This window comes from Kineosporia succinea (assembly GCF_030811555.1).
Classification (GTDB): Bacteria; Actinomycetota; Actinomycetes; order Actinomycetales; family Kineosporiaceae; genus Kineosporia; species Kineosporia succinea.
This window is the reverse complement of the sequence record NZ_JAUSQZ010000001.1, coordinates 3,155,110-3,212,780: the sequence shown is the minus strand read 5'-3', so window position 1 is coordinate 3,212,780 and position 57,671 is coordinate 3,155,110. Positions and strand designations below refer to the sequence as shown.

Below are 57,671 nucleotides of genomic sequence, written 5' to 3'. Positions count from 1 at the left end.
GTGGGTGCGCCCGACCTCGATCGGGTAGGGGGCCTTGCCGGCGGCCAGAATGCGGGCCCGCTTCTCCGAGCGGATACGCATCTGCTCGGGGAGGTCCTCCCCGGTCACATCGGGCAATTCGCGGGGGGCATCAGCCTGCTGCTCGGTCACGACGAGCAATCCTAGTCGGCCGGGCCTAAGGGTTTCCCGCCGCGCCGTCAACCCCTGGTCGCAGCCGTGCGAGCCCTGGTCGCAGCCGTGCGAGCCGGGCCGAGGGTCGGAGGGCGAGTTCGGGCCCGATCACCGGCGGCGCACTTTGCGTGATGGCGCGCCTCGCGTGATCAGGCCGGACCCGCCCCTCTCGGCCGGCCACGGGTGCTAGCCCTGCTCGAGGATCGCGCTGGTGGTCAGGGCCGCCCAGATCCGGGCCGCGGTCTCGCGCTCGGCCGGGGTGGGACGCACGATCAGCTCCGGGTCGTCGGGGTGCTCGGCGTCCTGCCGGCCGACGTGCTCGACCAGGGCCACCGCCAGGGTGCGCAGCCGGATGTTGAAGTGCTGGCTGGCCCGGGCCAGGGCCGCGAAGGCGGCCGGGGCGTCGGCCCCGATGGCCCCCATGACCAGGCCCTTCGCCTGCTCGATGACTCGGCGGTACTGGGTCATCTGCAGCATCTGCTGGGCCACCTGCTCCTCCCCGGCGCAGTACTCGACCACGGCCAGGGCCTGGGTGACCAGAGGCTCGTAACGGTCGATGTCGCGCAGCACCCGGTCGTCGGGGACGTGGTCGAGGTAGACCGAGAACACGGTGGGCAGGTCGGAACCGAACTCACCGGGCACGAAGATCGCACCCTTCACGCCGTTCACCTCGGCACCGAGATCGGGCAGCGAGCGCAGGCCGAGGTCCTCGTCGTCCTCGCCGAGAGGCCGCACGATCACGGTGTCGCGCCGGAACGCGTCCCAGATCGGGCCCTGCGCATGCTTCCACTGCGCGGTGTCGAGTTCGGTGGCGACCCCGATGGCCGCGATCGCCTTGGGGGTGCCGCCTTCGTTCTTGCTGTCCGTGGCCACACTGAGACCTACGCCGAGACTCCCCGGCACGGATTGCAGCGTGAACTCGAGAAGGCTTGTCAGAAGGTCGTTCCCGAACTCGCGGATGGTCAAAGCTGATCCTTTCGTTGAGCGGCGCGGTAGCCGTCGGTGTCCAAGCATCGGGCTTCAGCGCGCGCAAAGCGATCACAGATGCCAGTCTCAAGTAGGCGGAATCGTGCTCAGCCCCCGGCGCCCCCGCTCTTGTGTCATCAGGTCGATGAGAAGGAGTTGATCAGGTTATGGTGGCCACCTCGTCCAGCACAGGCGCGAGTCTCACACCCTCAGCTATCAGCGATTTCTCGCGAGAGGCGCCCGTGTCCCCTTCCCGTAAGCGACGTCGCGCATCCCCGGAGTGGGAGGGGCGATCGATCATCCGTATCGCCGCACTTCCCGGGCGCGGCGTCTATGTCCGGCACCTCGGCCATCCCGAGGGCGTCGACGGTGTGCACCGTCCTACCGTCCAGATGCCCGGTTCGGCCCCGAAACCCCCGGCCGCGTTCGATCCCGGCTGGCTGGACAGCAATCTCGGCGACATGCAGATCGTGCACGTGCACGCCCTGAACCCGCGGGGCAATGCCGACCACACCCAGGCCGCGGTGCGGGCCACCCGGGCGGCCGGAAAGCCGCTGGTGGTCACCGCCTACCACCTGAGCGACCCGACGGGCCTCGACCCGGCCGGCTACGCCGCCCAGCTCGACGTGCTGATCCCGGCCGCCGACCAGGTCATCACGCTCACCGAGGGCGCGGCCCAGGAGATCGCGAAGCGCTGGAAGGTGGCGGCCGACGTCCAGCCCCACCCGCACGCGGTCGACTTCGTGCGGATGCGCCGTGAGCGCCCGGCCCGCGGTCAGAACTCGCCGTACCTGGTCGGGGTGCACCTGGGCAGCCTGCGTCTGCCCAGCGACCCGGTGCGCGTGGTGTCGGCCCTGGCCGAGGCCGCGAAGCAGACGCCCGAGGTGCGGCTGGTGCTGTTCGCGCACGACCACCTGCTCGACTCCGACTCCACGCGCTACGACCCGGCGACGATCCGCGAGATCGACCGGATCATGGGCGAGGCCGGTGGCTCGCTGCGGGCGCACCGCCCAATGACCGATTCTCAGCTCTGGGACAACATCTTCGGTCTCGACGCTGCACTCGTGCCGCCCTTCTTCGGCTCCCACTCGCTGTGGCCCGAGGCCTGCTTCGACCTGGGCACCCAGGTGATCACGCCGTCGAGCAACCACGCCGCCGGGCAGCGTCCCGGGCTGGTCTACGACTGCGACGGCAAGGGCGTTCCCGACGTCGGGTCGCTGGCCAAGGCGTTCGCCGAGGCCGCCCAGGGTCCCGCGGTGGTGCGGGCCGACCCGACCGAGCGGTTCAACGAGCGGGTCAAGATCGCCGAATGGCTGCGCAACAACTACGAGCGCCTTCTCACCGAAAAGGCCTGATCGGCAACACTCTTCCACGTGAAAGGGCCAGGCCTCCCCAGGAGGCCCGGCCCTTTCTCACGACGGGGAGGCCCCGCCGGCCGGGCGAAGAGGTCTACCCGCCCGACAGGGAGGTCTGCAGGTCGATCGCCAGGTCGAGGATCGGCGACGAGTGGGTGAGCCCGCCGACCGACAGGTAGTCGACGCCGGTGCGGGCGTACTCGTTCGCCACCTCGAGGGTCAGCCCGCCGGTGGCCTCGAGCTCGACCGGCTCCGCCACGGCCGCCCGGGCCAGCTTCACGCTCTGCGCCAGCACGGCCGGAGACATGTTGTCGCACAGCAGGAACCGGGCCCCGGCGGTGACTGCCTCGACCGCCTCGTCCGGCGTGGTGACCTCCACCTGCACCGTGACCTCGGGAAAACGTGACCGCACGGCCCGGTAGGCGGCGGCCACCGATCCGGCGGCGATCTTGTGGTTGTCCTTCACCATGGCCACGTCGTACAGACCCATGCGCTTGTTCGTGCCGCCGCCGCTGCGCACCGCGTACTTCTCCAGCATGCGCAGACCCGGCGTGGTCTTGCGGGTGTCGAGCACCTGGGCGCCGGTGCCCTCCAGCTCGTCGGCCCAGCGCCGGGTGTGCGTGGAGATACCGCTGGTGCGACAGATCAGGTTGAGCAGCGTCCGTTCGGCGATGAGCAGTACCTGGACCGGGCCGCGCAGCACGGCGAGAACGTCGTCGCGCTGCACCGCGTCGCCGTCGGCCCGCAACAGCTCGGCCGAGACAGCGTGGCGGGCGAAGCCGCCGGCAGAAGCCGAACCCGCAGCCGAAACACCCGCCGAAGCAGCCAGGTCACCGGCAACCGTCGAGCCCGCACCCCCAGTCCCCGAAGCACTCGAAGCACTCGAAGCACCCGAAGCACCCGAAGCACCTGAAGCACCTGGCACCGACGCCCGCGCCGACTCCAGCCAGCCCGCCACCTCCGCGAGAACCACCGGCACCAGCGGCATTCCGCTGATCACCCCGGCGGCCCGGGCGACCACGTGGGCCTCCCCCAGCACGTCCGCGCCGATGGTCGACTCGCTGGTCACGTCATGTCCCGGCGCCGCACCCGGCACTGCACCCGGCATCGCGACCACGGCCCCGCCGATGCCCAGGTCCTCGGCCAGCGCGTCCCGCACCACCGCGCGCACCCGCTCGGGGTCGAGCCCGGCCGCGACCAGGCCCTCGGCCACCCCGGAGGGCCATACGGATTCCCAGCTCACAGTTTTCCCTCCGGGAGAGCGGCGAACCGGGTCTCCAGTTCGCCGTCAGGATTCAGCCGGGCCACCAGGCGTCCCAGCCACTTCTCGGACGCCGCTGGGAAGTCCTCGCGGTAGTGCCCACCGCGGGTCTCCTCGCGCAGCGCGGCTGACGCGGTCAGCGCCGTGGCCACCGCGTGCAGGTTCATCGTCTCCCACTCGGCCGTGCCGTGGGTGACGTCGAGCTTCTGCGCCCCGGCCGGAACCTCCACCGGGACACCCGACGAGATGCGGGCCAGGTCGGCGGCCGTGGCCGACAGCCCGGCCGCGGTGCGGATCACCCCGGGTCCGGCCGAGGCCGCCCGCTGGATCTTCACCCGGGCGGTGGCCGGCAGCAGGCCGGCCGGTCCCGGGCGCGCCGAAGGTTCCCGCTGCGGAAGGTCACCGTGAGAGATCCGGGTGCTCACGTCGTCCACAATCCGATGGGCGAAGACCAGGCCCTCGAGCAGCGAGTTGCTGGCGAGCCGGTTGGCCCCGTGCACCCCGGTGCACGAGCACTCGCCGGCCGCGTAGAGACCGGCCACGCTGGAGCGGCCGACGGCGTCCACCCGGATGCCGCCGGAGTGGTAGTGCTGGGCGGGCGCCACCGGGATCAGGTCCTCGGCGAGGTCGAACCGGTGCCCGGACAGCGCGTTCACGATGGTCGGGAAGCGCCGCCGCAAGAAGTCGCGGCCCAGGTGACGAGCATCGAGGAAGACGTGTGACGAACCGGTGGCCGCCATCTGCCGCACGATCGCCTTGGCCACCACGTCGCGTGGGGCGAGCTCGGCCATCTCGTGCACGCCGGGCATGAAGCGCACGCCGTTGACGTCGACCAGCAGCGCACCTTCGCCCCGCACCGCCTCGGAGATGAGAGGCTGCTGACCGCGGGCGTTCTGGCCGAGCCAGAGCACGGTCGGGTGGAACTGCACGAACTCCAGGTCGGCCACCTCGGCGCCGGCCCGCAGCGCCGCGGCGATGCCGTCGCCGGTCGCCTCGCGCGGGTTGGTCGACGACTGGAACACCTGCCCGATACCGCCGGTCGCGAGCACCACGGCCCGCCCCAGAGCCGCGCCGACTCCGTCCCGGCTGCCCTCACCGATGACGTGAAGCGTGACACCGCAGGCCGTTCCGTCGGCCGCGGTGAGCACGTCGAGCACCAGGGCGTGTTCGAGCACCTCGATGCCCGGGTCGCCGCGCACGGCCTCGAGGGCGGCGATCAGGGCGCGCGAGATCTCGGCGCCGGTCGCGTCACCCCCGGCGTGCGCGATGCGGTCGCGGTGGTGCCCACCCTCGCGGGTCAGGGCGATCTCACCCTCCGGCGTGCGGTCGAAATTGGCGCCCAGCGAGACCAGTTCACGCACCCGGGCCGGGCCCTCGGTGACCAGCGCGCGCACGGCGTCCTCGTCACAGAGCCCGACGCCGGCCACCAGGGTGTCGTCGAGGTGCTCGGCCGGGGAGTCCTCCGGGGCCAGCGCCGCCGCGATGCCGCCCTGCGCCCAGCGGGTCGAGCCGGAGTCGAGCACGGTCTTGGTCACCAGCAGCACGCGCGGCACCCGGCGGCGCAGACGCAGCGCGGCGGTGAGACCCGCGATGCCCGAGCCGACCACGATCACGTCGGCCCGGGTGGTCCAGCCGACCTCCGGCGTCGCCAGACTCGTGGCCAGCCGGGGTCGAACGGGGGACGACGTGGTGGTCCCCGGCCCGGTGCTCACAGCCCGCCACCCACGACCAGGGGCCGGTTGTCGATCAGCCGGGTCGTGCCCACCTTGGCCGCGACCAGCAGCACCGCCTCGCCCTGGTACCACTCGGGCACGTCGTCGAGCGTCACCGGATCGACCAGCACCAGGTAGTCGACCTGCACCAGCGGCTCGGCCACCAGCACGTCGCGGGCGGCCCGGCGCACCGCGGCCGAGCCCTGCTCGCGCACCGCGAGACCCGCGTCCAGCGCCTTCGACAAGGCCAGGGCCGACTCCCGGTCGAGCCCGCTCAGGTAACGGTTGCGGCTGCTCAGGGCCAGGCCGTCGGGCTCGCGCACGGTGGGCACGGCCACGATCTCCAGGCCGAAGTCGAGGTCGGTGGCCATCCGGCGGATCAGCAGGAGCTGCTGCGCGTCCTTCTGCCCGAAGAACGCCAGGCTGGGCCGCGTGAGGTGGAACATCTTGGCCACCACGGTCAGCACCCCGTCGAAATGCCCCGGCCGCGAGGCCCCCTCGAGTTTGTCACCGAGGACGCCGGCCGACATCCGCACGCCCGGGTCACCCCCCGGGTAGACCACGTCGGGCGAGGGGGCGAACACCAGGTCGACCCCCTCGGCCTCGCACAGTGCCAGGTCGGCCTCGAAGGTGCGCGGATACTTGGCCAGGTCTTCGTTCGGGCCGAACTGCAGCGGGTTGAGGAAGATCGTCACGACGACGCTGTCGGCACGCTCGCGCGCCTGGCGCACCAGCTCGGCGTGCCCCGCGTGCAGGGCACCCATCGTCATCACGACACCGACCGTGCCGTGCAGCTTCTCGCGGGCTACGGCGAGCTCGTCCCGGGTCCGGGCCACAACTGTGGACATGGCGCTTAACCTACTCGTCATGTAACGGACGGCTGAGGGCCGGTCGCGTGACGCGAGCTACTCCTGGGGTTCGGTCCCGGTTGGCGCTCACACCTTTTTGCGGACGATCGGGAGGACGAGGCGGGTACCTCCCCAGAGGAGGGGCAGCCGTTTTCGAGGACCCCGGACGATCGACAAGGAAAGCGGCCGCATTCGTTACAGATCGTGCGGGGATCCGAAAAGAAAAGCCTGCTCCCCCTGCCCAGGTCAGGCCGGGTCGGTCAGGTCAGGCCGGGTCAGGCCGCGCGCCGAAGCAGGCCACCAGGTCAGGACCCCGCCCCGGGTCAGGCCATCACGGTCAGGCCACCACGGTCAGCCCACCACCGTCAGGCCACCACGGTCAGCCCACCGGCTGACGCCACGTCACCGGAGCCGGTCGCCTACGCCTCGGGCTCCGAGTTCAGCGCTGCCAGCAACGCCTCCGCACTCGCCACCGGCAGCCGTCCCGACGCCAGAGCCCGGTCGGCCGTGGCCCGGGACATCGCCCGGTAGGTCTCCAGCGTGCCCTCGCCCCGCTCCCCCAGCGCCCGGATCGCGGTCAGGTGATCGGCCAGCGTGCCCGCGTCACCCCGGGCGACCGGGCCGGTCAGGGCGTTGTCACCGCCGCGCAGCGAGTTGTCGAGCGAGGCCGACAGCAGCGGGGCGAGCAACCGGGCCGGGTCTTCGACACCGGCCCCGCGCAGGAGGTCGAGAGCCTGCGCCACCAGCGTGACCAGATGGTTCGAGCCGTGGGCGAGCGCCGCGTGGTAGAGCCCGCGCATGTTCTCGTCGATCACCACCGGCTCGGCGCCCATCTCGACCACCAGCGCCTGCGCGATCGGCAGCACCGGGCCGGGCGCCGTCACGCCGAAGCAGCAGTCGACCAGCCGGCTCAGGTCGAGGCTCGTGCCGGTGAACGTCATCGCCGGGTGCAGGGCCAGCGGGATCGCACCACGACTGACGGCGGGCTCCAGGACCTTCCAGCCGAAGCGCCCGCTGGTGTGCACGATCAGCTGACCGGGCTGCCAGGCGCCGGTCTCGGTCAGGCCGGTGACCAGGCCGGGCAGGGCGTCGTCGGGGATCGCGATCACGACCAGCTCGGCACGTTCCACGACGTCGGGAACCTCGAGCACCGGCACACCGGGCAGCAGCACCGACGCGCGCTCGCGGCTCGCCTCGGACACGGCACTCACGCCGACGACCGCGTGACCGGCCGCTCGCAGGGCCGATCCGAGCACGGCCCCGACCCGGCCGGCGCCGATCACTCCGACGCCGAGGCGTCCCGGGCGGTCGGACGGACGATGCGATTCAGACACCAGGGCAGGGTAACCAACTGACGACGCGGGGCCACCCCCTCGGGCAGAAGCTCTAGTGTTGCAGCGTGGGACGTCACGAACGCATTGCTGAACTGGTCGGCCTCGACCGGCCCGGGCTCGAGATCGCCGATCTGGGCACCGGCCCGGGCCGTATCGTGCGGGCCCTGCTGAGGTCCGCGACGGCGAACGGCACCGAGCCGAAGCGGGTGCACGCGGTCGACTCGGCCTCCAGCCTCGACGACGACGTGCTCAACGACGCCCGGGTGCGCTCGCTGCTCGCCGACCTGGAAGAACCGCTGCCCTTCGCCGAGGCCTCGCTCGACCGGGTGATCTCGCTGAACGTGGCCGAGCACGTGGCCGATCCGCTCGAGCACCTGGCCGAGTGTCATCGGGTGCTGCGGCCGGGCGGCCTGCTGGTGCTGGCCCACAGCGACTGGGACACGGCGCTGTTCGCCAGTTCCGACGACGCGCTGACCCGGCTGCTGGTCGATCGTTTCGTCTCCACGGTGCCCGGTTTCGCCGAGCGCGCCGACGGTTTCATGGGCCGTAAGCTGCTGTCGCTGGCCACCCGGTCGCCGTTCGAGACGGTCACCGTGGACACCTGGGCCGACCCGCACCGGCGCTTCGACCAGGGGTCGGTGAGCTGGAAGGTGGCGATGGGCGTGCTGGCCGCGACCAAGGACGACCCGGAGCTCGCGGCCCGGGCCGTCACCTGGGTCGAGGGACTGGCGGCGCTCGCGGCGCAGGGCCGGTTCCTGTTCACGGTCACGGACGTCGCGCTGGTGCTCCGCCGCCCGGAGTGAGCCGGCGGTGAGGCTCTGGCGGGACGCCTGGCAGACGGCGCTCTACGGGCCGGACGGTTTCTACCGGCGTCCCGAAGGTCCGGCCGGCCACTTCCGCACCGCCTCGCACGCGGCTCCCGGTGAGCTGGGGCAGGCGGTCTCGCGGCTCGCCGCGTCGCTCGGGGCGAGCCGGCTGGTGGACGTGGGGGCCGGCCGGGGTGAGCTCCTCACCGCACTCGTGGGCTCATCGCTCGAGCTCTGGGGAGTGGACGTGGTGGCCCGGCCCACGGGCCTGTCACCGTCGATCACGTGGGCGCAGATGGTGGACGCGCTGCCCGACGCCGCTCTCGAAGGCGCCTTGGTGGTCGCCTGGGAACTGCTCGACGTCATCCCCGTGAACGTGCTGGAGGTCGACGAAAGGGGACGGCCCCGGCCGGTACTCGTCGACCCGCGAACCGGGCGGGAGAGTCTGGGCGGACGCGCGTCCACCGTCGACCTGGCCTGGACCCAGCACTGGTGGCCGGCCGACGGGCTCGAGGAGGGCGACCGGATCGAGGTCGGACTGCCCCGGGACCGGTTCTGGCGCAGCCTGCTCGAGCGCGCGAGCCGGGCCGGGGCGGTGGCGGCCCTGTGCGTCGACTACGCGCACACCCGCATCGAGCGGCCGAATGCAGGCAGCCTGACCGGGTTCTCGCGAGGACGGGCGGTGCCGCCCCGGCCCGACGGTTCCATGGACGTCACGGCCCACGTCGCCATCGACTCGGTGCTCGCGGCCTGGGGCTCGGGCACGCTGACCACCCAGGCCCGGGCCCTGGCGCAGCTCGGGGTGAGCGACGCCGAACTGCTCGACCCGGGCGGGTTAGGAGGCTTCGCCTGGCTGCTCTGCGACCTGTGAACCGCCGGGTTCCACCGAACTGCCTTGTTCCATCCAGCGTTCCGGGCCGGAGTGCTTGCGGGCCAGCTCGGCCCGCGCCGACTGAACGGCGAGGAGCTCACCGGCCTGGATCTGGTCGAGGTGCGAGGCCACCGGTTCGACCGGCCCGGCGGTGGAGTGCACGGCGAACGAGGCGAGCGCGAGCCGGCGCTGCAGCGGGCCCTGGCTGAGGCCCAGGCTCTGGGTGCGGGCGTGCGGGACGATGTCGAGGTGGCGGTAGATCCGGCCGCTGCGGATGAGCAGGGCCTGGTCGGTGACGCGGACGCCGGATCGTCCCCAGGAGATCGGGTCGACCCAGCGCGAACGACGCGGTGCGGTGAGGAATCCCGCCTGCGGGCCGGTGCCGCGCAGACCGGCGTCCACCACGTCCCACGGATTCTCGCCGGGGGACGCCCCGAGGTCGGGCAGCACCAGGGAGAGCACACCGACCGCGTCGACCTTGGGCCCGACCGGCAGCAGCGTCGTGCCGGTGTTCTTGTCCTTGTCCTCGTTGCCGTAGCCCGCGATGTTGACGTGCACGGTCCACCAGTCCAGACGGCGCCAGAGCAGGCCCTGGCTGATACGCACCGCCTGCACCCGGCCCGGCGGCACGGTCTGGGTGCGCTGCTCGAGCAGGCCGTAGCGCAGCCGCAGCCCGTCGGGTGAGTCGGCGACGCGGAAGCCGAAACCGTTGGTGAAGCGGGTCCAGAGCACGCCGGCGGCGCCCAGCAGCGGGGCGAACGAGCCGAACAGCGGCCCGGGATGGCCGATCACGACACTGATCACCGCGAGCACCAGCACCCCGACGACGAACCCGATGGCCGGTCCGCTGACCACCAGCGACGCGATCAGCCGGCCGACCGGGACCTCGAGCGTGCTGCGTTCCGGGGCCTCCGGCGCGTGCGGTCCCTCGTAGGTGACGCCCGCGGCCGAGGCCAGGAGGTGGTTGCGCAGGGCGCGCGCGTCGTCCTCCCGCAGGTAGGACAGGGCGACGTTGGACTCCTTGCCGCCCGCCACCTCGACCGTCAGCCGGGCCAGGCCGAGCAGCCGGGCGAGGAAGGGCTGCACCACGTCGACGGCCTGCATCCGGTCGAGCCGGGCGCTGCGCTGCTTGCGGAAGAGGATGCCCGAGTGCAGTTCCAGCGCCTCGTCGAGCACCCGGAACCGGGTGCTGCGCCAGACCACGAACGCGATCCCGATGCCGATCAGCACCACCAGCACGACCAGCGCCCCGCCCCCGGCCAGCCAGCGACCCCCCAGGTGCGGACGCTCGAAACCCTCACCGGAGAGCGCGTTGTTGCCCAGGCTCTGCACGATGAAGACCAGCACCACGGCGATGACCTGCCACGAGCGCAGGAACGGCGTGGCCGGATGCATGAGGTGCCACTGGCCGTCGGCCAGGCCGGACCGCGCCATCTCGGGCCGGGCCATCTCGGGCCGGGCCGCATCCGGCTGATTCGGGAAGGGCGACTGGTTCTCGTACGGCGGCTGATTCTCATACGGCGGCTGGTTCTCGTACGGCGACTGGTTCTCGTACGGCGGCTGATTCTCGTACGGCGGCTGGCTCACAGACCCGCCAGCCTGGCCTCGCCGCGGGAGGCGAGGCGGTCACGCAGGCGTGAGGCCTCGGCCGCGATCAGGCCCGGGATGCGGGCGTCGGTGCCGGCGGAGGCGGTGTGCAGCTGGATGTGCGCCACACCGAACAACTGATCGACGGGACCGGCCTGCACGTCGACGAACTGCATCCGCCCGTACGGCACCACGACCAGCTCCCGGAACATCACGCCGTGCCGGATCAGCAGGTCGTCGGCGCGTTCGGCGTAACCCCAGGCCCGCACCTGCCGGCCGACGAGCCACCAGCCCCAGAAGAACGCGGCGACAACGGCCGCCACGCCGATCCAGAACCACGGGGTCCAGAGCACCGCGGGAATCGCGAGCACGACCGCACCGACCACGGTCTCCAGGCCGAGCCAGGCCCGTCGGGCCGAGGCCAGCCGTTGCGAGACCGGCGTCCAGACCACGCCGTCGGCATCGAACACGTCGCCCAGCGAACCATCCGTCGTCCCGGCCATATTCCGCAGGATGTCACACCTGCCCGCCCCGACCCAGACCCGATGAACCCCCGCCTGCGATCGCCACGCCCTCCCCGAGCCCCGACCACGCCGCGTTCGATGGTCGATCATCGAAAGCACCGCGATCCCGCCGCCCGCCCACCAGGGGGCGCCGCCGCGTCCGCCATCGCGCTCGTGATCCCGCACCGATAAGCGAGGCCGCGCCGCCCGGCAGGTGACAGACTCGGCACCGTGACTTCCACTGACGGTGGTGACGCCCGGGCCCTGACCGTCGCGCTCGGGGCCGGGGGGCTGGCCACGTCGGACATGGTGCTCAACATCGGCCCGCAGCACCCGGCCACCCACGGTGTGCTGCGGCTGCGCGTCGTGGTCGACGGCGAGCGCGTGATCAGCGCCGAGCCGATCGTCGGGTACATGCACCGTGGCGCCGAGAAGCTCTTCGAGGTGCGCGACTACCGGCAGATCATCGTGCTGGCCAACCGCCACGACTGGCTCTCCGCGTTCGCCAACGAACTCGGCGTGGTGCTGGCCGCCGAGCAGATGCTCGAACTCGAGGTGCCGGAACGGGCCGTCTGGGCCCGCACCCTCCTGGCCGAGCTCAACCGCGTCCTCAATCACCTGATGTTCCTGGGCTCGTACCCGCTGGAGCTCGGGGCGATCACGCCGGTCTTCTACTCGTTCACCGAGCGGGAGGAACTGCAGGCGGTGATGGAGGAGATCAGCGGCGGGCGCATGCACTACATGTTCAACCGGGTCGGCGGCCTGAAGGAAGACCTGCCCGCGGGCTGGACCGCCCGGGTGCTGAAGACGATCGCGGCCGTGCGCCGGCGGTTGCCCCGGCTGGAGTCGCTGATCGTGGGCAACGAGATCCTTCGGGCGAGGACGCGCGGTGTGGGTGTGCTGTCGAGGGAGACGGCCGCCGCCTACGGGGTGAGCGGTCCGGTCGCGCGGGCCAGCGGGCTCGACATCGACCTGCGCCGTGACGACCCCTACCTGGCCTACGGCGAGCTGTTCGCCCCCGGCGGGCCGGGTCGCGTGGTCACCCGCACCGAGGGCGACTGCCTGGCCCGGTTCGAGGTCCTGGTGGAGCAGGTGCACGTGAGCCTCGACCTGGCGCAGGCCTGCGTGGAACGGCTGCGCGAACTGCCACCCGGCCCGATCAACACGAAACTGCCCAAGGTCCTGAAGGTTCCGGCCGGCCACGTCTACCGCTGGACCGAGAACCCGCTCGGGCTCAACGGGTACTACCTGGTCAGCAAGGGCGACAAGGTGCCCTGGCGGCTGAAGCTGCGCTCGGCCTCGTTCAGCAACGTGCAGGTGCTCAGCGAACTGCTGCCGGGCTGCCTGCTCTCCGACCTGGTGGCGATTCTCGGGTCCACGTTCTTCGTCGTCGGGGACGTGGACAAGTAGCTACTTCCTCGAGCAGTCGATCGTGGTCAGGCCCTTGGCGGCCGACGTGACGGTGTTGTCGCACAGCACCACGTTGTCGCTGTGCCGCTTGGTCACGTTGACGGCGTAACCGCTGCCCTTGACCGTGGACCGGTTGGCCGCGAACAGGTTGCGCCAGCCCCAGCCGTCGAGGATCTCGAGCACCTTGTAACCGTCCGCGCGCGAGGAGGTTCCGGTGTTGTTCGAGATCAGCCAGCCGTTGCCCTTCACGTCCACCCAGCTGTCGCCCTCGGTCATGGCCGACCCGTTGAAGGTGTTGCCGCTCAGCACCCCGCCCTTGGTGCCTTCCTTGATGTCGACGCTCTCGGCCGTGGTCCCGGAGATGGTGTTGCCCAGGACAAAGTTGTCGTTGCTGGGATCCGGCTGGCAGTCGGTGTACTCGCACCAGTTGCTCTCGGCCGTGCCGATGTAGACACCCTCGCCGTACTGCGGCTTGCGTCGGCCGGTATCGCGGATGGTCAGGCCCCGCACCACGTTCTTCGTGCTGCCGGTGCGCAGGTGCACGGCCTCGTCACCGATCTGCTCGACCAGCAGGTTCTGCAGGCCGATGCCGGTGCCGGCGTCGACCATGATGCCCTTCTGGCCGTTGCGCACGGTGAAACCGTTGGCGCGCCAGTACGAAGCGCCGTCGAAGTGCAGCGAGTACCCGCCCTTGACCGCCCCCGCCTCGAGCACCGCGCCCCGGCCCCCGCACAGGTAGATCGGCTTCTTGGCGGTGCCGTCGCGGCTGGTGCGGAACTTGCCGGTGTAGAGCCCGTCCGCGATCCGGATCGAGGTACCGGCCTTGGCGGTGTCGAGCGCTCGCTGCAGCTGGTCACTGGTCGAGACGGTGACGGTGGCCTTGGGACAGCGGAACACCGCGACGGGAGGCGTCTTCCACTTGTCCACCGACGGCAGCTTGATCCGGCTGGCCGCGTAGTCGTCCGAATCGGACGGCTGGGTGGACGTCTCGGCGGGCAGGACGGTGTCGTCCGGGTCCGGGGTGGTGGCGGCCGGGGTCGCCACCGACGTGATGTCCGGAGCGGGAGTGCTGACGGCCTGCGAGGTTTCGTCGGACCCGTTCTGCCCCACGGCCCAGCCCGCGCCGAACGTGACGACCAGGCCGAGAACGGCGACGGCCATCAGCGGACCACCCTTCGGCCCGTTCACCGGCCCACCGCCCGGCGGCGGCGCGGGGTGGCGGGGTTGATCCGGGCCTCGGCGATGGCCAGGTCGATCACGGTGCTGCCCTCGTTCTGGTGGGTCTCGGCGTTCTGGCTGGTCCCGGCGTTCTGGCTGGTCCCGGCGCGGCCGGGTTCGTTCGGGCGGTCGTTCAGACGTTCGTTCTGGCGTCCACGGGGGCGGGAATCACGGACGTCGATGCTCACGTCGGGTTGCTGACGGGGCACCACGGGCGTGGGGGCCTGGGCTCCGGTGGACGCCGGACGCGCCTGCCTCCAGTCGGCGGCCACCGGGGGCTCGGGTTCGGAGAAGCCGGCTCGGGTGCCGACGTGCTGGTTGTTCGGGTGCTGGTTGTTCGGGTGCTGGCTGTTCGGGTGCTGGCTGCCGGTGTGGTGAGGGGTGGCGCGGTGGCCCGGGTGGTCGGCGGGGTTTCCGGGCCTCACTGCTTGCGGACGTTGTGCTCGCCTCGGCTGCAGACCCGGCACCAAGGGTCGGGCCGGGGTGGGACGAGGGACGCCGGCCTCGCTGATCCGGGCGGGCTGGGCGCTGCCCTGGTCAGGCTGGGTGGACTGGTCGCGGGTGGGAGAGTCCGTCCGGGCTCGGCGTGGCCGGTCGCCGGGGGTCGCCGGGGACGGGGTCGCACTGCGCGGACGGTAGCGGGAGGCCGGTTCCGGATTGCGGCTCGTCGGCGCCGACGCTGCCTCCTGGGCTGACGTCTCCCGGGTGGCGCTCTGCCGGGTGCTGCTCTGCCGGGTTGTCGTATCCTGGGCCGCTGCTTCCTGGGCTCCCTGTTCCCGGGCTGCCTGTTCCCGGGCTGCCTGTTCCCGAGCTGCGTGTTCCCGAGCCGCGTGTTCCCGCGCCGCCCCTTCCCGGACCGCGTGTTCCCGCGCCGCGTGTTCCCGCGCCGCCCCTTCCCGGACCGCGTGTTCCCGCGCCGCGTGTTCCCGCGCCGCGTGTTCCCGCGCCGCCGCGTCCCGAGCTGCGTGTTCCCGGGCGGCCGCTTCCCGGACCGCGTGTTCCTGGGCTGCCGCTTCCCGGGCTGCTTGCCGGGCTGTGTGTTCCCGGGCGGCCGCTTCGCGGGCGACGGTCTCTCGCCTCGTCGACTCGCGACCGGCCTGCCCCTGGGCACCCGTCTGCGAACGCCCACGTTCCCGGCGTGGCGTCTCCGGGCCACGCATCGTGGGGCCGGCCGAACCGGCGCCGGCTGAACCAGCCGATCCGGCGCCGGCACCGACACCGTTGCCGGCGGCGGCCAGGGCGGGCTCCGGGTGGGGCTGGGTCCTGGCGAGCGGCGAGGCCGCGACCGGCGTCATCCGCACGGTCTCGGCGTTCTGGGCAGTCTCGGCGTGCCGGACAGTCTCGGGGAGCGGGGCGAATTCGGGGTGCCGGACAGTCTCGGAGTGCGGGGCGAATTCGGGGTGCCGGGCGGTTTTCGGCTGTCGAGACGTTTCCGACGGCAGCGCGTGCATTTCCACCGCCGTCTCCGCATTCCCGACCGACTGCACCGCCGGGAGGTGACCACCCACCGGCCCGACCCGCGAGATCAGAGGATCAGCCAGGTAGGGGGTACGGGTACCGCGCCGGGGACGGCTCATCAGGAGCAGCAGGATGCCGACACCGATCCAGACCATCGTGAGCGGATGCAGGAGAATGCTGACGAGCGAGTCCTTGGTGACGGTCTTCGACCAGCCGGAGTCGTCGGTGTCGGTCACCTTCGGCTCGTCACCGCTGACCCGCACCAGGTCCACGGCCGAGGTGCCCGAGCCGCGCAACTGGTTGCCGTCGGCCCGGCTGCCGGCCACGTGCCCGACGAACGTGAACGCGTGCAGCGTCACGCCCGAGGTGGAGTTGTCGCGCAACGTCGCCACCGCGTCCCGGATGTGCACCCCGGTGGCCGACCCGATCACGTTGTTCGACGTGAGCTCGGCGTGTGAGTCGTCGCGCACCTGGATACCGTTGACCGAGGTGTCCTTGACCGTGTTGCTGTTCACCGTGACGTCGCGGGCCTGGTCCGAGACCACGATGCCGGAATGCCCACCGGTCACGGTGTTTCCCTGCACGGTGATCGCGACGCCGCCGGCGACGTGCACCCCGATGCGTCCGTTGCCGGTGCTCTTGCTGGTGGTCAGGACGTTGTTGCCGAACGGACGCGTGGACGCGCCACTGGGTGAGGGCCCGTCGGCCAGCGGACTGCCGTTGAGCACGACCCCGTCACGGCCGTTGCGCTGCACGTCCAGCTGCGTGAGCACCGTGCCCTCGACGTTGCGGTTGATGACCACGCCGTCGACGGCCGACAGTTCGACCTTCACGTCGCGGATCGTCGCGGTGGACACGTTGCGGTGCAGCACCAGGCCGTCGACCAGGCTCTTGCTGATCACCGTCTTGGTCACCTGCGGGCCGGACGAGCCGGACAGGAACAGCCCGAAAGCGTTTCCGGTCATGGAGGAGTCACTGATCGACGACGTGAACGACGCCGTCTCGTCCTGCACCGTGGTGGGCGTCTTGCCCGCGGGCAGGATGTCGGTGTGGCTCGCCGCGCGCTGCGCGACCGGGTCGTCGGTGACGCCCGTCGCGGCGCTGGTGCTGAGGTTCGTGGTGGGCAGCGACGAGGAGGCGACCACGGCCACACCCCCGGTGCGCCCGCTCCAGAAACCGAGCCGGCTGAACTTCGTCCAGGTCGCCTGCAGCTGGCCGCTGGCTCGCACGTAGGCCCGTCCGTCGCCGAGCTTCTGGTCGGGCTTGCCGTGCGACTCGTCCCAGCTCAGGATCGAGATCGGCGCCGTGGCCGTGCCGTTCAGGCGCAGCCGGCCGCCGTCGGTGACGATCGAGACGAAACCGTCGGGACCCGAACTCATCTTGATCCTCAGCGGGCGGCTCGGGCTGATCGCCAGGGTGGCCCCCGGCCCGACCAGCACGTGCTCCCGCAGCAGGAAGGAACCGTCGGCCTGCGGAACCAGCTTGTCCGGCGACAGCTTTCGCAGGTCGTCCCAGCTGTAGGGCCGCTTACGGGCGGTCAGCACCAGCGTGTACTGGCCGTTCGAGCGCGCCCGGTAGGGCCCCGTGCCGGCGCCCTTCTCCTTGCGCACGGCCGGGGTCAGCAGCGCCCGGGTGACCCGCTGGTCCTCCCCCGTGACCAGCTCGGCCTGGTGCAGCGGATCGGCGCGGGCCGCCTTCGCGGCGAGCACCGGGCCGTCGGCGGGGGCCGTCGTGGCGGAGCGCGGGGCGGCGGTGACCGTGGACACGCCGAACGCGGCGACCAGGACCCCGGCCACCGCGCCGCCCACCGCGATCCGGCGGAACGTCTTACCGGACATCGAGAACCACCCCGCGGCCGGTCTCGTCGACGCTGACCCCGAGCGAGGCGTTGTCCTGGCCGTCGCCACCGATCTGGTCGCTGTTGCGGGTGAGCCAGCCCTGCTTGTTCATCGTGACGAAGGCGTACAGCTTGATCGGCAGCGAGATCAGGATGACCACCAGCGTCACCACCGGCAGCAGGATGATGTCGGCCGGGTGCCGGCGCAGGTGCGAGACGCTGCGCACCAGGCGGCCCGCCATCAGCCAGCACAACGCCAGCACCACGCCCTGCCAGCCCGGGGCCATGCGCGAGAGCACCAGGTAGGTCAGGGCCATGCCCATGGTGACCGGCGTGAGCAGGATCTGCAGCACGGTGATCTTGGAGACGAACGGCACGTCGCGCAGCCAGCCCTTCCAGAGCGCGGTCAGGTAGCAGCGGTAGGAGTTACGGCTCCAGCGGATGCGCTGCTTCACGAACCCGGCGAAGTTGGCCGGGAACATCGACATCGCCTGGGCGCTCGACTGGAACACGGTCTGGTAGCCGGAGGCCAGCACCAGCCAGGTCAGCCGGCCGTCGTCACCGGAGATGCAGCGGCGCCCCAGGAAGAACTCGTGCTCCAGGTTCGGCAGCACCGGCAGCACGGCCTCGCGACGGTAGGCCGCGGTACGGCCGGACACGCAGATGACACCCCCGGCGCGACCCATCGCCGGCACGTAGTCGTAGTACCGCAGGTCGATGATCCAGTCCGCGATCACCCGCCACACGCTCGACCAGCGCTTGTAGACCTTCTGCTGGGTGGCGACCGCGCCCACGGCCGGGTCCTGGAACGGCATCTGCACCGCGTCGAGCAGCCCCGGCTCCCAGGCGGTGTCGGAGTCGGTCAGCACCAGCACCTCACCGCGTGCGGCCCGGATCCCCACCCCGAGCGCCGAGCGCTTGCCCTGGTGCGCGAACGGCAGCACGCGCAGACGCGGGTCACCGACCCGGTTGAGCATCTCGATGCACTCGACGTCCTCGACGTCCGGCACCACGATCAGCTCGGACGGGTTCTGCTCCAGCCAGGTCGCCAGGCAGCGGCGCAGGATCTCGACGTCCTCACGGAACGACGGCACGACCACCGACGTGCTGGTGCGGTACAGGTTGCTGACGGGGCGATAGGCCCGGGACAGCACCCAGCGGTAGATCCACAAGCTCCAGACGATGACCCCCGCGACCCCCAGCGGCATCCAGGCGCGCAGGTCCTGAACCGAGTCCCAGGGGACGAACGCATTGACCACGTCCAGTGGGCCCGACGCCAAGGGCACGGCGCCGGGCGCAGACAGGGCTGCAGAGGGCAAGGGGTGTCTCCTGGGATCGATGACCGCGTTGTGTTTACGATCGGGTACCCAGGGTAGTTACGCGCGGGTGCAGCAGCGCCCATACCAACAGGAATGGCCGTTCGGCCGATCTACCTGTCACCCTCCCGCCCAGGGGTTTTCACACTGGCGGGAGGTTCGTGGCCCACTCGGGCCACAGGCATCTCTCAATCAGACTTCGACTCGTCGTCATCCGGGGGCACTCTGCACCATTTCTGCACCACGAATCCGGTGACGCTCAGAGCGACCGCGGACACCGCCGCGATCAGCGCCAGGATGAAGCGGTCGAGCCGGTCGCCCACCAGGTCGGGCAGCAGGAGCAGACCCTGGGCCAGATACCAGCCGAAGATGACCGCACCGCCGTAGGCCGCCGCCTTGGCCAGCACCGCGGTGCGTGCCGCGACCAGCGGATCGATCGGCCGCCGCACGTCCTTGCGGTCGCCCGGGTCGGTGCGCTGCCAGCGGCGCATCGGCAGCCCGGCCGCGAACACCACCAGGAACAGCGCCACGACACCGAACACCGAGGTCCACGGCAACGGCGGGGCCTCGTGCCCCTGCCCGGTCCAGGTGTCGAGCAGCACCCAGAAGATCACGGCCGAGGCCACGCCGATCAGCAGCGCGCGGCCGATCCGGGCGGCCCTCACGCCCAGTGCTCCAGCGTCAGTTCCGGCCGCTGCCGCAGCGAGATCCGGTCGGGCGCCCCGTCGAGCAGGACCGTGACCTTCTCGGTGCCGCGCTCGGTGAGCAGCGAGGCCTGAGGGTCGGCGGCCAGCCAGGGCGCCAGCACGAACGCCCGCTCGTGCGCGCGCGGGTGCGGCAGTGTCAGCTTCTCGTCGTAGCTGCGCAGGTCGCCGTAGCTGATCACGTCGATGTCGAGGGTGCGCGGGCCCCACCGCACCGTGCGCTCGCGGCCGAACCCGGCCTCGATCCGGTTGCAGGCGGCCAGCAGGTCGTAGGCGCTCAGCGTGGTGGTGCACAGCACCACGGCGTTGAGGTAGTCGGGCTGCTCCGGGCCGCCCACCGGGTCGGTCTGGATCACCGGCGAGAGCACGTCGACCTCCAGGCCCTCGGTCTCGCGCAGGTCGCTCACGGCGCCCCGCAGGATCATCAGCCGGTCACCCATGTTCGTGCCCAGGGCCAGCACCACCGGCACCGGTTCGGCCGGAGCCCTCTCGAGGAGAACAGTGCGCTCGCGACGGATGGCGACCACCACGTCCCCGAACGTCTCTTCGATCGGGGCCTGGGGCTTGTGCACGGCGACGTCGGCCGCGATCACACCCGGCGGCTGCAGGCAGGCCAGTGCGATGCGCTCGGCCAGGGTCTCGATCAGGTCGACCGGCTCACCCCGCACGATGTCGGCGACCGTGCCCGCGAGCTCGCCGTAGTGCGTGGTCTTCGTCAGGTCGTCGCTCGCCGCGGCGGGCGCGATGTCGGTGTGCAGGACCACGTCGATCACGAAGTCCTGCCCCTCGCGCCGCTCGAAGTCGAAGACCCCGTGCGTGCCCCGGGCGGTGACGCCGGAGAGCCGGATCTGGTCGAGCAACCGCCCCGAGGGCGAGGTGATCGGGCCGAAGCCCATCCCGGAACTCACAGTGCTGTCCCCGCTGTCCTTCCCGAACCCGCCCGCTGATGCTGCCGGACGGCCGCGCCGACCCGGACCGCGTCCACACTCGCCCGTACCGCGTGCACCCGCACGCACCACACACCCGCCAGCGCGGCCAGCGTGCTGACCGCCGCCGTGGCGTCGTCGCGCTCCTCCACCGGCGCCGGCGCCGCGTCCGGCCCGGCCAGCAGACTGCCCAGGAACCGCTTGCGCGAGGCCCCGACCAGCACCGGCCGACGCAGGTGGGCCAGCGCGTCGAGATGGGCCAGCAGTTCCCAGTTGTGCTCGGCGTTCTTGCTGAAGCCGAGACCGGGATCGAGCACCACCTGCGACGGGTCGACCCCCGCCGCCACCAGTTCGTCGAGGGCCCGGGTGAGCTCGGCCCCGACCTCGGCCACCACGTCGTCGTAACGCGCGGCCAGATCGTGCTCGGCCCGGCCGAGCGCCTGCACACCGCGCCAGTGCATGGCCACGAACGGCGCGCCGCTCTCGGCCACGAGCGCCGGCATCGCGGTGTCCCAGCGGCCACCGCTGACGTCGTTCAGCAGCACCGCGCCCGCCTCCAGGGCGGCCCGGGCCACGCTCGCGCGCATCGTGTCGATGCTGACCACGACACCCTGGTCGGCGAGGGCGCGCACCACCGGAACGGTGCGGCGCAGCTCCTCGGCCTCGGAGACCCGCTCGGCCCCCGGCCGGGTGGACTCGCCACCGACGTCGACCAGGTCAGCGCCCTGCGCCCGCAGTTCCAGACCGTGCGCCACCGCGGCGCCCGGGTCGAGCCATCGCCCGCCGTCGCTGAACGAGTCGGGCGTGACGTTGAGAACGCCCATGACCAGGGTGCGTGAGGACGGTGTGGTCAGGCCGGGCAGCGCGGGTCCCGGGATGTCGGTCACGTCTACTTTCCTGTCGGAGGGATCAGCGGGTGTGCGCGAGGATCAGGCTCATCGCCTCGGCGCGGGTCGCGGGGTCGCGCAGCTGGCCACGCACCGCGGACGTCACGGTACGCGAGCCCGGCTTGCGCACGCCACGCATCGACATGCAGAGGTGCTCACATTCCAGGACCACGATCACGCCACGGGGCCGGAGGTGCTCGACCAGGGCGTCGGCGACCTGGGTGGTGAGCCGTTCCTGCACCTGCGGACGCTTGGCGTAGACGTCGACCAGGCGGGCCAGCTTGCTCAGCCCGGTGATGCGGCCGTCGGCGCTGGGGATGTAGCCGACGTGCGCCACCCCGTGGAACGGCACCAGGTGGTGCTCGCAGCAGGAGTACAGCTCGATGTCGCGCACCATCACCATCTCCTCGTGACCGAGGTCGAAGGTGGTGGACAGCACGTCGGCCGGGTCCTGGCGGAGGCCGGCGAACATCTCGGCGTAGGCACGGGCCACCCGGGCCGGCGTGTCGAGCAGACCGTCGCGATCGGGGTCCTCGCCGATCGCGACCAGGATCTCGCGCACCGCCTTCTCGATGCGGCCGGTGTCTACCGCGTTGTCGGCCGGGTCCAGCTCGTCTGCCACGTCGTTCTCCAGTGGTCGGGCAATGTTCGGGACGAGTCCGGCGCCCCGTACGCCGTTCTCAAGTCGAAAGTCCCCGCAGGTTCCGTGAGGAACCTACGGGGACTCTGTTCGCCTAGAACTTAGTTCAGATCTCCGAGCTCGGCACCGTGCCCGTTGGCCGACGCCGTGGAGGGCGACGTGCCGTTCTGCCCGATCCGGCGCTCGGCCGGGCTGAGCACGGGCGGGATGTCGGAGACCGCGCGGCGCTCGCTGGAGAGCCAGACCGGCCGCACCGGGCTCTTGCGCACCGGCGCGAAGATCTCGGCCAGCTCCGCCCGGTTCAGCGTCTCCTTCTCGAGCAGGGTCAGCACCAGGCTGTCGAGAACGTCGCGGTTCTCGATCAGCACCTGATAGGCCTCGTCGTGGGCGGCCTCGATCAGGCGGCGCACCTCGTCGTCGACGACCCCGGCGACCTCTTCGGAGTAGTCGCGCTCGTGGCCCATGTCGCGGCCCAGGAAGACCTCACCGCTGCCGCGGCCCAGCTTGATCGCACCGATGCGCTCGGACATGCCGTGCGTGGTGACCATCGACCGGGCGATGCCGGTGGCCTTCTCGATGTCGTTCGAGGCCCCCGTGGTCGGGTCGTGGAAGATGATCTCTTCCGCCACCCGGCCGCCGAGCGCGTAGGCCAGCTGGTCGAGCATCTCGTTGCGGGTGGTGGAGTACTTGTCGTCCTGCGGGAGCACCATCGTGTAGCCGAGGGCGCGACCACGGGGAAGGATCGTGACCTTGGTGACCGGCTCGGTGTTGTTCATCGCCGCCGCCACCAGCGCGTGACCACCCTCGTGGTACGCGGTGATCTTCTTCTCCTTGTCGCTCATCAGCCGGGTCCGCTTCTGCGGACCCGCGATGACGCGGTCGATCGCCTCGTCGAGCGCCTGGTCGTCGATCACCCGGGCGTTGGCCCGGGCGGTCAGCAGGGCGGCCTCGTTGAGCACGTTGGCCAGGTCGGCACCGCTGAACCCGGGGGTCTTGCGGGCGACGCCCTCGAGGTCGACGTCGGGAGCCATCGGCTTGCCCTTGGAGTGGACGCCGAGGATCTTGACCCGGCCCTTCATGTCCGGCGGCTCGACCGCGATCTGGCGGTCGAAACGGCCCGGGCGCAGCAGGGCGGGGTCGAGGATGTCGGGCCGGTTGGTGGCCGCGATCAGGATGACGTTGGTCTTGACGTCGAAGCCGTCCATCTCGACGAGGAGCTGGTTCAGCGTCTGCTCACGCTCGTCGTGACCACCGCCGAGACCGGCACCACGGTGGCGGCCCACCGCGTCGATCTCGTCGACGAAGATGATCGCCGGGGCGTTCTCCTTCGCCTGCTGGAACAGGTCACGCACGCGGGACGCACCGACACCGACGAACATCTCGACGAAGTCGGAACCGGAGATCGAGTAGAACGGCACACCGGCCTCACCGGCGACGGCCCGGGCGAGCAGCGTCTTACCGGTACCGGGCTGGCCGTAGAGCAGAACGCCCTTGGGGATCTTGGCGCCGACGGCCTGGAACTTGGCCGGCTCGGCCAGGAACTCCTTGATCTCGTGGAGCTCCTCCACCGCCTCGTCGGCACCCGCCACGTCGGCGAAGGTGACCTTGGGGGTGTCCTTGCTGACCAGCCGGGCCCGGGACTTGCCGAAGTTCATCACCCGCGAGCCGCCGCCCTGCATCTGGCCCATCAGGAACCAGAACACGGCGAGCAGCAGGATCAGCGGCAGGACGCCGATGAGCAGGCTGGACCACCACGACGTGCGGGGCACCTCGTCGGTGAACCCCTCGCTCGGCGGGTTGTCCTTCAACAGCTGCACCATCTCGTCGCCGCGCTGCGAGATGTAGTTGGCCTCGACCTGGAGCTTGTCCTTGATCTCGTTGCCGGCCTTCAGGGTGAGCTCGATGCGCTGGTCCCCGTCGATCAGGGTTGCGCTCTCGACCTTGCCCTGCTCGATCAGCTCGATGGCCCGGAACGTGTCGATCTTCGCGTATTGGTTGGGCGCGAACACGCGGGCCCCGATGATGAGCAGGACCACGAAGACGATCACCCAGATCGCCGGCCCCCGCGTCAGTCGTTTGACGTCCATGCCGTGTGTTCACCTGGGGCCGTCAAGGCCCCGACCCTCCTGCTCGTGCTCAATAGGACGACGGTACACCGATGCCCACAGACCTACCGGTCCATGGACAGCTCGCGGCAGTCGTTGCCACCGCCGGAAACCGATTCTCCGTATCACGGAGCGGCGTCCGGCAGGTGGCTAAGAGAGGAACGGAGGACATCGCCCCACTGTTCCGCCCGATCTCCCCCGCGGTCGTGCTCACAGCTTCTGCCCAGCCGGTGTCAGCTCGAGTAGACGTGCTCCGCCAGGGTGCCCACCACCCGGAGGTTGCGGTACTGCTCGGCGTAGTCGAGGCCGTAGCCGACCACGAACTCGTTGGGTATGTCGAACCCGACGTAGCGGACCTTGAGGTCCACCTTCATCGCGTCGGGCTTGCGCAGGAGCGTGCAGACCTCGACCGAGGCCGGGCCGCGCGAGCTCAGGTTGGCGATCAGCCAGGACAGCGTCAGGCCGGAGTCGACGATGTCCTCGACGATCAGCACGTGCCGGCCGCTGATGTCGCGGTCGAGGTCTTTGAGGATGCGGACCACCCCGGACGACTTGGTGCCCGAGCCGTACGACGACACCGCCATCCAGTCGGTCTCGTAGCTGCGGTGCAGGGTGCGGCTCAGGTCGGCCATCACCATGATCGCGCCCTTGAGCACGCCCACCAGAAGCACGTCCTGGCCGGCGTAGTCGGTCTCGATCTGCTCGGCCAGCTCGTTCAGCCGGTTCTGGATCTGTTCCTCGGTGAGCAGGACCTTCTCCAGGTCGGTGCCCATGTCGGAGGCGTCCACGAATCTCCAGGTTGGTTCGGAGGTGCATTCGGAGGTGAGTACGACGCGCCGGATCCGGCGGCATCTCAGCCTGCCACAATCCGGCGGCACAGGCTCAGCCGGGGGCCCGGCCCCCGGTCGACCCGGGCGAGGACCCCACCCGGGAGGTCGACCCGGCCCCGACCGGTGAGCACCAGCCGCTCCAGGGCCAGCGCGTGCCGGTGCCCGAGCCCCCCGGACGGGCATCCGGCCCGGCGGGCCAGCTCGAGCAGCGCCCGGCGCCGCAGGGCGGGCAGGGCGTCCCGCAACGGGCCCACGACGGCCCGGACGCCGGGCTCCCCCGCGACCACGCCGTCCTCAAGCCCGGCACGACCGTCGAGCCCCGCACGACCCTCAAGCCCCGCACGGTCCGCACGGTCCGCACGGCCCGGAACATCCTCGAGCTCCCCGGAAACCGTGACCACCGCCACCAGTTCAGCCGCGAGCGCGTCCAGCGCGTCCGCGTCCTCGCGCAGCATCGCCGCACTGCGCGCCAGCGCCTGCGCCACCCCAGGCCCGAGCGCCTGCTCCAGCGCGGGGGCCAGTTGCCGCACCCGCACCCGGGTGTAGACCGGGTCGTCGTTCGCCGGGTCGTGCCACGGGTGCAGCCCCAGGGCCTGCCCGGCCCGCGCGACGACCTCCCGCCGCACCCCGAGGAAGGGCCGCCGGAACACCCCGCGCCGAGCCGGCATCCCGGCCAGGCTCCGCGCCCCCGAGCCCCGCCCGAGCCCCAGCAGCACGGTCTCGGCCTGGTCGTCCAGGGTGTGCCCGAGCAGGACGGCGGCGGCTCCCCGGCGCGCCGCCGCCTCGTCCAGCGCCCGGTACCGAGCGTCGCGGGCGGCCGCCTCGGGACCCCCCGGGCCGGACGCGTGCACCCGCACCAGCTCCACCGGATCGAGCCCCAGCGAACGGCATTCGTGCGCCGCCGCCGAACCCGCCGCCGAGGCCGCGGGCGACCAGCCGTGGTCCACCACCACCGCCCCGGCCGCGAACCCGTGGGCGCGGGCCGTGGTCACCGTGACCGCCGCGAGCGTCAGCGAGTCCGGCCCTCCGCTGCACGCGACGAGCACCCGGCCGGCCGGGGTCAGATCACTCAGACAGTCCCGCACCGCGACGTGCACAGCGGTGACGTCATCCATGCACCCGCCGCACCCAGGCCTTCGGGTCGCTGATCTCCTCGGGCTCGGGCAGCGCGTCGGCCGACGACCAGACGGCGTTGAACCCGTCCATCCCGACCTCGTTGACCACACCCCGCACGAACCGGGCCCCGTCGGCGTACTGCTTGGCCTTCGCGTCCAGCCCGAGCAGGCGGCGCAGCACCTGGTCGATGGCGCCGCGCCCGGCCCGGCGCCGGGTGAACCGCTGCCGGATGGTGGCGACGGTGGGCACGACCTGCGGGCCCACATCGTCCATGATCACGTCGGCGTGGCCCTCGAGCAGCGACATGATCGCGGTGATCCGGGCCAGCTTGCGGCGCTGCTCGGGGGTCTGCACGGCGTCGAGCACCGACCGGCCGTCGCCCTCGCCGCGCACCACCTCGGGCAGACCGCGCAGCAGCTGGCCGAACCGGTCGGCGACCTGTGAGGGGTCGGCCATCAGCTCGGTGATCAGCGCACGGACCTCGGTGAGCAGGTGGTCGGTGAGCCAGTCGGAGGCGGTGAACTGCACCCGGTGGGTCTCTTCGTGCAGGCACACCCAGAGCCGGAAGTCCTCGGGCACGACCTCCAGCTCGCGCTCCACCGAGACGATCGTGGGGGCGATGAGCAGCAGCCGGCCCGGGCTCGCGAAGGCGTCGTACTGCCCCAGCACCCGGCTGGAGAGGATGCCGAGCAGGGCGCCGATCTCGGCCCCGGTGACCCGGCTGCCGATCGCGCTGCTGCCCGCCCCGGGCTTGCCCCGCTCCTCGTTGCGGCGCTGCACCTCGACCATCACCGGCGCCAGCAGGGCCCGGAAGGCCGCGATGTTGGCCTTGGCCCAGCCCGGCCGGTCGACCACGTAGACGCCCTCGCCCGGGGTCGTGCTGAGCCCGGTGACCGCCTGCACGTGCGGGTGCGCCGTGAGCGCCGCCTGCCGCAGCTCGCCCACGATCTGCTGAGCCTCGGCCAGGCTGACGTCGGGCCCGGGTTTTCCGACCCGGGCCGCCGTGCGCGCCGCCAGGTCCCAGTTGATCATCGTGTCGACGGGTTCAGCCACCACCGGATCCGCTGCCATGGATCAACGGTACGTGCCGTGGCCCGCCGGGCGTCCGCAGCCCGCCCGGCGAACAGCCCTCCCGAGGCCCGCCACGTCCTCCGCACACGTCTTCTAGGAGTCCGAGCAGCCGCACCCGACCAGGCCGTTGGCGAACCGGTCGAGCGCCTCCCGGGCCGCGGCGGTGGACGGCACCCGATCGGCCATCACCGCGAACACCAGGTAGCGCCCGTCCGCGTCCACCAGCGTCCCGGCCAGCGAACTGACCCCGCTGAGCGTGCCCGTCTTGGCCCGGACCAGGCCGGTCGACCCGCTCTCGGCCGCCGACTCGAAGCGCTCGGAGAGCGTGCCCGAGACCCCCGCGATCGGCATGCCGGTGAGCATCGGCCGCAGGTCCGTGCCGTCGTCACCGGCCGCCAGGGCCAGCACCGCCGTCAGCGTCTGCACCGGAATTCTGCTCTCAGCTGAAAGCCCGCTCCCGTCCGCCAGAGTCGCACCTTCGACCGCCACGTCGTGCTCGGCGAGCTCGGCCAGCACCGCCGGCCCGGTGTCGGCGAAGGTCGCCCCCTCGCCTCGCTCGATCGCCACCAGCCGGCCCAGCGCCTCGGCCACGGTGTTGTCGCTGTGGTCGAGCGTGAACTCGACCTGGTCGCCGACGGACGCCGAGCGCACCTCCCCGAGGCGGGTCGACGCCTGGGGCGGGTCCTCCCGGGGGATCTTGCGCGCGACCTTGATGCCCTCGTGGGCCAGTGCCTTGGCGAACACCTGGGCCGCCGCCATGCCCGGGTCCTTCGACCGGGGCACGTAGTTGCCCTCCTTGAGCCGGCCCGCGCTGATCTCGACCGAATAGAGCGGGGCGACGTAGCCGTTGGTCACGTCGGACTGCGCCCAGCCGGGAGCCATCGGCGAGCCCTCGAACAGCCCGTCGTCGAGGGCCACGGTCACCGAGGTGGTGCCGGCGGCCTTCAGAGCGCTCGCGGTCTGCTCGGCCAGCGTGGCCAGCCCGGCGTGCCCGACCACGGCGTCCTCGTCGCTCTTCCCGGCCCCGAGCAGCACGTCGCCTCCGCCGACCAGGTAGACCGTCTCGCCGTCGCCCAGCGCGGTGGTGGGCAGCGTCGCGTGCGCACCGAGTGCGGAGAGGGCCGCGGCCGTGGTGAGCAGCTTCGCGGTGGACGCCGGTGTGCGGGCGTCGGCGGCGGAGCGGCTGAGCAGGTGCTCGCCGGTGAGCGGGTCGAGCACGTCGACCGAGACCGACTTGCCGAGGTCCTTGCTCGCCATCAGCTTGCTCATGCGTTGTGTGAGCTTTGTCGCGGACACCGCCGGCGCCTGCGTGCTCACGACCGGCAGTACGTCGGGCGATTCCTGCTCAGGCAGCACTGCGCCGGGTACCCGGTCTGTCAAGGGCTGGATGGCCCCTTGGGATGACTCAGGCTGACGGCCGCCGAGGGGACCAAGTACCGTCAGAGCGACGATCAGTGCGGCGACGAGAACAGCGAGAACCACGGACGAGCGGATCACCCATTGCTTGGACGCCCGCTGGGTGACGTCAGACACCCCGATCACAACCCATGGTCCAGAGGTACCAGATTACGCTGGGCCGCCCACACACATGCCGGAAGGTAGCGAACACCCGTGGACTTCGACGTCACCATCGAGATTCCCAAGGGACAGCGGAACAAGTACGAGGTCGACCACGAGTCCGGCCGAATCCGCCTGGACCGCATGCTCTTCACCGCTACGCGCTACCCGGCGGACTACGGCTTCATCGACAACACGCTCGGTGAGGACGGCGACCCGCTGGACGCGCTGGTCCTGCTCGAGGAGCCGACCTTCCCCGGCTGCCTGGTGAAGTGCCGGGCCATCGGCATGTTCCACATGCGCGACGAGAAGGGCGGCGACGACAAGATCCTGTGCATCCCGTCGGGCGACCCCCGCCTCGAGGTCTTCCAGGAGCTGGAGGACGTGAACGAGTTCTACCGCCTCGAGATCCAGCACTTCTTCGAGACCTACAAGGACCTCGAGCCGGGCAAGTCGGTCGAGGACGCCGCCTGGGCCAGCCGCGCCGCCGCGGAGGCCGAGATCGAGAACTCGCGCAAGCGACTCATCGACGCGCAGGCCAAGGGCCTGGCGCACTGACGCCTCAGGTCGGCTGACGGGATTCACCGACAGTCACAGACGAGGGCCTCCGGGAAGCCGAGGGGCCCTCGTCCGTTTTTCACGGCTCCCTGCGATCAACATCACCCAGGTCGAGCACCGGGGCCGGGGCCTGGGCGTCGACGCTCACGCCGGAGTCCATCGGCCCGGCGGGCGCGAACCGGCCGGTGTGGTTGAGGAGCAGGTTGAGGAGGAACGCCGTCACCGCGGTCGCCGTGATCGCGTTGCCGGCGATGGTCTGGAACGCCTCGGGCAGGTTCACGAACGCGGTCGGCGCCGCCACCGGCAGCAGCCCCAACCCGAGTGAGACCGACACCAGCGTGAGGTTGTGCGTGCCCTCGTACTCCACCTCGGCCAGCGTGCGGATGCCGACGGCGGCCACCGTGCCGAACATCACCAGGCCCGCGCCTCCGATCACCGGCCCGGGCAGCGAGGCGATCACCTCGCCCATCTTCGGCACCAGACCGAGCAGCACGAGAAAGAGACCGGCCGTCGCGGCGACGTAGCGACTGCGCACCCGGGTGACACTGAGAAGCCCGATGTTCTGGGCGAAGACGGTGTCGAGGAACGAGTTGAAGAAGCCCGCGAGCACGCCCGAGAGGCCGTCGGCCATCAGCCCGCGGCGCAGGTCGGAGCGGGTGAGATCCTTACCCACCAGCTTGCTCACGGTCAGCATGTCGGCGGTGGACTCGGTGAAGATCACGAGCATCACCACGCACATCGCGATCACGGCGGCGGGCGGGAACTCCGGGGCGCCGAAGTGGAACGGTGCGGCGAAGCCCACCCAGTCCGCGTCGCCGACCGAGGAGAAGTCCAGGTCGCCGCGGACGCCCACGACGGCGGTACCGAGCACCAGGCCGATCATGACGGCGAGCTGGCCGAGCAACCCACGCACGAAGCGGGTCACCAGCACGATCACCAGCACCACGCCGAACCCGATGGCCAGGTTGACCGGCTGCGCGTAGTCGTCGGCCGCCGGGTCCGGCCCGAGGATCAGCCCGGCCGCCACGTTGATCACCGACAGGCCGATGATCGTGATCACCGTGCCCGTCACCACCGGTGGGAAGAACCGCACCACGCGCGCGAACGGGGTGGCGATCAGCAGGCCGAACACACCCGCCGCGAGCATCGAGCCGTAGACCGCCTGCAGCCCGTGGTTCGAGGCGATGAGGATCATCGGGCTCACCCCGGCGAAGGTCGCGCCCGCCACCACCGGCAGCCGCACGCCCAGGACCCGGCCCACGCCGAGCGCCTGGATGATCGTGATCACGCCGGCCACCAGCAGGTCGGCGTTGATCAGCAGGCCGATCGTGCTCGTGTCGAGCCCGACGGCCGCCCCGAACACCAGCGGCACCGTGACGCACCCGGTGTACATGATGAGCACGTGCTGAAGACCCAGCACCGCCAGCCGCGGTATCGGCAGCACCTCGTCGACCGGGTGCTTCCTCACTGTGCCGTCCACCGGGCGTCTCCTCCTGATCAGGCCTTTTGAACCCGAACAGCATGCCCGACCGCCGATGGTGGACGCGTCGGCGCCCGGTTCGCGGTCAGGGGCGGCCCGCGTAGGGCATGGCTTCGGAGGTGCGCACCGGCACGATGCGCACGAATGCGCCCGTGTACGGCGCTTCGATCATCTGCCCGCCGCCGATGTACATCGCGACGTGGTGGATGCTCGAGGGGTTGCTCGTGTTGGTGCCGAAGAAGATCAGGTCGCCGGGACGCATGCTGTCGTAGGAGATGTGCTGCACCGACTGGTACTGCAGCCGGGACGAGTGCGGCAGCGAAACCCCGGCCTGCGCCCAGGCTTTCATCACCAGACCCGAGCAGTCGTAGCTGCCCGGCCCCTCGCCGCCCCAGAGGTAGGGCAGGCCGAGCTTGCCCTTGGCCCAGGACACCGCGCTGCCACCGGCCGAGCTGCTGCCCGAACTCCTCGACCCGCCCGACCCGCCCGAACTGGCCGACCCGCCCGAGCCGGACCCACCCGAGTTACCGGACCCGCCGGAGCTGGTCGAACCGCCGGAACTGCTTCCGCCACCGTCGTTGTCGTCCTTCGCCGCCGCGGATTCGCGGTCAGCGGCTTCGCGGGCGGCCTCCCGGGCGGCCCGGGCCGCAGCCTCACGCCGTTCGTCGGCCTGCCGGCGCAGCCCCTCCTCGCGCTGCCGCTCGACCTGCACCGAGGTGCGGCGGGCGGCGGCCAGCTCGGTGAGCAGCGCGTTCTTCTGCTTCGTGTCGTCGGCCAGGGCGGCCTGGGCGGCGGCGGCCTTCTGCTGCGCCGCCTCCTTGGTCTTCTCCAGCTCGTCGGCGGCGGCCTGGCGGCGCTCGAGGGCCTGGGCGGCCTGGGCGGTGAGGCTGTTCGCCACCACCCGCGCGGAGTCGGCGCGGCGCACCGTGCGCTGCTGCTGACCGGCCAGCACCTGCATCATCGAGGCGTGCTCGAGCACCTCGTCGGTGCCCTGCGGCGACAGGAGCACGTTCAGGTCGGCCAGCTGCCCGCCGGAGCGGTAGGTCTGGGCGGCCAGCCGGCCCACGTCTTCCTGGGCGCCGTCGAGCTTGGTGTTGGCGTCGGCGGCCACCGCCTGCGCGGCGTCCGCGGCCTTGCCCGCCTCCTGCAGCTTGACCTGGGCGTAGTCGTAGTTCTCGGCGGCCTCGCTGAGCGCGACATTCGCGGCCTCCACCCGCTGGGCCGAGGCCTTCAGCTGGGCCTGGATCGCGTCGACCCGCGACTGCACCTCGTCGGTGTGCTGCTGGGCCCGGCGCACGTCGTCCTGGCCCGGGATCGGCTCGTCGGCGGCCGCGCTCAGCGCCGTGCCCCCGATGAGGGCACTCGCCAGCGCGAGGGCCGCAGCCGTGTCGCGCACCCGTCGTGATCGCAGTCCTGCTCGCACGTTCCCGCCTTTCTCCGCCTCGTGGACCGCCCCCGTTCAGGGGGCCCACGCTGTCTCTCAGCGAAGTTCGGCACGCACTCGCGAACCCTTTAGCCCACCCGGGTGACACCCGGTTCGCCGAAGGGCGACCACCGCGTCCGCAAGCACCAAAACGACTGTGGGCGTCAACCCCGGAGGGTGACGCCCACAGTGAGTTCAGGCCGTGGTCGGACGGCGCTCACTGGTGCTAGACCCTTGAACGGCCGACCAGAGCGAGCACGGCGCCCACGACGAGCACGATCACACCGATCCAGATGAGCAGGTTGCCGACGCCACCGAAGCCCAGGACAGCAAGAACGACACCGACGATGATGAGGATCAGCCAGAGAGGCATGAACAAGCTCCTGTCACTCTAAGGGGCGCTTGGGACAAGCCCTGGACGCCTCTGTTCTTTCCGACACCAAGATCGAATCACGGGGCGGATGGGGCGGCATGTCGAGATGTCCATCCTCGCGACGAATCAGCCCGTATGGCGAGAGCGGCTTGGATGGTGCACTATTCGCCGCACAGATCGACCAGGAGCCCGAGCATGGTGGCGACCTCGTGCGGCGAGCCGAGCCGGTGGTCGGCCCGGGTCTCCCCCGAACCCACGCGCACCGACACGTCTCCCGCCTCGGAGCGCAGCACCGCGAAGGCCCGCTCGTCGGTCACGTCGTCACCGGCGTAGAGCACCGCGTCGGCCCCGGTGACCGACCGCAGACGCCGCAGGGCGGTGCCCTTGGTCACCGAGACCACCGACAGCTCAACGACTTCCTTGCCGTGGGTGAGGTGGATGCCGGTCCAGGTGGCGACCCCGTCGAGGGCCTCCTGGGTGGCCTGGGCCGCCACCGGGCGCTCGGCCCGGCGGGTGTGCAGCACCACGCCGGTCGGCTTGACCTCGACGTGCGTGCCCGGGTGCCGGGCGCTGATGGCCTCCATCTCGGCGGTCGCCTTGGCCAGGAGCTCCTTGCTCGCCGCGTCGAGCGGCGCGGTGACCGACGAATCGCCCAGCGGGTCGCGGAACTCGGCGCCGTGGCTGCCCACCAGCAGAGCCCGGGCCGGCGGCGTGGCCACCCGTTCCAGGTCGTCGAGACGGCGCCCGGAGACCAGCGCCACCCGCACGCCGGGCATCTTCGACAGCTCGTTGAGGTGCTGCAGCGCCCGGGGAAGCGGACGGGCCGCGTCGGGGTCGGGCACGATCGGCGAGATCACCCCGTCGAAGTCGAGGGCGATCAGCAGCGAGGGGTGCATGGCGAAGCCCTCGAGGGCGGTGACGAGCCCGAGAGACAACGGCGAGCGCCGGTCTTCGGGGTCGATCAGGACCAGCGGGTCGTCGAGGACGTGCCCCGGCTCCTCCAGGCCCTCGGTGTCGTCGAGGTCCTTGTCGTCGTAGTCGGGGAAGTTGCCCGCCTCATAGTGCGTGCGGCCCTCGTCGACCGACACCTGCTGGGTGGCGTCGTTCTCGGCCCGCGCCTCGGCCGCCGCCGGGTCGTTCTTGGCCTCGGCGGCCGCGAGAATGGCCGACAGCTCGATGCTCTCGGTGGGCGGGGTGGTGACCCGGCCCGGCGTCGACGGCTCGGCGGCCGAGGCCGCGACCTTGAGGAAGGTCGAGGCCCAGCGGGCCACGTCGAACTCGAACACCCGGCGGCGCATGGCCCGCATGCGGCGGGTGGCCTCGCGCGGGGACAGGCCGGCGGCGCGCACGATGGCGGCCTTCACCCCGTCGATGTCGTGCGGGTTGATGAGGAAGGCCTGCGGCAGCTCGATCGCGGCGCCCGCGAACTCGCTCAGCACCAGGGCGCCCTGCTCGTCGTGCCTGGTGGCCACGTACTCCTTGGCCACCAGGTTCATGCCGTCGCGCAGCGGGGTGACCAGCATGACGTCGGCGGCCAGGTAGAGCGCCGCGAGCTCCTCGCGGTCCTGCGACTGGTGCAGGTAGTGCACGGCGGGGTGACCGAGCTGGCCGTAGTCGCCGTTGATGCGCCCGACCGTCACCTCCACGTCGCGCTTCATCTTCTCGTACTCCTCGACCCGGTCGCGGCTCGGCGTGGCCACCTGGACCAGGACCGCGTCGGGCGGGCTGAGCACCTCCTCGGCGAAGAGCTCCTCCACGGCCTTGAGCCGGTGCAGGATGCCCTTGGTGTAGTCGAGGCGGTCGACGCCGAGCAGCACCACCTTGGGATCGCCCAGCTCGCGCCGGATCTCGCGGGCGCGCTCCTGGATGTCGGGGCGCTGCCCGAGCGCGGCGACCTGCTCGGCGTCGATCGAGATCGGGAAGGCCGCGGCCCGGACCTCGCGCGAGGGGTGGTGGTCGGGACTGCCGAAGCGCGGCTCGGCCGGCAGGTGCACCAGGCCCCGGCGGGTGGCCAGGCCGTTGCGACGGCAGGCGCGCAGGAAGTTGTTGGCGTCGGCCGGGCGCTGGAAGCCGAGCTGGTCGGCGCCCAGCAGGCCGTCGAGAACCTGCCGCCGCCAGGGCAACTGGGCGAAGATCTCGTAGGGCGGGAACGGGATGTGGTTGAAGAACGCGATGCGCAGGTCGGGACGCAGGGCGCGGAGCATCTGCGGCACCAGCTGGAGCTGGTAGTCCTGCACCCAGACCAGGGCGTTCTCGGCCGAGTTCTCCGCGGCCTTCTCGGCGAAGCGGCGGTTGACCCGCACGTACGACTCCCACCAGTGCCGGTGGAACTGCGGCTGCGCGATCACGTCGTGGTAGAGCGGCCAGAGAGCGCCGTTGGACATGCCCTCGTAGAAGTCCTCGACGTCTTTCTTGCTGAGCTCGACCGGGATCAGGTGGATGCCGCGGGCCTCGAACGGCTCGGGCGCGTCGCCGGGCTGACCGGTCCACCCCACCCAGGCACCGGAGTTGCGCTGCATGACCGGCTCGAGCGCCGAGACCAGGCCACCCGGGCTCGGCTTCCAGGTGGCGGTGCCGTCGGCGGCGACCTTGCGGTCGACGGGGAGGCGGTTCGCGACCACCACGAGGTCGCTGCCTTGGTCGGAATCGGAGGTCTGCGACTGCTGCGACACGGGGTCGGCCTTCCTGGTCAGGTCCTATGTCCGCGTGTCAGACGCGACGCGGATGGTGACGGAGAGGAACATCCGATGACGATTCACCCATCGTGACGTCATTCACGCCTTGTAACCCTAGGCACTAAGGGCACCGCACGCCTCCTGGAGCCGCGTGGCACTTGTCTCGCCCTTCGGCAAGTTTAAGCCGATTTAGGCCAGATTGTGTGCTTAAAATCTGCCCTTCGTCATGAACAGCCATCCCTGATCAGGGTGCTCGCTCACGCAGCGCGACGTCCGGAAGCGGGCGCCCCGCCTCAGGCGTAACGTCCGCACGGTGATTGAAGCCTCCGACAACGCACCCATCGTCGCCCTCCTCGGCACCGGCACCATGGGCCTCGGCATGGGCCTGAACATCGCCCGTGCGGGCCTGTCCCTGCGCGCCTGGAACCGCACCCCGGCCAAGGCCGAGCCCCTGGCCGCGGAGGGCGCCGTGGTGGCCGCCTCCGCCGCCGAGGCGGTGGAGGGCGCGGACGTGGTGGTCACCATGCTGTTCGACGCCGACAGCGTGGCCTCCGCGATCGGGGCCGCCGCCGGGTCGCTGAAGCCCGGCACCACCTGGATCCAGACCAGCACGGTCGGGGTCGAGGGCCACGACCGGCTGGCCGCGCTGGCCCGGGAGCACGGCCTGGTGCTCGTCGACGCCCCCGTGCTGGGCACCAAGGGCCCGGCCGAGCAGGGCGCGCTGACGGTGCTGGCCTCCGGCCCGGACTCGGCCCGGCCGGTGGTGACGCCGGTGTTCGAGGCGATCGGCTCGCGCACGATGTGGGTCGGCGAGGCCGGCGCCGGCACCCGGCTCAAGCTGGTGGCCAACGGCTGGGTGCTGACCGTGCTCGACGGGGTGGCGCAGTCGCTGAAGACGGCGGAGGCGTTCGGGCTCGACCCGGCGCTGTTCCTGGAGGCCGTGAAGGGCTCGGCGGTGGACGCGGCGTACGTCGGACTCAAGGGCCGGGCCATGCTGAATGACTCGTACGAGCCGTCTTTCGCGCTCAGCGGCGCGGTGAAGGACGCCGGGCTGATCGTGGACGGCGCCCGCGCGGCCGGGGCCGACCCGGCGTTCGTGGCGGTGGCCCTCGAGCACCTGGCCCGCGCCGAGCGGGCCGGGCACGGGGACAAGGACATGGGCGCGGTGTACCTGGGGTACTGAGGCGGACGGGCCGGGCCTGGTCGTGAGCACCAGGCCCGGCCCGCGGTTCAGCCGACCGTGACCTTCTGGTTCAGGTCGTTCAGCCCGGTCGACGGGTCCCACGTACCGGTGTTGGCCGTCTGGATGGCGTAGTCCGGGTTCTCCTCCGCCTGGGCCGACGGGATCGAGAGGTAGACCTCGTAGGTGCCCGCGGGCGCCTCGTCCACCGACCCGGTGAGCGTGACCGGCTGACCCGGCCGCCACGTCCGCACATCGGCATCGCTCTCGAAATCGACCGCGACGGTCGAATCACCGCTCTTGAGAACCAGCTTCGCGGTGCGCTCGTTGTACGGCGCGGCCCAGCCCTGGTTCACCAGGGTCACCGAGACCGTGTCGTTCTCGACCGAGCTCTGCTGGAGGACGACGCGGTAACCGAGGTTCTTGGCCGTCGCCTCCAGCCCGTCGGCCCCCCACGAGTTCAGCACGTCGGTGTTGTAGTCGCGGTTGAGGTAACTGTAGTGGTAGCGCGCCATTTCGGCGGACGCGCTGGCCCACTCCGAACGCGGGGCGTTCACGCCACAGGTCTCACCCCCCACGGGCAGGTACTGGCTGTCCTGCTCCAGGTACTCCTGGTCGAGGGTGATCGGGTCGGACAGGAACGTGCCGAAGTCGTCGGCGGAGGCCAGGAAGCAGTCGTTGTGGTGACCCAGGCGCGCCTGGTCGCTGCCGTCGAACGCCTGCTCACCGGTCAGGGCCGTGGCCGACCCCACGTACTGCTGCTTCGAGAACATCGTGCGGGCCGCCACCATGCGCTCGTCGGGTACCGCCTCGAGCAGGGCCTTCACCACCGCGTTGCGCTTGTCCCAGTCGGCCTCGGTGACCACACCCGGGTCAGCCGGGTTCGCCACGAAGTGGTCGGTGTAGTAGCCCTCGCCCCACAGACCGATGAAACCCTGCTGCACGAGCGCGATCACGTCGGCGTTGTCGTGGAACACCGGCTCCAGCTGGTCGATGTGGCCGAGCACGGTGTCGAGCGAGGCGTCGCCGTAGGGCGGGCTGTAGGGCCAGTCACCACCCTGCGCGTACGCGAAGCGCACGATCACCGAGACCCCGGCCTCCCGGGCGGTGTCCAGGTCTTTCTGTACCTTGGCCAGGTAGTCGGCACTCAGGTCGGCGCTGACGAAGTCTTCCAGGTAGAAGACCCGCAGGATCTGCGTGATGCCCTGCTCGCGGTAGCCTTTCAGGGTTTCCGCACTCAGCGCCTGGTATCCGGTGCTGTGGGTCTCGGTGTGTTTGTAGAAGCCCCGTTCGGGATTGGCGATCGTCGCGTCGCTCGCCCGGTAGGTCACGGTGCTCGGTTCGGCTGCCGACGCGTTGATCGCCAGTCCACCGCACAGCACCAGTCCGGCGAGGGTGCCGGCCAGAACCCGCTTGGTGTATCGCATGCCCGGCACGCTAGGCCGGGCGGGCTCAGCTGCACGTTAAAGGTTAGTTTGGCGAACATGCCTACCATCGCGACCGCCAAGCGCGTGGAACTCGACGAGCTGCTGGAGTTCATCCGGCCGCGGCACCGGGCCACGCTGGTCACCACCCGCTCCGACGGCACCCCGCAGCTGTCCCTCGTCACCTGCGGCGTGGACACGCAGGGCCGGATCGTCATCTCGACCTACCCCGAGCGGGCCAAGTCGGTGAACCTGCGGCGCCGTCCCACCGCGTCGGTCTGCATCCAGTCCGACGAGTGGAACGGGCCGTACGTCCAGGTCGACGGCAGCGCCGAGGTGATCGACCTGCCTGATTCGGTGGAGCCCCTGGTCGAGTACTTCCGCTGCATCTCCGGTGAGCACCCGGACTGGGACGAGTACCGGGAGGCGATGGTGAAGCAGGGCAAGAGCCTGATCCGCATCACCCCGGAGCGCTGGGGGCCGATCGCGACCGGTGGTTTCCCGCCGGGCCGGGTGTGAGGCCTGGCCTTCCAGCACTTTCCGGGCCCTGAGGCCTACTAGGCCTACTAGGCCTCGGTCACGACCTCGAACGACCAGATGCTCGAGCCGGTGGCGGCAGGGCTGTCGCCGGCCGGGCGCTGCCCGTCGGTGTGCCCCCGCTGGAAGGCCTGCGACGACTGCCAGGACTCGAAGTCCTCCTTCGTCTTCCAGCGGGTGTAGACCAGGTACTGATCGGTGCCCTCGACCGGCCGGAGCAGTTCGAAGTGCTCGAAGCCGGTCTGGTTCTCCACCATGCCGGCGCGGTTCGCGAACCGCTGCTCCAGCACGTCGCCGCGCCCGCCGGGCACGGTCAGCACGTTGATGACCACATAACTCATGGCCTCATCCTCGTACAGAGCACAACCGGGCCGGTAGACATTCGGGATGACACGGCGATGACTTCGGGCCGCCCCCGGCCGTCTCGGGGGCGCCCCAGGCCGTCACGAGGCCGCCCCAGGCCCTCTCGCGGCCGTCTGAGGCCGGGTCTGCAACCGCCGGTCGTCGTGTCGGACGTCCCCATTAGAGTGCTCCCTCGTGAGCAGCATCCTGTCCGGTCTGGTGATCGCCGTCGGCCTCATCACCTCGGTCTGGACCGCGGTGCTCTTCGCCCGCAACCGCCGCGCCAGCAACACGCTGCTGCTGGTGCTGGTCGCGTTCGAGGTGCTGCTCGTGGTGCAGCTGATCGTCGCCGTCGCCCTGGTGGCCGGTGGTCAGCGGCCCGACGAGACGGCCACGTTCATCTCCTACGCCGCCAGCGAGCTGCTGATCCTGCCCGCGGGAGTGTTCTGGTCGGCCGCCGACAAGTCCAGGACCAGCGTCCTGGTGATCTTCATTGCCTGCTTTGCCGTGGCCGTGATGACGGCCCGGATGTTTCAGATCTGGAGCACCGTCGGTGGATGACCCCCGCACCTCAGGTCCCGGCCGCGTCCTGGTGGCCGTGTACGCGATCTTCGCCCTGGCGGCCACGGCCCGGGGGATCACGCAGATCCTGACCAAGTTCGACGAGGCCCCGCTGGCCTACGTGCTGTCGCTGCTGTCGGGCATCGTCTACATCGTGGCGACCGTGGCCCTGGCCCGCCCGGGAGCGCTCTGGCGCCGGGTCGCGCTGGGCACGTGCGCGTTCGAGCTGGTCGGTGTGGTCACGGTGGGCGTGCTCACCCTGGTCGACTCCGGCGACTTCCCCGACGACACGGTGTGGACGAACTTCGGCCAGGGCTACGGGTACGTGCCGCTGGTGCTGCCGATGATCGGGCTGTACTGGCTGTACCGCACCCGGCCGCGCGTCTGACCCACCTTTCGCCGGTTCTCGAAACCCCCGCCGCGCCCGAAGACGGGTGCGCCGTCTCAGTTCGATGCCCGGTGCGCGCGGACATCGATGTGGAGATGATCGCGTCACTGATCGGCGCCAGCCGCTTCCCGTGAGCGTCGCAGAGCCGGGTGTTCCCGTCGGCCTCATGCCGAGGGCCGGCAGCATCGCGGGGACGAGGAGCTCACCGGTCGCTGCCGTGCCGGCTCGACCAGGGCCGAAGTACGGCCTCGGCCGGATGTATTCGGCTGGAGAGGCAACAGCTTTCCGGGCACCCGGGCCGCATTGATCCGGCCGGACTCGACCTGGTCCACCTCCGCAGCCTCCCGGACCCGCCGGGACACGGATGGGACAGGAACGGGGGCACGCCCCGGGCAGGGACAGCCGCCATCAGCCGCATGCGATGACATGTGACGGCCCGTGCCGACGGTCGGCCGATTGGCCATCGATACTGGTCAGAGTTCCGTTTCAAGCCCTGACCCCGGAGCCCGCTATCGGATTCGAACCGATGACCTGCTGTTTACAAGACAGCTGCTCTGGCCAACTGAGCTAAGCGGGCGGGTTCCTGCACGAGGAACTCTACCGGTCAACCGGACCCTGCGTGCGAACCCCGCGCAGGTGGGTCAGGCCGTGACGAACGGCCTCAGATCCTGGCTCACCGAGCCCGACACACTCCCGGCCCGGTTCTCGACGCCCACCCGCCTCAGCATCTAGGATCCGCGACGTCTTCCTGGACATGTGTCCGAAAACCGGCACACCCGCCGGTGAATCCGCCACCGTTATCCGGATGTGACCACTCCAGAGCCATTTACGACACCGTCCCGCTCCGAGCGCGGCATCCGCTCATAGAGTCAGGAACCAGACAAACCCGAATAGTCTTGTCCGGGACGGAAGTCCGGATCCGGGCTATGACTTGCGTCACCTGTGACCGCTAAAGGACGCTGTGTTCCTGGTTTCCACTGGTGGACATGTGAGCCAAGTGCCTAGTTTCGCCCTGTGACAAATGGACCGCGAACCGTACTTCTCGGGGCCACCGGCTACCTGGGCCGAGTGACGGCCCGGGCCCTGGTGGAACGAGGCCTCAGCCCCATCCTGGCCGGTCGGGACGGCCGCAAGCTCTCTCAGCTGGCCGACGAGCTCGGCGGTCTGGACTTCCGCATCGCCGACGCCAGGGATCGCGGTTCCCTGACCGCCCTGATCAACCCGGGCGACGTCGTGCTCAGCACGATCACCCCGTTCCGCACGGTCGGCGAGGAGGTGGTGCGCGCCGCCGTGACGCGCCGCGCCCACTACCTCGACGTGGCGCCCGAGCCGCCGTTCGTGCGCACGGTGTTCCAGAAGTGGGGACGCCCGGCCCGCGAGGCCGGCGTGGTGGTCATGCCCAGCGTCGGGTTCAGCTTCTCCCCCGGCAACATCGCCGGGGCCGCCGCTCTGCAGGAGGCCGGTTCCGCCGCCACCCGCGTCCAGGTGGCCTACTTCGTACTCGGCGACTTCGACCAGGCCTCGTTCAGCGCCGGGGTGCTCGAGTCGGTGACCGGCGCCCTGTTCGAGCCCGGCCTGGTGCGCCGCGACGGGGTGATCGAGTCGGAGATGCCCGGACGCCGCGAGCGCACCTACACGATCGACGGCATGGAACGCACGGCCATCAGCGTCGGTGGCCCCGAGCACTTCACGCTGGCCCAGTTCCAGCCCCGGGTGCGGGATGTCGACGTCTACATCGGCTGGCTGCGCCCCGATCCGAACGGCAAGTCACTGCTGCCGAAGTCGGCCACCAGCACCGCCCGGCTCTCGCCGGGGCGGGCGATCACGAAGATGATGCACCGGCGGATGGTGCGCGAGGCCACCGGCGGGCCGGACTCGGCGGGGCGCACCGCGATGGTGAGCATGGTGGTGGCCGAGGCCCAGGACCAGGCCGGCAACACCCTGGCCCGGGTGACGCTGACCGGCCCGAACCCCTACGACCTCACCGCCCGGCTGCTGGCCTGGCACGCGATCGCGGTGCCGAACTGCGGGCCTACCGTGGCCGGGGCGACGGGACCCGTCAACGCCTTCGGGCTGACGGCCGCCATCGAGGGGGCCCGGCAGGCCGGGCTCGAACGCGTGGACTGAGAACGGCCGGACAGCAAGACTTTCGGGGGGCCGGCGACATGCGTCGCCGGCCCCCCGAAAACGCTCAGCCAACCACCTCGACCCGCTGGCGCTCCCCCTCGTCACCCGCAGGCGACGCCGCGGGCACCTCCGGCCGCAACGGTGACGGCTCGACCCTCAGCGGCCGGGCCAGCCAGGCCGGGAGCCACCAGTTGTACTTGCCGAACAGGGACACCAGCGCCGGCACCAGCAGCGACCTCACCAGCGTGGCGTCGACCAGGATGCCCACCCCGAGCGACGTGGCGAGCACCTTGATCTCGGTGTCGGGCGCCGAGGCGAGCGCCGCGAACGAGAAGAACAGGATCAGCGCGGCCGACGTGATGAGCCGCCCGGTGCGGCCCATGCCCTGTTCCACCGCAGCTCTCGTGGAACCGGTGCGGTCGTACTCCTCGCGCATGCGCGCCAGCAGGAACACCTCGTAGTCCATCGAGAGCCCGAACAGGAACGCGAAAATCAGCACGGGGAGCCAGAACTCCATAGCCCCGGTCTCGCTGACGCCGAACACCGCCTCCGACCCGTGCCCCTCCTGCCAGAAGAACGTAGCCAGCCCGAACACCGCCGCCACGCTCACGAGGTTCAGCACCACGGCCTTGAGCGGCAGCAGCACCGAGCGGAAGGTGCGCATCAGCAGCACGAAGGTGACCAGTGCGATCAGGGTCAGCACGAGCGGGAACCGGTCGTACACGGCGCGCTGGTAGTCCTGCACGATCGGCCCCGCCCCGGCCAGCCCTTCGTAGCCGGGCAGGGCACTCACGGCATCTCGCACGTCGTCGGTGAGCGCCACCGAGGTGTTGTCGACCGTCTCCTGGTCGGGCACCACCACCACACCGGTGAGACCGGAGGGCGACGGGTCGAGCGGGGCCACCACTCTCACCCCGGCGACGGCCGAGGCCGCGGCGACCGTGGCGGGCACATCGGCCGGGGAGGCCACCGCCACGGTGATCGGCGACAGCACGCCACTGCCCACTCCCCCGTCGCGCAGATCGCTCAGGGTCTCGTAGGCCGGGCCGGAGTCGGACAGCGAACCGGAACTGGTGATGCCGAACTGCAGACCGAACACCGGTGCGACGGCCAGCCCCAGCACCGCGGCGCCCACGGCGGCGGCGACCCAGCGGAACCGCACCACACCCCGGCCCCAGGCCGTCCAGGCCCGGGAAGCCCTGCTCTCCTTGCGGATTCGCGGCCAGTCGACGCGGGGCCCGGCCAGACTGAGCAGCGCCGGCAGCAGCGTGAGCACGACCAGCGTGCTCATCAGCGGGATCAGCATGCCGCCGAAACCCATGCTGCGCAGCATCGGCACCGGCACGACGATCAGCGCGACCAGGCTGATCGCGACCGTGACCCCGGAGGCCAGCACCGCGTGCCCGGCCGTGCGCACCGCCGTGACCACCGCCTCGTCGTTGCCCGCCCCGTGCGCCCGCTCCTCCCGCCAGCGCGACACCACCAGCAGCGAGTAGTCGATGGCGACGCCCAGCCCGATCAGCGCGACCAGGAACTGCACCACGAACGACACGTCGGTGACCTCGGTGAGCCCGAGCACCACCAGGAAGGTGGACAGGATGGCCACCGCCGCGATCAGCAGCGGCACCAGCGCCAGGAACGAGGCGAACACGAACAGCAGCACGATCAGCGCCCCGAACGCCCCGATCAGCGTCTCGGCGAGCACACTCGGGCCCTCGGTGTCGTCGGCCGAGTCGAGCGAGAGCTGCTGGTAGCCGGTGAGACTCGTCTCGAGCCCGACCTCCTGAGCGGCCCGGGCCAGGGTCTGCTCGACCTGCCCGGCGAGCGGGTCTTCGAAGCCCTCGGCGGTGGGGGTGAACAGCAGGCTGAACGCGGCCCGCCCGTCGTCGGAGAGGAAGCGCTCGTCACCCGTCTCGGCGTAGCCCACCACCTGGACCCCGGGCAGCTGCGCGAGCGCCGCGTCGACCTCGGCGATCTCGGCCCGGTGCCCCCGGACACCGTCGGCAGCGGCGTAGACCGGCACGAACGACTGCTCCCCGGTGATGCCGTAGGCCTCGCCCAGCTTCGCCGAGGTCTCGTAACCCTCCTGCCCCGGCAGCGAGAAGTCGTAGGTCAGCCGGTCGGGCACGGCGGACGCGGCCCCGACCCCGGCGACGAGGGCGATCAGCCAGAAGCCGATCACCCACCAGCGATGCCTGACGACGAACGTGGCTGTGCGCGTCATGACTCGACTCCGAGCTCCCCTGAACCGGCGACCGGCTCCCCCTTGTGACGAGGTTTCCCGCCACACCAGCCGAGTATGAGGAGCGTCACTGCCCGGGCACGATCGGGGAACACCCTGAACGTGATCCGGACCCGCATCGGTGATCACCCCTCCCGATCGGTAGACGCCCCCGGGCCCCGGAATGTGAGGTGACGCCCGGACGGGCCTCCGAAGTCCGCACAAGGCGGCAATCGAGTGACGACGGACCAATCCGGCGTTCCCCGGAAGCGTCCACCGGACAGGATTTTTGATCTCAGTCACCCTTCGCCGGGCTAAAGCGGATCAACCCGGGCACCGAAAAGTGTCAACGAGGCGTAGACCTCCCCGTGTCGTCCCGTCGGACACGGGGTAAGGGTTCATACACTGCCGGTGAGGAACGCCGTGTCTCGTTGGCGAGGGCGCGGGACACGATGAGGAGAGTCATGCCGCGAGGAGATCTACGCCGGGCCCGGCACGACCTGGCCCGCGTTACCGTCGCCGAGTCGGAGGCCCGGCACCGGGCCCTGCTCGGCGCGCTCCCGGACGGCGTGCTGCTGCAGGACGCGAACGGCAGCGTGCTCCTGGCGAACCCGAAGGCCGGTCAGCTGCTCGGCCTCACCCTGATCGAGGGCCCCGAGGAACCGACCCCGGGTGTGCCCAGCCCGCGCCGGGCCGGCGCCGACGAGACCAGCCCGCTGCACCTGAACGGGCACCGCCGGGTCGCCGAACCCCGCCCCGGCCGCATCGAGGGCCTGAACCGGATCAGCTCGGCCGCGTTGCGCAGCGGCCAGATGCAGAGCGGTTTCACCGACCCGGTGCTGGTCGACGGGGTGAGCCGGCTGCTGCAGGTCACCTCGATCCCGCTGCTGGGCGACGACGGAACGGCCCGCGCGGTGGTCAGCTCGATCACCCCGGCCGCCGACCCGGCGCCCGGCCCGGACGCCCCGGTGCACGACGCCGACGGCGAGGACATCTTCCGCCGCACCATGCAGCACAGCCCGATCGGCATCGCCGTGGCCACGCTGAACGGCCGCTTCCTGCGGGTGAACCGCACGCTGTGCCGGATGCTCGGCTACCGCGCCGACGAGCTGCAGGCCCGCACTCTGGCCGACATCGTGCACCCCAAGGACGTCGACACCGTGCGCGCCCGGATCGCCGGCCTGATCAGCAACGACGAGGACGCGCTGCGGCTGGAGCGGCGCTTCACCGGGCACGGCGGCATGCATCTGTGGGGCACGCTCGTCGTCACCCCGATCCGCGACTCCTCCTCCCGCGCGGTCCAGCTCGTCGTGCAGATCGAGGACCGCAGCGACCTGTACCAGGCCCAGGGCCTGATGACCCACATGACGCTGCACGACCGGCTCACCGGCCTCCCCAGTCGTCCGCTCGTGCTCGACCGCATCCAGAAGGCCCTCGACCGCACCCGCCGCAGCGGTCTGCGGGTGGCCGTACTGCAGTGCGACGTCGACCATTTCCGCGTCGTCAACGACAACGCCGGTTACGAGGACGGCGACGAGGTGCTGGCCGAGATCGGCCGCCGCGTCGCCGGTTCGCTGCGCGCCGGTGACACCGCCGGCCGTCTGGGCGGCGACGAGTTCGTGGTGGTGTGCGACGACATCGCCGACGAGAGCGAGGCCGGCATGATCGCCGACCGGGTGCGCGCCGCGGTGAACGAGCCGCTGGTGCTCGGGGGCCGAACGCTGCGCCCCACGATCAGCGTCGGCATCGCCCTCTCGAACACCGCCGACAACGACCCCCTGATGCTGCTGCGTGACGCCGAGATCGCCACCTACCAGGCGAAGAACCGGGGCCGCGACCGCTGGGACGCCGTGGACACCGGCCTGCGCAAGGCCGCCGCCGAGCGTCTGGACCTGGAGTCCCAGCTGCGCGCCGCGATCACCGACGGCGAGCTGGAGCTGCACTTCCAGCCGATCGTCGGTCTGCTCGGCCGGAACGTGATCGGCCGCGAGGCGCTGGTGCGCTGGCGTCACCCGCAGCGCGGGCTCATGCCCCCGATCACCTTCCTGCCCGTCGCCGAGGAGTCCGGCCTGATCGTCGAGCTCGGCACCTGGGTGCTGCGCGCCGCGGTGCAGGCCGCCGCGTCCAGCCCGCACCCGGGCTACGTGGCCGTCAACGTCTCCCCGAACCAGATGATCCGGCCCGGTCTCGCCGACCAGGTGGAGAAGGCTCTGGCCGAATCCGGGCTGCCCGCCGGGCAACTCGTGCTCGAGCTGACCGAGTCGGTGATGCTGAGCGCGGCGCCGTCGGCCCGCCAGGAGATCGAGCGCCTACACGGCATCGGGGTGCGGATCGTGGTGGACGACTTCGGCACCGGCTTCTCGGCCCTGTCGTACCTGCGCGACCTTCCGGTCTCGGGCATCAAGGTGGACCGCAGCTTCACCTCGGGTCTGGGTGAGGACCCGCAGTGCGACCGCATCGTGGAGGCCCTGATCGGGCTCGGCCACGGTCTCGGCATCGACGTGATCGTCGAGGGCGTCGAGACCGAGGCGCAGAGCGCGCTCCTCGCCGGGATCGGCGTGGAGCACGCTCAGGGCTACCTCTTCGGCAAGCCCAGCCCGCGGTACGAGCTGCTGACGGCCTAGTTCGAGCTGAGCTGCTGCACGATCCGGGTGCCCTCGAGCGGGCCCCAGTCGGGCTTGTGGTCGTTGTTGCCCAGCACCATCAGGCTGGAGAGCACGATCAGCCCGAGCACCACCCAGGCGAACACCCGCACCTGGGTGCCACCGGTGACGGCGGAGGCCAGCTTCTCGGTGCCTCGCCGCACCGGGCCACCACCCGGACCCCACCAGGCCGTCAGCACCAGCGCCACCATGCCCGCCGCGAGCGGGAGGGGTGAACCCGGGATGGCCGCCGAGGGCGCGCCCCCGGTCTGCACCGCGGCGGCGATGAAGGCCACGCTCACGCCGATCAGCAGCGGCAGCATGAGGCTGATCACCGTGGACAGCGTGGAGCTGAGGATGCGCCAGGGCAGGGCGAGCGCCGTGACCAGACCGTCGCTGGCCCGCGAGCCGCGCACGTCGCGCCGCTGCAGGAGCGCCGTGTTGGTGCGGTCGACCACCCGGGCCACCACCATGCCGACGGCCACGATCATCACCGAGCCGTAGGGCGCCACCGCCCCGATCGCGGCGATGGCCACCAGCAGGCCGAACAGGAACAGCGGGATCGAGCCGAGAGGCAGCCGGTCGAGCAGCTTCTCGCCCGGGTTCTCGTCTTCGTGGTGCACGGGCTCGTGGTCGGGGTCGTCGCCGACCGGGCGCCCCTTGGCCAGCACCGGGGCCTGCCCCCGCTGGGGCCGGTTCTCGAAACCGTTGGCCGGACCGCCCTGGCTCCCGAACTGCCCGGCGAAACCTCCCTGGCCGTTCTGACCGTTCTGGCCGTTCTGAGCCGGAGCGGCCGGCGGGTCGAACCGCCGCGTCTCCTGCGGCGCCGAACCCCAGGCGGGCGGGATCACCGAGGTCTCGGCGTTGTTGCCACCGGAGCTCGGGTGGATCACCGAGGTCGCGGCGTTGCTGCCCCCGCTCGGCGGGATCACCGACGTGACGTCGTTGTTGCCACCCTTCGGGGGCGGCGGGAGGACGGAGGTCTGCGCGTTCGCGAAACCGGTGTCACCGGGCGCGAACGAGGGGGGAGGCGTGCGGGCGGTGGCCACGTCGTCGGGGTCGTAGCCGAGCTGACGGCTGGCGGCCATCACCTCGTCGGGACCGGGGACGCGGTGGGTCTCCTCGTCGGGGCTGACATAGACGTCACCCCGCGAGCCCCAGGCGTTCTGCTGGTTCGGGCCGGTGGCCGGGCGGGCCGGCGCGGGGGCGGCCAGGCCGGCGATCAGCTCCTCCGGGTGCGGGCGCACCCGGGGGTCTACCGACAGCGCACGGGTGAGCGTGCTGCGCAGCCCCTCGTCCACCCCGTCGACGTCCATCGCCCCGCGGCGCACCCGGTCGAGCACGACCTCGATCGGCCCGGTGCCGAACGGCGGGCGGCCGGTGGCGGCGTAGGCCAGCGTGGCGCCCCAACCCCACCAGTCGGTGGCCGGGCTCACCGCGTCGCCCCCGATGATCTCGGGCGACAAGTAGCCGGGGGTGCCCATGACCAGGCCGGTGTGGGTGATGCGCGACTCGTCGGCGGCGTGCGCGATACCGAAGTCGATCAGCACCGGCTCACCGTCGAGGAGCATGACGTTGGCCGGCTTCACATCTCGGTGCACGACCCCGGCGTTGTGGATGGTGCGCAACGCGTCGGCCAGCACCTTGCCGATGCGCGCCACATGGCCACGCGGCAGCGGGCCGTGGTCACGCACGTGCTTCTCGAGCGTCTTGCCCGGCACGAAGCTGGTGACGATGTAGGGGGTGTCGCCCTCGACGTCGGCGTCGAGCACGCCGGCGACCCGGGGATGACGGACACGGCGCAGCGTGGCGACCTCGCGGGCCAGACGTCGGCGCGCGTCGGGGTCGCCCGCGACATGGGGGCGCAGCACCTTGACGGCGACGGCCTTGCCGTTCTCGTCGAGACCCAGGTGGACAACGCCCATTCCGCCTTCGCCCAGGCGCTGGACGAGGCGGTACTGGCCGATCCGCCCGGTCTCGCCTGCTGCACGGGCGGTTGCATCGTGCGGCATGGTGAACACGGTAGGCCAAACGCCCGACAACGCGTAGCCGTTGCACGCTGCGCGCAGGTCGTTACCAACCTGTGAGTTCAGGTACTGATATACGCCTGCAACTGGTCGCGCTCACCCTCGAGCTCGTCGATGCGCTGCTTGACCACGTCGCCGATGCTGACGATGCCGACCAGGCGCTCGCCGTCGACCACCGGGACGTGACGGAACCGGCCCTTCGTCATCAGCTTGGCCAGCTCCTCGATCTCGGTGTCGGGAGGGCAGGTCTGCACGTGCCGGCTCATGATCTCGCTCACCGGCTCGGCCAGTAGATCAGGGCCGAAGCGCTGGAGTTTGCGCACGACGTCGCGCTCGCTGACGATGCCGTCGATCGTCTGCCCGTCGGCCGAGACCACCAGGGCCCCGACGCCGTTCGTGGCCAGCAGGTCGAGCAGTTCGGTGACGGGCCGTTCCGGGCTGATCGTGACGACCAGCCCGCCCTTGTTCCGGAGTAGATCACTGATCCGCATGCGGGGAACCTCCCGGGGAACTAGCGGGCGCCATTGTCCATCACCGAGGGTAGGTGAGGGCTGCACGAAGGGGAACCCCCGGCAGTGGCCGAGATCACAGACTCACCCGGGCGGCCGCCGTCGACCCCCGCACCACCAGCTCGGGCCGGAACAGATACTCGGTGCGGGGCGCGAAACTGCCCGTGCCCCCGCCGTGGATGTCGTCGAGCAGAGCCCGCACCGCCGCCGCGCCCATCGCGTGCACCGACTGACGAACGGTGGTGAGCGGCGGGTCGGTGAAGGCGATGAGCGGGGAGTCGTCGTACCCGATCACCGAGACGTCACCGGGCACGGTCAGCCCCCGGTCGCGCACCGCCCGGATCGCCCCGAGCGCCATCAGGTCGCTGCCGCAGATGATTCCGGTGCAGCCGGTCTCCACGAGCCGCCGGGCCGCCGCCGCCCCGCCCTCCACCGAGAACAGGGAGCACTCGATCGAGTCGTCGACATCCGAAAGCCCCAGGTGCCGCTTCATCGCCTGCCGGAACCCGTCGATCTTGCGGATCACCGGCACGTACTGCCGGGGCCCGAGCGCCAGCCCGATGCGGCGGTGCCCCTGCGCCACCAGGTGGGTGACGGCCAGGTCCATCGAGGTCACGTCGTCGTTGCTGACGAACGGTGCGTCGAGCCCCTCGACATACCCGTTGACCAGCACGATCGGCAGGCCCCGGCGGCGCAGCGCGACGTACCGCGACGGGTCGGCCGAGGTGTCGGAGTGCAGGCCGGAGACGAAGATGATGCCCGCGACCCCGCGCTCGGTGAGCATCTGGGTGTACTCGTCCTCCCGCACGCCGCCCGGGGTCTGGGTGCACAGCACCGGCGTGTAGCCGTGGGTGGCCAGTGCCGACTCGATCACCTGGGCGAAGGCCGGGAAGATCGGGTTGTCGAGCTCGGGCACGATCAGGCCGATCAGCCCGGCGGAGTGCCGGGCCAGCCGCACCGGCCTCTCGTAGCCGAGCACGTCGAGGGCGGTGAGCACGGCCTCCCGGGTGGCCTCGGCCACCCCCGACCGGCCGTTGAGCACACGACTCACCGTGGCCTCGCTGACGCCGGCCTGAACGGCGATGTCGGCGAGCCGGGCGCGGGGTGCTGACGGCATCGGCCGCCTCTCTGAACGATTCTCGACGGCTTTATATGAGAACAGACAGATTGCGACATTCGGGGTGAATCAGGACGTGACTTGATCACACTCGAGTGAACTTATCGTGGTCAGCCGCTCACGCAGGCGGGAAACAGCCGTCAGTGGGATGCAGATGACACCGACTACCCCTAGGCGCGCGACTGTCCTTCGGTATTGGATGTACCCCGTGGCCGACGGCGCCCCGCGTCGCCCGGTCATCGCTGTTCCCGGGCCCAGGCGGGTCCGGTCAACCAGGTAAGACCTGTTCGCCTCCTCGGCGGCAGGTTGACCCTCCACTCGGATCGTCCGGCACGTTCCTGCCGGTGAAGGGAAGTGGCAAAGTGGCCACCGTCACATTTGACCAGGCAACCCGCGTTTACCCGGGTGCCACCAAGCCGTCCGTGGACAAGCTCGCTCTCCACATCGAAGACGGCGAATTCCTGGTTCTGGTCGGGCCCTCGGGCTGCGGCAAGTCCACCTCGCTGCGCATGCTCGCCGGTCTGGAAGACGTCAACGAAGGACGCATCCTCATCGGCGACCGGGACGTCACGCAGATGCCGCCGAAGGACCGCGACATCGCGATGGTGTTCCAGAGCTACGCGCTCTACCCGCACATGACCGTCGGCGAGAACATGGGTTTCGCGCTGAAGATCGCGGGCGTCAGCAAGTCCGAGATCCAGCAGCGCGTGGCTGAGGCCGCCAAGATCCTCGACCTCACCGAGTACCTGGACCGCAAGCCGAAGGCCCTCTCCGGTGGTCAGCGTCAGCGTGTGGCCATGGGCCGCGCGATCGTGCGTCAGCCCCAGGTCTTCCTGATGGACGAGCCGCTGTCCAACCTGGACGCCAAGCTCCGCGTCCAGACCCGCACCCAGATCGCGTCGCTGCAGCGGCGTCTGGGCGTCACCACGGTCTACGTCACGCACGACCAGACCGAGGCCATGACGATGGGTGACCGCGTCGCGGTGCTGAAGGACGGTCTCCTGCAGCAGGTCGGCTCGCCCCGTGAGCTGTACGATCACCCGAACAACGCGTTCGTGGCCGGCTTCATCGGCTCGCCCGCGATGAACCTGCTCAACCTGCCGGTGACCAACGGCGGCGTGCAGTTCGGCGACGAGGTCTACCCGATCTCCCGCGACACCCTGAGCGCCGGCGGTTCCCGGGTCACCCTGGGTGTGCGTCCGGAAGACCTCTCCCTGTCCGACCACGGCCTCCCGGTCCAGGTCGAGCTGGTCGAGGTCCTCGGCGCCGACGCCTACCTGCACGGCACGCTGAAGAGCGAGGGCACCGACCTCCCGGTCATCGCCCGCGTCGACGGCCGCCGTCCCCCGGAGAAGGGCCAGACGGTCCACCTCCAGGCCAAGGAAGGCCACACGCACCTGTTCAACACCGAGTCGGGCGAGCGCATCGGCGCCTGACCTCGATCAACTGCTCCGCACGGATGATCCGTACCGCCGGTCCTGGGCGCCCAGGACCGGCGGTGCGGTGAAACCGGAGCCCGAGCGGGGGTTTTGAGGGATGACAGCCACACGAACACTTCAGATCACGTCCGCGGCACCCGATCCGGCCCTGCTGGACCTGCCGTGGGACGTTCCGCTGGAGAACTGGCCCGCCAACCGGCTGGCCACCCTTCCGCGCGGTATCTCGCGCCACGTCGTGCGTTTCGTGCAGCTCTCCGGCAACGTGATCGCCGCCAAGGAGATCACCGAGGAGTTCGCGCGCCGCGAGTACGGCCTGCTGCGCCTGCTGCGCCGTCTGGGCCTGCCAGCGGTCGAGCCGCTGGGCATCATCACCGGGCGCACCGACGCCAACGGTGAAGACCTCGACCCGGTGCTGCTCACCCGGCACCTGCAGTTCTCACTGCCCTACCGCGCGGTCTTCTCCCAGGCCATCGGCCCGGAGCCGGTGATGCGGCTGGTCGACGCCCAGGCCGTGCTAATGGTGCGTCTGCACCTGAGCGGCTTCTACTGGGGCGACGTCTCACTCTCGAACACGCTCTTCCGGCGGGACGCGGGCGCTTTCGCCGCCTACCTGGTCGACGCCGAGACGGGCGACCTGTACGACACCCTGAGCCGGGGGCAGCGCGAGCACGACCTCGACCTGGCGCGCACCAACATCGCCGGCGAGCTGATGGACCTCGAGGCCGGTGGCCTGCTCGACGAGAGCCTCGACCCGGTGAAGACCGCCGACGCGTTCATCGAGCGCTACCGCACCCTGTGGTCGGAGCTCACCGCCAAGGAGGCCTTCGAGCCGGACGAGCGCTGGCGGGTCGAGGCCCGTATCCGCCGTCTCAACGACCTGGGTTTCGACGTCGGCGAGCTGAACATCAACACCGACGTCACCGGCACCTCGATCGAGATCCAGCCCAAGGTGGTGGACGCGGGGCACCACCGCCGCCGTCTGCTGCGGCTGACCGGTCTGGACGTCGAGGAGAACCAGGCCCGGCGGCTGCTCAACGACCTCGACACCTACCGCGCCGCCACCGACCGGCAGGGCATCGACGAAGACGTGATCTCGCACGAGTGGCTGGCCCGCCGGTTCGAGCCGGTGGTGCGGGCCGTCCCGGCCGACATGCGCGGAAAACTGGCCCCGGCCGAGATCTTCCACGAGGTGCTGGAGCACGCGTGGTTCATCTCGGAGAACAAGGGCCGCGACATCGGTATCGACGAGGCGGTCGCCAGCTACATCCGCAACGTGCTGGTGCACCGGCCCGACGAGAAGGCCGTACTGGGTGTCGACACCCAGGAGATGCCGGTCGTGAGCGATCCGATCATCTGAAAAGCCCCCAGCACCCATGGTGGACGTTCCGGTCACCTCGACCGGGACGTCCACCATGGGTGTTTTGCTGGTTTACCGGGACGCCCGCAGACGCGACACCTCGTAGAGCGAAACGCCCATCGCCACACTGGCGTTGAGCGACTCGGTGCCGCCGATCATCGGGATCGAGGCGATCGCGTCGCAGTTCTCGCGCACCAGGCGGGACAGGCCCTTGCCCTCGGCGCCGGCGATCAGCACGAGCGGGCCGGTGGCCAGCTCCAGGCCGGGCAGCTCGACGTCGCCGCCGGCGTCCAGACCGACCACGAAAAGCCCGGCGGCCTTGAGTGACTCGATCGCCCGGTTGATGTTGGCGACTCGGGCGACCGGGGTGCGGGCAGCGGCCCCGGCCGAGGTCTTCCAGGCGGTGGCGGTCATACCGGCCGCCCTGCGCTCGGGCACGATGACGCCGTGGCCACCGAACGCGGACACCGAACGGACGACTGCACCCAGGTTGCGCGGGTCGGTCACCCCGTCGAGAACCACCAGCAGCGGCGGCCTTCCGCTGTCGACCGCGAGCTCGAGCAGATCGCTCGGGTGCGCGTAGTCGTAGGGCGGGACCTGCAGCACGAGGCCCTGGTGCACAGCCCCGCCGGTGAGCCGGTCGAGGTCGGTGCGCGAGGCCTCGAGCAGCGGAAGCCCGGCGTCGGCGGCGGTTTTCAGCGACTCGCGGACGCGGTCGTCGTTGTCGATGCCGGTGGCCACGTAGAGCGCCTTGGCCGGCACGCCGGCCCGCAGCGCCTCGACCACCGGGTTGCGGCCGGCGACCATCTCCGAACTGGCGGACGACGACGAGCGGCGCTGCTGCGAGCGGCCACCGGTGGACGAGGGCCGCCCGGTGCCCTTGCCCGACGCCTTCATGGCGTTCTTGGCCGCGGCCTTGGCCCGGCGGGCGGCGGGATGGTAGTCACGGTCGGCGGCCTTGGGCGTGGGGCCCTTGCCCTCCAGGCGCTTACGGGACTGGCCGCCGGTTCCTACCGTCGCACCCTTCTTCGAACCGGGGTTGCGAGTAGCCCCTTTACGCGACGAATTACCGGCCACTTTCGGCCTCCAGACTCCAGCGAGCGCCCTCAGGCGTGTCTTCCACTGCCACCCCGGCTGCGGTGAGCCGGTTGCGAATGGCATCCGCGGTGGCGAAATCCTTCTCCTTGCGCGCCGTCGCGCGGGCCTCGAGCTCGGCCCGCACCAGCACGTCGAGCGCGGCCGCGAGCCGACCGTCCTCGGAACCGCCCGTGGCCCAGGCCTCTTCGAGCGGGTCGAGACCGAGCACGGCGGTCATGCCGCGCACGTGCGACAGCGCTTCCTGCAGGGCGGTGGCATCTTTCTCGGCCAGCGCCCGGTTGCCCTCGCGCACGGTGTCGTGCAGCACCGCGACGGCCGCGGGCACGCCCAGGTCGTCGTCCATGGCCTCGGCGAACGCCTTGGGCACGACGTCGGTGGTGCCCTGGCCGCCGAGCCGCTCGACCGCCCGGTGCACGAAGTTCTCGATGCGCTCGTAGGCGGCCGTGGCGTCGGCCAGCGAGTCCGGGCTGATCTCGATGTTCGAGCGGTAGTGCGGCGTGGCCAGCACGTAGCGCAGCACCACCGGCCGGACCTTCTCGGTCAGCGTGGCGATCGTCATGGTGTTGCCCAGCGACTTGCTCATCTTCTCGCCGGACATGGTGACCCAGGCGTTGTGCAGCCAGTACCGGGCGAAGCCGTCGCCGGCGGCCCGGGACTGCGCCAGCTCGTTCTCGTGGTGCGGGAAGCGCAGGTCGAGACCGCCGCCGTGGATGTCGAACTCGGCCCCCAGGTAGCGGGTGGCCATCGCCGAGCACTCCAGGTGCCAGCCCGGCCGGCCGCGCCCCCAGGGTGCGGGCCAGGACGCGGTGACGGGCTCGCCCGGCTTGGCGCTCTTCCAGAGCGCGAAGTCGCGCGGGTCTTTCTTGCGGGCGTTCGGGTCGGCGTCGGCCGCGGCCTCCATGTCGTCGACCTTCTGACGCGTCAGCGACCCGTACTCCGGGAAGGAGCGCACGTCGAAGTACACGTCACCCGAGTTGTCGGCCGCGACGTAGGCGTGACCGGCGTCGATCAGCCGCTGCACCAGCTCGACCATCTCGATGACGTGCCCCGTGGCCCGCGGCTCGATGGTGGGCCGCAGCACGTTGAGCGAGTCGTAGGCGGCGGTGAACTCCTGCTCGAACCGGAAGGCGTGGGCCCACCAGTCGCGCCCGGCCTCGGCCGACTTCGCGAGGATCTTGTCGTCGATGTCGGTGACGTTGCGGACGAAGGTCACCTGCAGGCCCTGGTGCTCGAGCCAGCGGCGCAGGACGTCGAAGTTGACCTGCGCCCGCACGTGGCCGATGTGGGGCGAACTCTGCGGCGTGGCACCACAGACGTAGATACCCGCCTTGCCGGGGACGACGGGAACGAAGTCCCGTACCTGCCGGGTCGCGGAATCAAACAGTCTGAGGCTCACCTGTCAAGGTTACCGGTCTCACCCAACTACTTTTTGAACGAGGGCCGTCGCGACGGCGGCCACGCCCTCTCCGCGGCCGGTCAGACCCAGCCCGTCGGTCGTCGTGGCAGAAACTGTCACCGGAGCTCCACAGGCCTCGGAGAGCACCTTCTGGGCCTCGTCACGCCGCGGTCCGAGCTTGGGCCGGTTGCCCACCACCTGCACGGCCACGTTGCCGATCTCCCACCCCTCGGCCCGCAGTCGCCGGGCGGTCTCGGCGAGCAGCGTGGTGCCGGCCGCCCCGGCCCACTCCGGCTGCGCCGTGCCGAAGTTCGAGCCGAGGTCGCCCAGGCCGGAGGCGGACAGCAGGGCGTCGCAGGCCGCGTGGGCGGCCACGTCGGCGTCGGAGTGGCCGTCCAGGGCCCGCTCCCCCGGCCACTCCAGCCCGGCCAGCCAGAGCGTTCTCCCGCTGCCGTCGGGGGCGTAGCCGTGCACGTCGACGCCCAGCCCGGTGCGGGGGAGGCGGCTGAACCGGTCGTTGCCGGAAAGATCACTCACGGTGGCAAGTCTGGACCACAAGGCCTGGCCGGTGAATCAGTGCCGGGGCGAGCAATCGCCCGGTGCGGGCCTCGCCAGGCTCCACCGCCCTGAGGGGCGACGCCGAGGTGCGCACCGGGTGGCCCGCAGGAGGCAATGATCCACTGGCCAGGCCTATAGAATGGGGAATCGTGACTGTTCCGGCTCCCCCTTCCGACGGGCAGACCTGCCGACCCGGCGCTGCGGCCTTCGTGGTCCTGGCCGGTGGCAGCGGCACCCGGGTGGGTACCGGGCAGAACAAGGTCTACCTGCCGCTCGGTGGCCGTCCGGTGGTGTCCTGGTCGCTGTCCTGGGCCGACGCCGTGCCCGAGGTCGGCCGCGTGGTGCTGGTGATCCGCCCGCAGGACGAGTCCGTCGCCCGGGAGGCGGTGGAGGCCGCGGGGATCCGGCTGCCGGTCGAGATCATCCACGGCGGCGTGACCCGGCACGGGTCGGAGCAGAACGCGCTCGACCACCTGTCCTGGCCGATCTGCGCCGGTTCGCTGCAGGTGGTGGCGATCCACGACGGCGCCCGTCCGCTGGCCGGCCCGCAGCTGCTGCAGACCGTGATCCAGACCGCGGCGGCCCACGGTGGCGCCGTGCCCACCCTGCCCGAGAGCGAGGCCTGGGCGGTGGACGAGGCGGGCCGGCTGACCCCACCGCCGGCCGGGGAGTTCCTGCACCGGGTGCAGACGCCCCAGGCGTTCCGGGCCACCCCGCTGCTCGAGGCCTACGCCCAGGCGCTGCGCGACGGCACCGAGGGCACCGACACCTCGGCCGCGCTGGAGGGCCGCGCGGGCGTCACCGTCGTCGCGGTGCCGGGCAGCCCGCAGAACCTGAAGGTGACGTTCGCCGAAGACATGTCGCGCGCCGAGGCCCTGCTCAGCACCTGAGCCCGAGCACCGCCCGGCCCGGCAGCGGTGAAACCCTCGGAGCCGTAAGCCCGGGAGAGCCGTGAGCGCGGCGATGCCCGGGGAGCGGTGTGCCCGACGAGCGGTGTGCCCGACGAGCCGTGTGCCCGACGAGCCGTGTGCCCGACGAGCCGTGTGCCCGGAAAGCCGTGAGGCCCGGGAACGGCGGTCAACCCGCGCTCGCCACCACCGTCGCCCCGCCGGCCACGACCGCGGCCAGGATCTCCCCCGTCGTGCGGGCCCCGGGCTCGCGCCGCACCGCGTCGCGCAGCAGACCGAGCCGGGTGGCGACCGGAAGTGTCACGAACCGGTGGTGCTCGCGGTCGGCCGTGCCGGTCAGGGCGCCGTCCTCGTTCACCCGCTTGAGGGTGTCGGTGACCGGCCGCACACTGGCGACGACCACACCGTGCAGCCCCTCCACCGCGCGGATCACGGCCCCCATCCGCGCGCTCTGCCCCGGATCGGCGAGCACCACCACCCGGTCGTCGGGCTCGGCACAGGCTGCCAGCTCAGGCAGGGTGAGCACGGCGAGCGCCCCCGCCCCGCTCAGCCCGGACCGCTCGTGAGCGGGCACCTCGTCCGTCCGGATCACCGCGACAAATGCCGTGGACTCCACGCTCTCCCCATCCGAATTCCGTCGTTCATGATCGCCCGCCAACACATCCGGCCGGGATTCGGAACGCTTTTCCCGATCATTCACCCGGACGGATCTCCGGAGCCGGTTTCGGCGGTACGGATGATTTACCCGTACGGCCGAAACCGGCTCCGGAAATGCCACAAAAGAAAACCGGCGCCATCTGCAGAAGATCGTCACGCGGATTCCGAAGAACCACATGATCCGA

The 57,671-nt window shown here is 71.0% G+C and carries 48 protein-coding genes and 1 tRNA gene (1 of these 49 running past the window's edge); 14 read left to right on the top strand and 35 right to left on the bottom strand.

Annotation, left to right across the window (positions count from 1 at the left end; translation table 11 throughout):
- Together lysS and J2S57_RS14060 are read right to left on the bottom strand one after the other, a co-directional pair.
- Nucleotides 1-150 carry the start of a lysine--tRNA ligase gene (gene lysS, locus J2S57_RS14065; RefSeq protein ID WP_307242567.1) on the bottom strand. The gene continues 1,374 nt to the left of window position 1, outside the view, so only the first 150 of its 1,524 coding nucleotides appear in the window; the start codon lies at nt 148-150; its stop codon lies off the left edge, out of view.
- A gap of 207 nt (nt 151-357) precedes the next feature.
- Nucleotides 358-1,044, bottom strand: a complete 687-nt coding sequence (locus J2S57_RS14060; protein ID WP_307242565.1) for an ANTAR domain-containing protein — start codon at nt 1,042-1,044, stop codon at nt 358-360.
- 485 nt (nt 1,045-1,529) lie between these two features.
- Between J2S57_RS14060 and J2S57_RS14055 the strand changes: the two genes are divergently transcribed.
- A complete protein-coding gene (locus J2S57_RS14055) occupies nt 1,530-2,492 on the top strand; it encodes a glycosyltransferase family protein (RefSeq protein ID WP_307242563.1) in 963 nt (320 codons plus the stop codon).
- Between the two features lie 94 nt (nt 2,493-2,586).
- Here the strand turns inward: J2S57_RS14055 and nadC are convergent, their stop codons facing one another.
- From nadC to J2S57_RS14035, 4 genes are all read right to left on the bottom strand, one after another.
- Nucleotides 2,587-3,600 carry a carboxylating nicotinate-nucleotide diphosphorylase gene (nadC, locus tag J2S57_RS14050; RefSeq protein ID WP_442358348.1) on the bottom strand — a complete coding sequence of 338 codons (1,014 nt, stop codon included), beginning with the start codon at nt 3,598-3,600 and terminating at the stop codon, nt 2,587-2,589.
- 131 nt (nt 3,601-3,731) lie between these two features.
- The gene (locus tag J2S57_RS14045; protein WP_307242559.1) at nt 3,732-5,465 is read right to left on the bottom strand and encodes an L-aspartate oxidase; all 1,734 of its coding nucleotides are present in this window, start codon (nt 5,463-5,465) and stop codon (nt 3,732-3,734) included.
- The gene (gene panC / locus J2S57_RS14040; protein WP_307242556.1) at nt 5,462-6,313 is read right to left on the bottom strand and encodes a pantoate--beta-alanine ligase; all 852 of its coding nucleotides are present in this window, start codon (nt 6,311-6,313) and stop codon (nt 5,462-5,464) included. Before panC ends, J2S57_RS14045 begins: the two co-directional genes overlap by 4 nt.
- Nucleotides 6,314-6,732: 419 nt before the next feature.
- Nucleotides 6,733-7,647 carry a Rossmann-like and DUF2520 domain-containing protein gene (locus tag J2S57_RS14035; RefSeq protein ID WP_307242553.1) on the bottom strand — a complete coding sequence of 305 codons (915 nt, stop codon included), beginning with the start codon at nt 7,645-7,647 and terminating at the stop codon, nt 6,733-6,735.
- Between the two features lie 65 nt (nt 7,648-7,712).
- Here J2S57_RS14035 and J2S57_RS14030 point away from each other — a divergent pair, with 65 nt between their 5' ends.
- Together J2S57_RS14030 and J2S57_RS14025 are read left to right on the top strand one after the other, a co-directional pair.
- The gene (locus tag J2S57_RS14030; RefSeq protein ID WP_307242551.1) at nt 7,713-8,450 is read left to right on the top strand and encodes a methyltransferase domain-containing protein; all 738 of its coding nucleotides are present in this window, start codon (nt 7,713-7,715) and stop codon (nt 8,448-8,450) included.
- A 7-nt stretch (nt 8,451-8,457) separates the two neighbouring features.
- Nucleotides 8,458-9,324, top strand: coding sequence for an SAM-dependent methyltransferase (locus tag J2S57_RS14025; RefSeq protein WP_307242549.1), 867 nt, complete (start codon nt 8,458-8,460; stop codon nt 9,322-9,324).
- Here J2S57_RS14025 and J2S57_RS14020 read toward each other — a convergent pair.
- Nucleotides 9,289-10,911, bottom strand: a complete 1,623-nt coding sequence (locus J2S57_RS14020; RefSeq protein ID WP_307242547.1) for a PH domain-containing protein — start codon at nt 10,909-10,911, stop codon at nt 9,289-9,291. The genes J2S57_RS14025 and J2S57_RS14020 overlap by 36 nt on opposite strands.
- Entirely contained in the window at nt 10,908-11,414 is a 507-nt protein-coding gene (locus tag J2S57_RS14015) for a PH domain-containing protein (protein WP_307242545.1), read from the bottom strand. Before J2S57_RS14015 ends, J2S57_RS14020 begins: the two co-directional genes overlap by 4 nt.
- A 306-nt stretch (nt 11,415-11,720) precedes the next feature.
- On the opposite strand from J2S57_RS14015, the gene J2S57_RS14010 reads away from it, so the two are divergent.
- Nucleotides 11,721-12,824, top strand: coding sequence for an NADH-quinone oxidoreductase subunit D (locus J2S57_RS14010; protein ID WP_370882642.1), 1,104 nt, complete (start codon nt 11,721-11,723; stop codon nt 12,822-12,824).
- On the opposite strand, the gene J2S57_RS14005 is transcribed toward J2S57_RS14010, so the two are convergent.
- From J2S57_RS14005 to dacB, 12 genes are all read right to left on the bottom strand, one after another.
- Nucleotides 12,825-14,012 carry a right-handed parallel beta-helix repeat-containing protein gene (locus tag J2S57_RS14005; protein ID WP_307242541.1) on the bottom strand — a complete coding sequence of 396 codons (1,188 nt, stop codon included), beginning with the start codon at nt 14,010-14,012 and terminating at the stop codon, nt 12,825-12,827.
- The gene (locus J2S57_RS14000) at nt 14,009-17,338 is read right to left on the bottom strand and encodes a right-handed parallel beta-helix repeat-containing protein (RefSeq protein WP_307242539.1); all 3,330 of its coding nucleotides are present in this window, start codon (nt 17,336-17,338) and stop codon (nt 14,009-14,011) included. Before J2S57_RS14000 ends, J2S57_RS14005 begins: the two co-directional genes overlap by 4 nt.
- Nucleotides 17,328-18,545, bottom strand: coding sequence for a glycosyltransferase (locus tag J2S57_RS13995; protein WP_370882641.1), 1,218 nt, complete (start codon nt 18,543-18,545; stop codon nt 17,328-17,330). The genes J2S57_RS14000 and J2S57_RS13995 overlap by 11 nt, the downstream gene beginning before the upstream one ends.
- Nucleotides 18,546-18,841: 296 nt before the next feature.
- A complete protein-coding gene (locus tag J2S57_RS13990) occupies nt 18,842-19,318 on the bottom strand; it encodes a DUF3180 domain-containing protein (RefSeq protein WP_307242536.1) in 477 nt (158 codons plus the stop codon).
- Nucleotides 19,315-20,265, bottom strand: coding sequence for a 2-amino-4-hydroxy-6-hydroxymethyldihydropteridine diphosphokinase (gene folK / locus J2S57_RS13985; protein WP_307242533.1), 951 nt, complete (start codon nt 20,263-20,265; stop codon nt 19,315-19,317). Before folK ends, J2S57_RS13990 begins: the two co-directional genes overlap by 4 nt.
- Nucleotides 20,262-21,107, bottom strand: coding sequence for a dihydropteroate synthase (gene folP, locus J2S57_RS13980; RefSeq protein WP_370882640.1), 846 nt, complete (start codon nt 21,105-21,107; stop codon nt 20,262-20,264). The genes folK and folP overlap by 4 nt, the downstream gene beginning before the upstream one ends.
- Nucleotides 21,108-21,192: 85 nt before the next feature.
- Nucleotides 21,193-21,792 carry a GTP cyclohydrolase I FolE gene (gene folE, locus J2S57_RS13975; RefSeq protein WP_307242529.1) on the bottom strand — a complete coding sequence of 200 codons (600 nt, stop codon included), beginning with the start codon at nt 21,790-21,792 and terminating at the stop codon, nt 21,193-21,195.
- A 119-nt stretch (nt 21,793-21,911) separates the two neighbouring features.
- Complete coding sequence (gene ftsH / locus J2S57_RS13970) at nt 21,912-23,897, bottom strand: ATP-dependent zinc metalloprotease FtsH (protein ID WP_307242527.1); 1,986 nt, start codon at nt 23,895-23,897, stop codon at nt 21,912-21,914.
- A gap of 251 nt (nt 23,898-24,148) precedes the next feature.
- A complete protein-coding gene (gene hpt, locus J2S57_RS13965; protein WP_370882469.1) occupies nt 24,149-24,703 on the bottom strand; it encodes a hypoxanthine phosphoribosyltransferase in 555 nt (184 codons plus the stop codon).
- Between the two features lie 65 nt (nt 24,704-24,768).
- A complete protein-coding gene (gene tilS, locus J2S57_RS13960; protein WP_307242525.1) occupies nt 24,769-25,860 on the bottom strand; it encodes a tRNA lysidine(34) synthetase TilS in 1,092 nt (363 codons plus the stop codon).
- Nucleotides 25,853-26,932 carry an Rv3626c family coenzyme F420 biosynthesis-associated protein gene (locus J2S57_RS13955; protein ID WP_307242523.1) on the bottom strand — a complete coding sequence of 360 codons (1,080 nt, stop codon included), beginning with the start codon at nt 26,930-26,932 and terminating at the stop codon, nt 25,853-25,855. The genes tilS and J2S57_RS13955 overlap by 8 nt, the downstream gene beginning before the upstream one ends.
- 93 nt (nt 26,933-27,025) lie before the next feature.
- Nucleotides 27,026-28,201: a D-alanyl-D-alanine carboxypeptidase/D-alanyl-D-alanine endopeptidase gene (gene dacB / locus J2S57_RS13950; protein ID WP_307242521.1), complete on the bottom strand. Its 1,176-nt coding sequence runs from the start codon at nt 28,199-28,201 to the stop codon at nt 27,026-27,028.
- A 342-nt stretch (nt 28,202-28,543) separates the two neighbouring features.
- On the opposite strand from dacB, the gene J2S57_RS13945 reads away from it, so the two are divergent.
- The gene (locus J2S57_RS13945; RefSeq protein ID WP_307242519.1) at nt 28,544-29,047 is read left to right on the top strand and encodes an inorganic diphosphatase; all 504 of its coding nucleotides are present in this window, start codon (nt 28,544-28,546) and stop codon (nt 29,045-29,047) included.
- Nucleotides 29,048-29,126: 79 nt separating this feature from the next.
- Here the strand turns inward: J2S57_RS13945 and J2S57_RS13940 are convergent, their stop codons facing one another.
- The 4 genes from J2S57_RS13940 to otsB form a co-directional block, all read right to left on the bottom strand.
- Complete coding sequence (locus J2S57_RS13940; protein ID WP_307242516.1) at nt 29,127-30,527, bottom strand: nucleobase:cation symporter-2 family protein; 1,401 nt, start codon at nt 30,525-30,527, stop codon at nt 29,127-29,129.
- A gap of 85 nt (nt 30,528-30,612) precedes the next feature.
- Nucleotides 30,613-31,923, bottom strand: coding sequence for a C40 family peptidase (locus J2S57_RS13935; RefSeq protein ID WP_307242514.1), 1,311 nt, complete (start codon nt 31,921-31,923; stop codon nt 30,613-30,615).
- A 253-nt stretch (nt 31,924-32,176) separates the two neighbouring features.
- The gene (locus J2S57_RS13930; protein WP_231487235.1) at nt 32,177-32,323 is read right to left on the bottom strand and encodes a hypothetical protein; all 147 of its coding nucleotides are present in this window, start codon (nt 32,321-32,323) and stop codon (nt 32,177-32,179) included.
- 161 nt (nt 32,324-32,484) lie between these two features.
- A complete protein-coding gene (otsB, locus tag J2S57_RS13925; protein ID WP_307242511.1) occupies nt 32,485-34,995 on the bottom strand; it encodes a trehalose-phosphatase in 2,511 nt (836 codons plus the stop codon).
- Between the two features lie 316 nt (nt 34,996-35,311).
- On the opposite strand from otsB, the gene J2S57_RS13920 reads away from it, so the two are divergent.
- Entirely contained in the window at nt 35,312-36,181 is an 870-nt protein-coding gene (locus tag J2S57_RS13920; protein WP_307242509.1) for an NAD(P)-dependent oxidoreductase, read from the top strand.
- A 47-nt stretch (nt 36,182-36,228) separates the two neighbouring features.
- Here the strand turns inward: J2S57_RS13920 and J2S57_RS13915 are convergent, their stop codons facing one another.
- Nucleotides 36,229-37,605, bottom strand: a complete 1,377-nt coding sequence (locus J2S57_RS13915) for a DUF4832 domain-containing protein (RefSeq protein WP_307242507.1) — start codon at nt 37,603-37,605, stop codon at nt 36,229-36,231.
- 57 nt (nt 37,606-37,662) lie between these two features.
- Here J2S57_RS13915 and J2S57_RS13910 point away from each other — a divergent pair, with 57 nt between their 5' ends.
- Nucleotides 37,663-38,121 (top strand): PPOX class F420-dependent oxidoreductase, encoded by a 459-nt coding sequence (locus tag J2S57_RS13910; RefSeq protein ID WP_307242505.1) that lies wholly within the window; start codon nt 37,663-37,665, stop codon nt 38,119-38,121.
- 47 nt (nt 38,122-38,168) lie between these two features.
- On the opposite strand, the gene J2S57_RS13905 is transcribed toward J2S57_RS13910, so the two are convergent.
- A complete protein-coding gene (locus J2S57_RS13905) occupies nt 38,169-38,480 on the bottom strand; it encodes an antibiotic biosynthesis monooxygenase family protein (protein ID WP_307242503.1) in 312 nt (103 codons plus the stop codon).
- A 196-nt stretch (nt 38,481-38,676) separates the two neighbouring features.
- Between J2S57_RS13905 and J2S57_RS13900 the strand changes: the two genes are divergently transcribed.
- Together J2S57_RS13900 and J2S57_RS13895 are read left to right on the top strand one after the other, a co-directional pair.
- Entirely contained in the window at nt 38,677-39,042 is a 366-nt protein-coding gene (locus J2S57_RS13900) for a hypothetical protein (protein WP_307242501.1), read from the top strand.
- Nucleotides 39,035-39,430, top strand: a complete 396-nt coding sequence (locus tag J2S57_RS13895) for a hypothetical protein (protein ID WP_307242499.1) — start codon at nt 39,035-39,037, stop codon at nt 39,428-39,430. Before J2S57_RS13900 ends, J2S57_RS13895 begins: the two co-directional genes overlap by 8 nt.
- A 503-nt stretch (nt 39,431-39,933) precedes the next feature.
- Here J2S57_RS13895 and J2S57_RS13890 read toward each other — a convergent pair.
- A tRNA-Thr gene (locus tag J2S57_RS13890) sits at nt 39,934-40,007 on the bottom strand.
- A 437-nt stretch (nt 40,008-40,444) separates the two neighbouring features.
- Here J2S57_RS13890 and J2S57_RS13885 point away from each other — a divergent pair.
- Nucleotides 40,445-41,557 carry a saccharopine dehydrogenase family protein gene (locus tag J2S57_RS13885; RefSeq protein ID WP_307242497.1) on the top strand — a complete coding sequence of 371 codons (1,113 nt, stop codon included), beginning with the start codon at nt 40,445-40,447 and terminating at the stop codon, nt 41,555-41,557.
- A gap of 64 nt (nt 41,558-41,621) precedes the next feature.
- Here the strand turns inward: J2S57_RS13885 and J2S57_RS13880 are convergent, their stop codons facing one another.
- Nucleotides 41,622-43,781, bottom strand: coding sequence for an MMPL family transporter (locus J2S57_RS13880; RefSeq protein ID WP_307242495.1), 2,160 nt, complete (start codon nt 43,779-43,781; stop codon nt 41,622-41,624).
- A 461-nt stretch (nt 43,782-44,242) separates the two neighbouring features.
- On the opposite strand from J2S57_RS13880, the gene J2S57_RS13875 reads away from it, so the two are divergent.
- Entirely contained in the window at nt 44,243-46,402 is a 2,160-nt protein-coding gene (locus J2S57_RS13875; RefSeq protein ID WP_307242493.1) for a putative bifunctional diguanylate cyclase/phosphodiesterase, read from the top strand.
- Here the strand turns inward: J2S57_RS13875 and J2S57_RS13870 are convergent.
- The 3 genes from J2S57_RS13870 to J2S57_RS13860 all read right to left on the bottom strand — a co-directional run bounded on the left by J2S57_RS13870 (nt 46,399) and on the right by J2S57_RS13860 (nt 50,073).
- Nucleotides 46,399-48,432 carry a serine/threonine-protein kinase gene (locus tag J2S57_RS13870; RefSeq protein ID WP_307242491.1) on the bottom strand — a complete coding sequence of 678 codons (2,034 nt, stop codon included), beginning with the start codon at nt 48,430-48,432 and terminating at the stop codon, nt 46,399-46,401. The genes J2S57_RS13875 and J2S57_RS13870 overlap by 4 nt on opposite strands.
- Before the next feature lie 77 nt (nt 48,433-48,509).
- Nucleotides 48,510-48,938 (bottom strand): CBS domain-containing protein, encoded by a 429-nt coding sequence (locus tag J2S57_RS13865; protein ID WP_307242488.1) that lies wholly within the window; start codon nt 48,936-48,938, stop codon nt 48,510-48,512.
- A gap of 94 nt (nt 48,939-49,032) precedes the next feature.
- Nucleotides 49,033-50,073, bottom strand: a complete 1,041-nt coding sequence (locus J2S57_RS13860; RefSeq protein WP_307242486.1) for a LacI family DNA-binding transcriptional regulator — start codon at nt 50,071-50,073, stop codon at nt 49,033-49,035.
- A 362-nt stretch (nt 50,074-50,435) separates the two neighbouring features.
- Between J2S57_RS13860 and J2S57_RS13855 the strand changes: the two genes are divergently transcribed.
- Nucleotides 50,436-51,509 (top strand): ABC transporter ATP-binding protein, encoded by a 1,074-nt coding sequence (locus tag J2S57_RS13855; protein WP_307242484.1) that lies wholly within the window; start codon nt 50,436-50,438, stop codon nt 51,507-51,509.
- 100 nt (nt 51,510-51,609) lie between these two features.
- Nucleotides 51,610-52,869, top strand: coding sequence for a DUF4032 domain-containing protein (locus J2S57_RS13850; RefSeq protein WP_307242482.1), 1,260 nt, complete (start codon nt 51,610-51,612; stop codon nt 52,867-52,869).
- A 72-nt stretch (nt 52,870-52,941) separates the two neighbouring features.
- On the opposite strand, the gene rlmB is transcribed toward J2S57_RS13850, so the two are convergent.
- Genes rlmB through ispF form a run of 3 tightly spaced genes read right to left on the bottom strand, consistent with a single transcriptional unit; the run spans nt 52,942 to nt 55,900 of the window.
- Nucleotides 52,942-53,946: a 23S rRNA (guanosine(2251)-2'-O)-methyltransferase RlmB gene (gene rlmB, locus J2S57_RS13845; RefSeq protein WP_307242479.1), complete on the bottom strand. Its 1,005-nt coding sequence runs from the start codon at nt 53,944-53,946 to the stop codon at nt 52,942-52,944.
- Complete coding sequence (gene cysS / locus J2S57_RS13840) at nt 53,936-55,363, bottom strand: cysteine--tRNA ligase (protein ID WP_307242477.1); 1,428 nt, start codon at nt 55,361-55,363, stop codon at nt 53,936-53,938. Before cysS ends, rlmB begins: the two co-directional genes overlap by 11 nt.
- Before the next feature lie 18 nt (nt 55,364-55,381).
- On the bottom strand, nt 55,382-55,900 hold the full coding sequence (gene ispF / locus J2S57_RS13835; RefSeq protein ID WP_307242475.1) for a 2-C-methyl-D-erythritol 2,4-cyclodiphosphate synthase: 519 nt from the start codon (nt 55,898-55,900) through the stop codon (nt 55,382-55,384).
- 170 nt (nt 55,901-56,070) lie between these two features.
- Here ispF and J2S57_RS13830 point away from each other — a divergent pair, with 170 nt between their 5' ends.
- On the top strand, nt 56,071-56,811 hold the full coding sequence (locus tag J2S57_RS13830) for an IspD/TarI family cytidylyltransferase (RefSeq protein ID WP_307242473.1): 741 nt from the start codon (nt 56,071-56,073) through the stop codon (nt 56,809-56,811).
- A gap of 187 nt (nt 56,812-56,998) precedes the next feature.
- Here J2S57_RS13830 and J2S57_RS13825 read toward each other — a convergent pair whose 3' ends face one another.
- Nucleotides 56,999-57,445 (bottom strand): 2-C-methyl-D-erythritol 4-phosphate cytidylyltransferase, encoded by a 447-nt coding sequence (locus tag J2S57_RS13825; RefSeq protein WP_307242471.1) that lies wholly within the window; start codon nt 57,443-57,445, stop codon nt 56,999-57,001.
- Nucleotides 57,446-57,671 lie beyond the last annotated feature (226 nt).

Coding starts and splice junctions, on each gene's coding strand:
- J2S57_RS14055 (WP_307242563.1), top strand. CDS start 1,530: ATGCCCGGTTCGGCCCCGAAACCCCCGGCCGCGTTCGATCCCGGCTGG.
- nadC (WP_442358348.1), bottom strand. CDS start 3,600: ATGCCGGGTGCAGTGCCGGGTGCGGCGCCGGGACATGACGTGACCAGC.
- panC (WP_307242556.1), bottom strand. CDS start 6,313: ATGTCCACAGTTGTGGCCCGGACCCGGGACGAGCTCGCCGTAGCCCGC.
- J2S57_RS14015 (WP_307242545.1), bottom strand. CDS start 11,414: ATGGCCGGGACGACGGATGGTTCGCTGGGCGACGTGTTCGATGCCGAC.
- J2S57_RS14010 (WP_370882642.1), top strand. CDS start 11,721: ATGGTGCTCAACATCGGCCCGCAGCACCCGGCCACCCACGGTGTGCTG.
- J2S57_RS14000 (WP_307242539.1), bottom strand. CDS start 17,338: ATGTCCGGTAAGACGTTCCGCCGGATCGCGGTGGGCGGCGCGGTGGCC.
- J2S57_RS13995 (WP_370882641.1), bottom strand. CDS start 18,545: ATGCCGCTGGGGGTCGCGGGGGTCATCGTCTGGAGCTTGTGGATCTAC.
- folP (WP_370882640.1), bottom strand. CDS start 21,107: ATGGGCGTTCTCAACGTCACGCCCGACTCGTTCAGCGACGGCGGGCGA.
- ftsH (WP_307242527.1), bottom strand. CDS start 23,897: ATGGACGTCAAACGACTGACGCGGGGGCCGGCGATCTGGGTGATCGTC.
- tilS (WP_307242525.1), bottom strand. CDS start 25,860: ATGGATGACGTCACCGCTGTGCACGTCGCGGTGCGGGACTGTCTGAGT.
- J2S57_RS13955 (WP_307242523.1), bottom strand. CDS start 26,932: ATGGCAGCGGATCCGGTGGTGGCTGAACCCGTCGACACGATGATCAAC.
- dacB (WP_307242521.1), bottom strand. CDS start 28,201: ATGAGCAAGCTGATGGCGAGCAAGGACCTCGGCAAGTCGGTCTCGGTC.
- J2S57_RS13930 (WP_231487235.1), bottom strand. CDS start 32,323: ATGCCTCTCTGGCTGATCCTCATCATCGTCGGTGTCGTTCTTGCTGTC.
- J2S57_RS13915 (WP_307242507.1), bottom strand. CDS start 37,605: ATGCGATACACCAAGCGGGTTCTGGCCGGCACCCTCGCCGGACTGGTG.
- J2S57_RS13910 (WP_307242505.1), top strand. CDS start 37,663: ATGCCTACCATCGCGACCGCCAAGCGCGTGGAACTCGACGAGCTGCTG.
- J2S57_RS13905 (WP_307242503.1), bottom strand. CDS start 38,480: ATGAGTTATGTGGTCATCAACGTGCTGACCGTGCCCGGCGGGCGCGGC.
- J2S57_RS13880 (WP_307242495.1), bottom strand. CDS start 43,781: ATGACGCGCACAGCCACGTTCGTCGTCAGGCATCGCTGGTGGGTGATC.
- J2S57_RS13875 (WP_307242493.1), top strand. CDS start 44,243: ATGCCGCGAGGAGATCTACGCCGGGCCCGGCACGACCTGGCCCGCGTT.
- J2S57_RS13870 (WP_307242491.1), bottom strand. CDS start 48,432: ATGCCGCACGATGCAACCGCCCGTGCAGCAGGCGAGACCGGGCGGATC.
- J2S57_RS13865 (WP_307242488.1), bottom strand. CDS start 48,938: ATGCGGATCAGTGATCTACTCCGGAACAAGGGCGGGCTGGTCGTCACG.
- J2S57_RS13860 (WP_307242486.1), bottom strand. CDS start 50,073: ATGCCGTCAGCACCCCGCGCCCGGCTCGCCGACATCGCCGTTCAGGCC.
- J2S57_RS13850 (WP_307242482.1), top strand. CDS start 51,610: ATGACAGCCACACGAACACTTCAGATCACGTCCGCGGCACCCGATCCG.